The following is a 57,671-nucleotide window of genomic DNA, read 5'->3' as shown; positions in this document are numbered from 1 at the left end:
AGCGCCTTTTTAGTATTGTATTAGAGCGCACAGTGAACGAGTTACGCGGTAAAAGCTGTTTAGCCTGGGATGAAGTGCGCCAAGACAAAAAAGAGATTTTTTCGACCCGTAGTTTTGGAGAGCGTATCACTGACGCCACCGCGCTGAAAACGGCACTGATCAATCATTGTGTGATTGTAGCAAGAAAACTACGTGCGCAAGGCTCACAGACTCAACGTTTATTAATGTTTGTGGCCAGCTCTCCTCATCAAGATGGCTATTATAAAAAGTCCTATATTTATGAGTTTAGTGTCGCCACCGCCGATAGTTGTGTGTTCGCCAATGCTATTAGTGAGGTATTTGATCATCTCTATAAACCTGGGGTACGATTTTATAAATGTGGTGTAGGTGCTCTTGAGTTATCAAGCCACATATTTCAGCAACCTGATCTATTTCAAGCGCCTATCGATAACCCTAAACTGATGAAGTGTCTTGATAACATTAACACCCGTTATGGCGTGGGTACCCTTGCCATAGCCAGCGAAACTCCTACGACCCGCTGGCATATGAAACGCGCGTACTTATCGCCTCATTACACAACCCGCTGGCATAACCTACCAAAAATACATTGCTAAAAGTCTGCCTGCTTAGCATTTAGTAAACTGCATAAATCCTTAGGGGCCAATGCAATCTCAAGGCCTCGCTTACCAGCTGAAACATACATCACGTCAAAGCTATCTGCAGATTGATGCACATAGGTATTAAGGCGCTTTTTCTGACCTAGCGGACTTACTCCACCTAAAATATAACCTGTGGTATTTTCGACTTTTTGTTGTGGAGCCATTTGTACTTTTTTAACCTTTGCCGCCTTTGCCAGCATTTTCAGGTTAACTTGTTGACTAACTGGCACAATAGCAACCAAAAGCTGGTGGTCAGCATCTTCAAGTACTAAGGTTTTAAATACTTGCTCAGCGGGCAGCTTTAGCTTTTCAACCGCTTCAAGGCCAAACTGTTGTTGCGAAGGCTCATGCTGATAACTAAGCACATCAAAACTAATACCTTTCTTCTTCAGTAAGTTTATAGCCGGCGTCATTGATTTTCCTATAACTAATTAATTAGCAGTCACTTTATAAAACATACCGTGAACAAGGAATATAAGGCAATAGAAAAACCGCTACAAAACACACTAAATAGGCCTAATTCGACTACACTAAAGTAATGAATCCTGGGCAGGGTAACCAGCATGTCTAGACACACAGGGCTCTATCTAGCCAAACAATTATTTATCATACTCACCCTATTGTATGCAGTGAATTTTGTGTGCAACGAATACCTAGCATGGAATGCCTACATGGATTGTCAAAGCAAATGCCATACGCTTGGCTTAGAAAAAGGCCGAATACAAAACACTACATTTTCAGAGGATGTGACTTTATGTCGTTGTCTTGCTGATACCGACTACTACGTTGTGCTGAACTAAATCTGAAAATACCGACTAGGAATTAGGTAAATTTCACGTATTATTAAATTGATTATAAGTTAAACAAAGGAAAGTACATGTTTTTAGACTACTTTGCGCTGGTCATGCTAGTGTTTGTAACGGTAGTAATATTTTATGGTGTTATTGCCATTCACGATATTCCCTACGAAATTGCAAAGAAACGAAATCACCCTCATCAAGATGCCATCCATTATGCAGGCTGGGTTAGCCTATTCACCCTACACGTGCTGTGGCCGTTTTTATGGGTTTGGGCGACATTATGGCGTGATGACCGCGGTTGGGGTTTTAACCAGATCCAAAAGGAACAGGAAGACTTAGCAGAGAAAGTAGCTAGCCTGACAGCCACAGTGGCAGCGCTACAAGCACAAATAAATGCTCAATCGAATAATAAAGAGAAATAAACTATGGATTTGTTATTAATACTCACTTATACCGCATTGTGCATTGGTATCTTTAAAGTTTTTAAAATCCCACTTAATAAATGGACGGTACCCACCGCGGTACTTGGTGGTGTGGTGCTGATCGGCGCTTTGATCCTGTTAATGAACTATAACCACCCACATTCAAATATGGCCAGCAGTGCCTATGTCACAACACCTATTGTGCCAAATGTACGCGGTACCGTTGAAGAAGTTGCAGTAAAACCAAATCAGCCTGTTAAAAAAGGTGACTTACTGTTTCGCCTAGACGATACCTTATATCGAGCCAAACTAAATCAAGCGATTGCCGCTTTGCAAGATGCAAAACAGTCAGTCCTCGGTTTAGAAGCGGCCTATAAATCAGCACAAGCCAGTGCCCTAATGGCTAAAGCTGAATATGATCGTAGTAAGAAAGAATACGAACGTTATGAAAAAGGCGCAAAAAGCGGTGCTTACTCAAAAGGCCAAGTTGATAATAAATTAGGTGTATACTTAGCAGCGAAGGCAAGTTACGAAGCAGCACAGGCCGAAGAGTTACGTCAAAAACTTGCATTTGAGTCTGAAATAAACGGCGAACAAACTAAAATTGCCGCAGCTCGCGCTAATTTAGAGCAAGCTCAATTTAACTTAGACAGCACAAGCGTTTATGCACCTACCGATGGCTATGTTACACAACTAACATTACGCCCTGGGATGATTGCAGTACCAATGCCACTACGCCCAGTAATGACCTTTGTGCACAAAGAAGATACCGTTTACGTCGCTGCATTTAGACAAAATTCACTATTAAGACTTGAACCAGGCTACAAAGCAGACTTTATCTTTAAAGCTATTCCTGGCAAAACCTTTGCGGGTGAAGTAATCGATGTATTACCAGCTATTGGTGAAGGGCAAGTACAAGCACAAGGTACACTGATGGGCACTGAGTTTTTTGCTCGCCAAGGCCGCGCAATTGTCACCTTAAAAATCACAGACGACATGAGTGAATATCACCTACCACAGGGGACAAGCACAGAAGTCGCTGTTTATTCAGAACACTTCGAGCACGTATCAGTAATGCGTAAAGTATTGATCAGAATGAAAAGTTGGCAAAACTACTTATTCTTAGATCATTAAAGCAGACAATTACCAATAAAAAAGGCGCTTATCAGCGCCTTTTTTACTCTCTAACTAAAGTTACTTAACTAGAGTTACTTAGTTAGGTCATCGAAAAACTTCTTAACACCGTCAAAGAAACCTTTTTCTTTTGGACGGTTTTTAGAGCCATCTTTACCCATGCTTTGCTCAAGTTCTTCAAGCAATTCACGTTGGCGATCATTAAGATTAACCGGCGTTTCAATAACCACTTTACAGATCAAGTCACCTTGAGCGCCACTACGTACAGACTTAACGCCTTTACCACGCATACGGAACATCTTACCCGTTTGGCTTTCTGATGGGATCTTCAGTTTTGCACGGCCATCCAGTGTCGGAACTTCAATTTCACCGCCCAGGGCTGCTGTTGTAAAGCCAATAGGCACTTCACAATACAGGTTATTACCATCACGTTGGAAAATCGGATGTTCACGTACAGAAACCTGAACGTATAAATCACCTGCTGGTGCTCCATGCATGCCCGCTTCACCTTCGCCCGATAGACGAATACGGTCACCTGTATCAACACCTGCTGGGATCTTAACTGATAAGGTCTTAGTTTTTTCTACGCGACCTTGACCATGACAGCTGTCACATGGATCAGAAATAATTTGACCTGTGCCCTGACACGTAGGACACGTTTGCTGAACCGCGAAGAAACCTTGGCGCATTTGTACTTGGCCTGCACCATGACAGGTAGTACATGTTTTTGGTTTAGAACCAGCTTTTGCACCGCTACCGTCACATGGCTTACAGCTAACCCAGGTTGGTACTTTAATTTCGACATCTTTACCACGAACAGCCTCTTCAAGGCTTAAGTCCATGTTGTAACGTAAGTCCGAACCACGTTGTTGACGCGATTGACGACGACCACCGCCACCACCAAAGATATCTCCAAACACATCACCGAAAATATCACCAAAATCACCATGACCGCCGCCGAAGCCACCGCCATGACCGCCACCACCTTGTTCAAAGGCTGCATGGCCGTACTGATCATACATTTGACGCTTTTGCGGATCAGTTAGTACTTCGTAGGCATCTTTTACTTCCTTAAATTTAGCTTCAAGGTCTTTATCGCCTGCGGTACGGTCTGGATGATATTTCATCGCTAAGCGCTTATACGCTTTTTTTATGTCTCGTTCGCTGGCATCTTTGCTCACGCCGAGAACTTCATAATAATCGCTTTTTGACATATCTATCACACTACTCTTTTTACTGCAGCTACACTGCGTAAGGTAAATCGACTGATACAAATCGTATTATGGTCATAACCATTTAAGATGATTAGCAACTTATCAATTTACCGTTTATATACATGCAAAAGGCGCGTCAAGCGAAATCGCTGGCGCGCCTCAATCATTTCATCCTAACTTAATTGGCTAAACAAAGCAGCCATTATTGCGTTAGGCAGAAGCGAAACAAGCAATTACTTGTCGTCTTTCACTTCTTCGAACTCTGCATCAACAACATCGTCGTCTTGTTTTGCAGAAGATTGCTCAGCACCTGCATCCGCACCGCCTTGTTGCTGCTGTGCTTTAGCTTGTGCAATTTCCATTAGCTTTTGTGACTTCTCAGCAAGAGCTTGCGTTTTCGCTTCAATCTCTTCTTTGTTGTCACCTTTAATCGCCGCTTCTAGCTCTGTAAGTGCAGCTTCGATTGCTTCTTTATCTTCTGCAGGTAATGCATCACCCGCTTCTTCGATTTGCTTACGTGTACCGTGAACCATTGCATCAGCTTGGTTACGAGTTGATACTAGCTCTTCGAATTTCTTATCTTCTTCAGCGTGCGCTTCAGCATCACGAACCATTTTTTCTACTTCATCGTCGCTTAGACCTGAAGAAGCTTGGATTGTGATCTTCTGCTCTTTACCTGTATCTTTATCTTTAGCAGATACATGTAAGATACCGTCCGCATCTACGTCGAATGTTACTTCGATTTGTGGAGTACCACGTTGTGCTGGGCGAATACCTTCTAGGTTAAATTGACCTAGTGATTTGTTATCGCTTGCACGCTTACGCTCACCTTGTAGTACGTGAATCGTTACCGCTGATTGGTTGTCTTCAGCTGTTGAGAAAACTTGTGATTTCTTAGTAGGAATCGTCGTGTTTTTCTCGATTAGAGCTGTCATTACTTGACCCATAGTCTCGATACCTAGTGATAACGGAGATACGTCAAGTAGTAGTACGTCTTTAACGTCACCAGCTAGTACACCACCTTGAATCGCTGCACCTACTGCAACTGCTTCATCTGGGTTAACATCTTTACGAGGCTCTTTACCAAAGAACTCAGCAACTGTTTTTTGTACTAGAGGCATACGTGTTTGACCACCAACAAGGATGATGTCATTTACGTCGCTTACTGATAAGTCAGCATCAGCCAGTGCACGCTTAAGTGGCTCGATTGACTTAGTTACTAAGTCTTCAACAAGTGACTCAAGTTTTGCACGAGTAACTTTAACGTTCATGTGCTTAGGACCAGTTGCGTCGGCAGTCACGTACGGTAAGTTAACTTCTGTTTGCTGTGCAGAAGAAAGTTCAATCTTCGCTTTTTCAGCAGCTTCTTTAACACGTTGCATTGCAAGTGGATCAGTTTTAAGGTCGATACCTTGATCTTTCTTAAACTCTTCAACTAAGTAGTTGATAACACGGTTATCGAAGTCTTCACCACCTAAGTGAGTGTCACCGTTAGTTGCTAGAACTTCAAACGTGTGCTCGCCTTCAACTTCGTCGATTTCGATGATAGAGATATCGAAAGTACCACCACCTAAGTCATATACTGCAACAACGTTTTCACCTTTATTTTTGTCCATGCCGTATGCAAGTGCAGCGGCAGTTGGCTCATTGATGATACGTTTAACTTCAAGACCAGCAATACGACCAGCATCTTTAGTTGCTTGACGTTGTGAATCATTGAAGTATGCAGGTACTGTGATTACTGCTTCAGTAACCGCTTCACCTAGGAAGTCTTCTGCTGTTTTCTTCATTTTTTTCAGCACTTCTGCTGAAATTTGTGGTGCAGCACGTTTCTCGCCACGTGCTTCAACCCATGCATCACCGTTATCAGCTTTTACAATTTTAAAAGGCATGATACCGATATCGCGTTGTACTTCTTCGTCTTCAAAACGACGACCAATTAGACGCTTGATTGCAAATAATGTGTTAGTTGGGTTAGTTACTGCTTGGCGTTTTGCAGGTTGACCAACTAATGTTTCACCGTCTTGCGTATATGCAATGATCGATGGTGTTGTGCGATCGCCTTCCGCGTTTTCGATAACGCGTGCTTTATCACCGTCTAGTACTGCTACACAAGAGTTAGTAGTACCTAAATCGATTCCAATAATTCTACCCATGAATCTTCTCCAACTTCAAAATTCGTTAAAACGTTCGATGACTAGTAGATAGGGGTGCAGGAAACTGAATTCAACTGTAAAAATGAAAAAAAATTACTTTTTTTTGAAATATTTTCGAAATGGACGTTTTTTCCACAAAAAGCGCTGTTTTCTCAGCCTGCTTGCAGGATAAACAAACTGGTCTGATGACTTTGGCTATGCTATAACAAACACCATAACAATAAATGTTAAGGAAAATTATGCATTTTGAACAATTACTCGCCATGGCAACTGAACTAGGCAAAGACAAAACAAAAGTAATGCAGTTTCCAGAAAACTGGTGCCAAGGCCGCACAGCGTTTGGTGGATTATCTGCAGCTTTATTATATCAAGCTATACGTCAGCATATCGATAGCTCTCGCCGCTTACTATCTTTAAGCACTAACTTTGTTGGCCCGTTAATCGCTGACAATGATTTTTCAATCGACGTTGAAGTCTTACGTGAAGGCAAAAACAGTGCGCAGGTACTAGCAAAAGTGATTCAAAATGGCGATGTTTGTGTTATTACACAAGCCTGTTTTGGGGCTGAGCGTCAGTCCAATGTTCGTGTAGATGTAACTAAAACTATGCAGCTAAAACCGGTTGATGAGCGTTTCATCCTACCTTATAAAGAAGGCGTGATGCCGGCATTTTTCCAACATGTGGCACTGTGTTTACAAGACGGTAATATGCCATTCTCTGGAGCAGACACCTCACATTTAGGTGGCTGGATGAAATTCAAACATGTGCCAGAGCAAATGACTGAAGCCCATATCATCGCCCTAACAGATGCATGGCCACCAACCTTATTACAGATGTATAAGCAACCTGCACCAGCAAGTAGCATGTCGTGGTACATAGAATTTGTTGAAGAGCCTGCAATTGCCCATGATGCTTGGATTGGCTACGAAGCAGTTACACATCATAGTAAGGATGGCTATGGGCTAGAAGATGGTTGTATTTGGAGTGAAAGCGGAAAGCTAATTGCACTGAGCCGCCAAACCGTCGCGTTATTCGCGTAACTCAGGCTCTGAAAGTTGCGCGTACTCAGTACCATCAAGGCGAATAATTGCTTGGTACTGGCCTGACTCAATGATCTCACCAAGACCCAAATTAAAGATGTTTTTTAAGGTTTTACTGTAAAAGAACGCAGGTCTTGGTGCTTCTTTAAAAATTGCATGCACAATAAAAGGTTTAACCTCAGCGCTTTGTTTGTATTTTTCTAGATAGTATAAAAACACTCGGCGCTCTAGGATAATTACATCGACCCAGCCTTTCATAAGGTGATCAACTTGCGCTTCTTGGTTAACTACTTCTTCGTAAGAACGCAAAATGTTAGTAACCGATTTAAAAGGCGCTTCAATGAAATTAGTCGCATTTTGAAAGGCAAGCACGCTTTTACCTGCTAAATCGTAGATACTACTAATCTTAAGATCTTTATCAGCAAGGCTAACCGCCACATTTTGATAGCGGAGAAGTTCATCGCTCTTATATACATGTGAAGTAAGTACAGGTGGAAAGTTCAGCGCAATATCAACCTTGCCCTGCATAAGTTGCTGCTCAGCACGCTTATTAGACATGTAATGGATATCGATATTAGAAATGCCTTGCGATTTGAAAGCAGCTTTCAATATTTCGAGTTGAATGCCACTGTTAGTGTCTTCTATAACATAAGGAGGTAAAGAGGCGCTTGCAGCAACAACAATGGTTTTTTGCGTATTTGGCTCAGATAAACACTCACCTTTAACACTAACAAACAACATTAAAAGGATAAATAATTGCTTCACTGCTCACCTTAAAGAATTAAATGTATTAAAAAGCGTAATCGCTTTGTACAAATATTAGCTTATATTAAACAAAGGTGCATTTGAATTTATACACTATTTGATGCAAACTTAACTAAGTTCTTGTTTAAGAGACCCAAAGTTTGCAAACAGCCTGTCCTAGCTGCGATCTTGTCATTGAGATCCCACACTTAAGTGCAAAACAAGTGGCAATATGCCCTCATTGCAATACAAAGCTTTCGGCATCGCAAGCTAACCAAGATAGTATGGTGGTCGCACTAAGTTTAAGTGCTATTGTTATGCTACTGAGTAGTATGTTTTATCCATTCCTGTCTTTTACCAGTAGTGGTATTACCCAAACAATCACCTTACCCGATGCCGCTCGTATTCTCTTTAATTACGACAACGACTTTTTAGGTTTGTTCATCGACACCAGTATTATTGGTCTGCCCCTTCTTTTATTAGTACTCATAATTCCACTACATCTAGGCTTACTAAAAGCGTTACCATATCAATGGGGAAAAAGACTGTTAAAAACCACCTTTGCGTTAGAACCTTGGATCATGTCAGAGATTTTTTTAATTGGCGTGATGGTCAGTATGGTAAAAATCATGTCGATGGCCGATATTGAATTTGGTGTAAGCTTTTGGGCCTATAGCGCTTTTGTTATTTGTTATGTGGCAGCCACAGCAAAATTAAATAAGCACACCTTATGGCAACAATTAAAAGAACCTGAATACATAGAGCAAACAAAGCCAAACACGCGTGCTATTGATCAAGGATTAAGAGCATGTCATGTTTGTGGGCAACTGTGTGCGACCGAAATCTGTTCACGCTGCGACTCTAAAACTTACAGTCGTAATCCTTTTAGTGTGCAAAAAGCCGCAGCGTGGTTATTAACCTCAGTGGCCTGTTATATTCCAGCCAATGTCTATCCTATTATGTACACCACAAGCCTTGGCGATGAAACTCCATCAACTATTATTGGTGGCGTAATGATTTTATGGAATAGTGGTTCGTACCCTATCGCAATGATCATCTTTTTAGCGAGTGTGGTTGTTCCCCTTGCCAAAGCGCTAATATTAAGTTTTTTATGTTTTATGGTGATGAGGCCAGCAAACAGACAAACTAAAAGCTATACACGTATCTATCAATTGACTGAATTTATTGGTAAATGGTCAATGATCGATGTATTTGTTGTGGCGATTCTAGTAGCCTTAGTGCAACTCGGAAACTTAATGTCAGTAACACCTGGCATTGGCACAATATTTTTTACAACCATGGTTATTTGCCAGATGTTGGCAGCCCATGCGTTTGATCCACGTTTATTGTGGGATAACCCAGATAACTTAAGTACTGCGAAACAAGAGACCTTGGCATGAGCGAAACCGCTAAAATAAAAACAGCGCCAAATATATCAGCAATCTGGATCATTCCAGTTATTGCCTTATTAATCGGCGCATGGATGTTGTACCAGTATCAAGCAAATAAAGGCACCACCATTTTTATCAAAATGCCTCATGCAGAAGGTATTGTGGCCGGTAAAACGGAAATAAAAGTACGTAGCGTGAAGATTGGCCAAATCGACCATGTTCGTTTATCAGATAAACAAAATAGCGTTATCGCACGGGCGCAAATCGATAAACATTACGACGATTTACTCACAGATGATGCGAAAATTTGGGTGGTAAAACCACGGATTGACGATACCGGCATAAGCGGCATGAGTACCTTACTCTCTGGTGTGTATTTAGAATTTGCACCGGGAGAGAGTAAAAAGCTGGCCGAAAGATTTGAGCTACAAGATGAACCGGCTCTAATTGGTAAAGATGTAAAAGGTGGGCGCTTCACCCTATTAAGTTATAACGCAGAAGTGCTTGATGTGAGTACCGGTATTTACTTTAAAGATTACAAAATTGGCCAAATAGAAACCGCCACCTTTGATTGGAAGAATCAAGCGATGAAATATGGCATTTTTATCAATGAGCCATATCAAAACTTGATCACCTTAAACTCTATTTTCTGGGTAAACTCAGGCATCGAAATAGACCTCTCTGCAGATGGTATTAATGTTAATACAGGCTCGTTAAGTAAATTGCTCAAAGGCGGTATTTCTGTTGGTATTCCTGAGCAACAAGCGCCCGGTGAAGTTGCCAGTAACGGCCATAGCTTTTCATTAAGTAATAGTTACAAAGCCGCCTTAGAAGAACGCTTTTACGATTTTGACTACTACTTAATCGACTTTGAGCAATCAATTCGCGGCTTACGCGCTGGCGCTCCTGTCGAATACCGAGGTATGCGCATCGGTAGTGTAGTTGAAGCACCTGCAAGTGTGATAATAGATGGTAAGCCTGCACACTTTAGAACCGATAACACCGCAGTACCTGCCCTAATAAAAATTGAGTATGGGCGTCTCTACCACGACAGTACAGCAGCACGCGAGTTTTGGTATTCGAGTTTAGATGGCTGGATCAAAAATGGTCTTCGAGCCTCTTTAAAGCCAGGTAACTTACTCACTGGTGCGGTGTATGTTGACTTAGATATTTACGATAACGCAGAACCCGCCGAGTTAAAGACGATAGCTGAATATACCGTATTCCCGAGTGTATCAAGCGGTATTACAGTCATAGCCGACCAAGTCTCTGATGTATTGAATAAAGTAAATAACCTTAAAATTGAAGATAGCTTGGCACAAATGCAGACCACCTTTGCCGAGTACCAAGCGCTTGCTCATGACATGAGAGAGCTACTAAATAAGCAAGATACACAAGACTTACCGGGTGATATTAATCGCAACTTTGCAGAAATGACTAAGAGCATGCAACAGTTCGATAAAACAATGAAACAATTTGAAAAAACTATGGCAAGTTATGAGCAAGGCTCAACATTCCACCAGCAGTTGCAAACAACTTTATCTGAATTTAAACGTTTAAGTGAAGAGCTGCAGCCACTCACAAGAGGTTTAAACCAGCAACCTAATATGTTGATCTTTGATAAAGAGCTACCAGCAGACCCAACGCCGAGGAAACAATAATGAACTATAAACTCTGTGCTTCAGTTGCATCAGCGCTATTACTTTCGGCCTGCAGTCAAACGTCATTCTCGACTATTGAGTATTATCAATTTTCGCAGCCAATTATTGCAATGCAGCGCTTAGCTGAGAATACACAAGCTCAGCTCAGAATTAATACCGTACAGCTACGTGGTGCGCTTAATAATCGTGGTATTGCTATGGTTCTCGACAACAACCGAGTCAATGCTGCTAACTACCATTTATGGAGCGAATCACCTGATTTAATGTTAACCGCCAGTGCCCATCAACAGCTTTACACTGAGCTTGATAATTGGATGGTAATAAAAGGTTTACCGGTGATCACCGATTTAGATCAGCAAAGTTTCTATGAATTAGAATATGAGCTACATCACTTCAACGGCGATGAGCAAGGCAATGCCAACATTGCTGGGCTTTGGCGTTTGTACTATACAAACCCTGAATCTGGCCGAAAGTTAAAGGCAGTCAATTACTTTAATGAGCTTACACCACTACAAGACAGTGATTACGAAGGGCTTGTCGCAACACTTGAGTCAACGTGGCTAAAGGTCAACAAACAGGTTGCAAACGAAGTATCAAAGCTTGCTCTTTAATAAGAGTTTTAGAGGCTGATTGTCATCGTTAATGATGACATCGCCTATAAATTCAAAACCAAGTTTCTGTAACACCTTCTGTGAACCAATATTTGTTTGCGAGGTTATTGCAGCAAGCACACCAAGCTCTAATACGTGTTTTTTTGCCATCAATAACCGAGCAGCAGATGTAATAATACCCTTGCCTTCATAGTTAGCTAACAAGGCAAATCCTAAATCGGGAATAGCTAGCGCATCGCGCTGAAAGAGCCCTACCATTCCAACCGGTGTATCATCAGCTAAACATACAATATAACTGCCAAAGCCCAATTGCTGGTGGCTATTTATAAATGTTTGTTGAATATAATGTTCAGCTTGTGCGGGCGTATTAATATTTTTATTACCTATGTGCTCTAAAAATGTTGCTTGGTTCAAAAGCTCAACGATAAAAGTCGCATCATCAGGCTGCCCGGCACGTAAGTATATATCTAACATATATTAAAACACCTTACTAACGACATCATTGGTAAAATTAAGGCAGTCTAGAACACGCTCTTTTTGTACTTTAGATAACTCGTCAATATCGAAATAGCCATACTCAGTGTGCTCATTACTCAACATTATCTCAGCGTCATCAGCTATATAAGCACGAAAAATAAACGCATGAGAGTTAAATGCTGTGTGATAATAAACGCCACTTAAATAAGCGATATCTACGTCACAATTAAGTTCTTCTTGGCATTCACGTAGTAATGCTTGATGAATGGTTTCACCTTTATCTAAAGCTCCGCCAGGTAACCCCCAACTTTTTTGACCGTAATCAGCTTTTAGTAATAACACCTGACCTTGGTTATTGGTGATAACCGCATGGCTACTGAGTCTATAAGTGTCTGAAAATGCCATAACCCCTTTGCTCAATTAATAAAAAGTGACGTTATTGATGAGTGTAAAGTAATTATCACTCCAATAAAAATTGTTATTGACTAAATTAATATTCAGGATTATTTTTCTTGCGATGTTTTGGGCAAAACAAAAGCAGTATACCCTCTATACTGTCTGGCGCCAGCCAACGCAGGCACTTTCCCTAATGGGTCCATAAAAGTGTGTTCGCGTAAAGCAGTTACTTGAGTCTATAGACTTTTGATTTCTGTAAGCAATCTCGCATTGCTTAACTGTGTGAAAAATATAATGCAAGAACCTTCTGCGTTAAGTTTACTGCCGCCAGTATTGGTGGTGGTTTTGGCCGTATTTTTACGCCGCCCTATTTTATCTTTACTAATTGGTGCTTTGTTTGGTTTAGCCATGCTAGGTCCAACCGCTGTGTTAGCCAATTTTGCTGATATTTCATTAAAAGTAATGCAAGACGAAACCATTGCCTGGCTAATTTTAGTCTGTGGTGGATTTGGTGCATTAATCGCTTTATTAGTAAGAACCGGGGGGGCAAGTGCCTTCGCAGAATTAGCCTTAAAGTTTGCCAAAGGCCAGCGCTCATCGTTAGTGATGACCTTTGTGCTAGGTGTGATTATTTTTATTGATGATTACCTAAATGCATTAACCGTCGGTGAAACCATGAAGCGTATCACCGATAAGTTTAAAATTAGCCGCGAAATGCTCGCTTATGTTGTTGACTCAACGGCTGCGCCTATCTGTGTGCTTGTACCGTTATCGACATGGGCTGTATTTTTTGGAGGCTTGTTAGTTGATAATAATGTTGCATCAGAAGGCCAAGGTATTGCTGTATATATCCAAGCAATACCTTACATGTTATATGCTTGGTTTACAGTCATTGTGGTATTACTAGTTAGCTTAAATGTCATTCCTGCTTTTGGTCCGATGAAAAAAGCACAACTACGTGCCATGAATAATCAAATCGAAATATCAAATAGCCAGTACACAGATGTTCAAACAGCGGATGAATACGCAGTAAAAGCAGCAGAAGAAAACTTTGAAACAGCAGCTTCAAACGGCAAACTCTATAACTTTTTAGTACCGATAGTTTTACTTGTTGCGTTTACTGTTTACTTTGACATTGACGTCTATAAAGGGCTGCTGGCAACCTTTGCCGTTGTTTTACCTTTTTATATGTTACAAAAGTTGATGACATTGTCAGAACTCGTTGAGCGTATGCTAGATGGTTTTAAAAGCATGATCCCCGCTATTGGGACTGTGGTTGCTGCATTTATATTTAAAGATGTGTGTGACCAATTAATGCTACCGCAATATGTCATTAATACCTTGAGCCCTTATATGACAGCACAATACCTACCTGCCGTGGTCTTTTTAGCAATGGCAGTCCTTGCTTTTGCAACAGGTTCAAGCTGGGGAATTTTCGCAGTAACTATTCCTATTGTAATGCCACTGGCTTACGCAATTGATGCCAATATTCCTTTAGTGATTGGCGCTTTATTGTCAGCGTCGTCATTTGGTAGTCAAGCGTGCTTCTATTCAGATTCCACCGTACTTGCTGCACAAGGCTCAGGGTGTGATTTAGTCAGCCATGCTATCACGCAACTGCCTTATACCTTAGTTGCCGCAACTGCTGCATTTATAGGATTTTTGCTTATCGCATAAATTAAAAAGCCCAAGCAATACCTTGGGCTTTTGTTTATCAACTATTAAATTAGTTTTGGAATTTAATGCCTTTATAAAAACTTTCTAAGTTTTCGACTTTTGTTTGGCTTTTCAGATCTGCAAATGGCTTGTCTGCAAACTTACTACCACGCATTTGAATGTTTAAACGCGCAGCTTCACTATTGAGCATCGTTTTCTTGTAATAATCTTTCAGATCAGCCAAGGTTACTTTTTCAACTTCAGCGATAAGCTTTTCTTTAGAGTCAAACTTAAAGTTCTCACGATACCAGTCTGTAATAAGTGGCGACATTTCATCACTTAAATTCTTAGGTTGCTCTTTTAAAGACACAAGCGTTGCATTTTTAAGTTGTGCAAATGTTTCTTCTGTCATGTTATCAAGCTCAACTGCGTATTGCTTTTTAAACTCATCAAAGCGCGCCTGCATCTCTTTAGGGCCTTTAACCGGTGTTTGAATGTAAAGACCTAATGCAGAATAATCTTCGATTGGACGCGCTAACGCACCAACCGCATAAGCAAGTTGCTCTTCAGTACGTAACTTATCAAACGCTACGGTTCTAAAGTGGCTTTGTAAAATTTGTGCCTGTGCTTTTTGTTTATAGCCAGGGGTTGGGTGAACAACCATGTCAATGATTGCTACATCAGCTACATCAATATCTTTTTGTAAAACGATACGCTCACCAGGTTGAGGTAACCAGGCTTTACTTCTGGCAAACTCCGTCGCTTTATGACCTTTTGGTAAAATAGCGGTTAGTTTACTCGCAATAGATTCAACATCGTTTTGGTTATAGTTACCAAACGTGAATACACGTAAATCATTTTCAGCAAGTGTTGATAGTTTAATAGCCGCAAAATCTGCAAGGGTTAGTGCATCTGCCGCTGCAATCAAGGTTTCTGTATCAAATTTACCACTGCGAGTAAGCTTAGAGTACTCACCGAATGCTTGATAGAATGGGAACTGCTTTTGCTGATTTAGTAAGTCACGCTTAAAACGATCGATTGCTTGGGCAAAACCTTCTTCAGACACATCTAACGTTAGATTTTCAAGGGCCTGAGCTAAAAGTACATCTTGTTTATCAGTGAAACCACTAAGCGATAACACAAGGCCATTACTTGGCTGTAACCCTAAACTCATACCTGCAACAGCGGCTTCTGTGCTTAATTTACTTTGTTGTAAGTTATAAAGATCAGCCCAAATTGAGTAAAGAACCTGTGATTTTACATTCTCAAGGGCATCTGGCGTATTAATGTAAACTTCAACAAGACCTTTAGGCTGCTCAGCAAACTGCTGACTTGCTTGACGCCAAACTTTAACGCCCTGCTTATCAAATACCAGTTCAGGATGCGCTTGTTGTTTAAACTCAGCTGTTTTAATTGCAAAGCTTTCAGGTAATAAGCGGTTTACTGTTGGTAATGCTAACGCGTATTCACTTGGTTTATTCCAGCTTGCAACTTCTGACTCACTGATATCTTCAATACGATATTTACCATCGTAAAAATGCAGCTGTGAATCTGTCTCTTCTTGTTTTGAAATATACCAAATACGTAAAGTATCTTCGTTTAATTGCGAAAGGACATTTTGCACCGCATCTGCATCAAACTTTGCATAATAATAAGGTGCGTTAATTGCGTTGTTCACAGGGAACTTTTGCATGCTATCAGTTAAGTTACTTACATAACCAAACTCATCTCCTTTTTCGAGGAATTGAAACGAATTGTTTAACGATGTACGAATTTCATTAAAGTATTTGCTATCAACACCCTGATCTTTGATAAGTGCAATATATTGCATAACCATAGCAACAATTTCTTCGCGGTTTTGCATGCCGGCATCAGTCAATTCAATATCAACTGTTAAGCTTCCGTAGTTCCCATATTGCGTTGGTGAAGCAGAAGACGATAAACCTGATACCCAACCTTTATCACGTAGTATTTGTGCTGGGCTGCCTTGCATTTCGTTACTTAAAAGGTATGAAACAAAACGATTTGGTTTAACCGCAAACTGTGAACTGTTATCAGCAATTGTGAACTCTAACTGTAGTTGTTTTACATCTTCATTTGGTGAGTAGTAAACACGCTTTCCGCCAGCAACAGAAAAGTCTAACTTATCAGTCACCGTTGGTTTTTCGATTTTTTTGTTTTCAATATCAGCAAAATACTGTTTAGCTTTTGCTTCCATTTCAGCCAGTGGACGATTTGAGATCATCGCCACTTTCATAATGTTCGATGAATAATATTTGTTATAGAAAGCAACGGTTTCTTTATGCAGATTGCTGCCTTCTTTGTCACCTAAAGTTTCTAGGTTACCAATTAAGAAACGGTTTGCAGGGTGTGAGCCCATCATTTGACGTGCCAATTTAAATTGGCCAAAAAAGTCCATTTCACGACGCATTGACCACTCTGCGTTTACCGCATTTTTTTCTTTGTCTGTGTATTCAGGGTAAAGCTTTGGTGATTTAAAGAAATCAGCAAAGCGGTCAAGTGCTTCGTCGTAGGCATCATTGTTTACTTTGAACATGTAGTTTGTGATATCTAACCAGGTGTAAGCGTTATGTGCGCCACCATTTTTGGTCATGAAATCACTGTAACCTTTAGTGTCTGGGTAGCGGTCTGTACCAAGGAACAGCATATGCTCTAGGTAGTGCGCCATGCCTTGTTGCGACATAGGGTCGTGCAATAAACCAACGCCTACACTCAAAGCAGCAGCTGATTTTTCAGCACTAGGATCTGAAATCAAAATTACATCAATTTCGTTATCTAGTTTTAATGTTTTGTACTCACGGGTGTCGTTTGGGCTGATAACTAACGAGTCAGGAATAAGGTTAGTATTAGCTGCAGGAGGCGTTGTGGTAGAAGTAGAAGAACAACCAGCTAACACTGCAAAAGCGATTGCACTGAGTCCCATTATTTTTTTCATTATTTTGTATCCATTAGAAATTGAATAAATTTTTATTTATCATGTGTTTTCGAGCGCCGCAATTCAATGCTTTTCAGCTAAGTTACAGCAAAACTTTGTAACACATTGTGAAAATGCAATACTTACGGTTAAGATTAATAGCAATAACTATAACAAAGGATGAGCTATGGAAAAGTGGCTAATTGTAGCAATGTTCACTCAGGTCTTTCTGACTTTTGCAGTCATGTACATTATGGGTAAGCGTCGTTTTCGTGCTGCAAAACAAAAAACCATCGAGATGAAAGACTTCTTAACAATGGAGCTTGAAAAGGCTGGGGATAATGTTCGCGTGGCAGATCGTAACTTTATCAATCAATTCGAAATGCCTGTGCTGTTTTTTATTGCGTGTTTAACAGCTCTGCAAGTCAATGCTGTTGGTACTGTATTTGTTGCCCTTGCTTGGGTTTATGTTGCATTAAGAATTATTCATAGCGTAATACACTTAACTTCAAACACCTTGAAGGCGCGCTATTATAGTTTCGTTATCAGTAGCTTTATAATGCTAATAATGTGGGTGCTGATTTTAGTTAGAATTTTCTAATAATCATCAATACAAAGAAATAAGGCGCTTTTTAGCGCCTTATATATATACCCAAGCCACCTCAAGATGCAGAATTCAGCGTTTCACAGGAGCTTAATATCAAGGCGTTACTTTGCAAGAATGGCATCCCCTTTTAAGAAGTAACAACGATGAGAGTAAGTGCCTGTGAAGCGCCCAAAGGGTTGGTTTAAAAGCGATTTATACTGCGTTATTGATTTTAACAATAGAACCACTATTACATGCAATCAATGCCTTGCCTAAATCGCTTTTAATTCCAACTGAAACTCGCATCTTGAGGTGGTTTGGGTATACGGAATCATTTACGACGAGCAAAGCCTGCTAGGGCTAATAAATATAGCATCCACGCAAGACTCCCGCCTGAGCTACTTCCATCATTGTCTGAAGAGTTATCTTCATCAATTAGCGTGTTCTCTTTTGGTGATAAAGAAGCAGACGAATTCGGATCATCATCAATCACAGTCACACTGTTGATGTAAAATAAGTTTTCACCACTGAAACCTGATGTTGTATCTGGGCACTGCTCTTCATTAAGATTTACTACTGGGATTTCTCCACAATGAACTAAAGAGGTGATTTGTTCTAAAACATCCATACTCTGTACAGTTACTTCACCAAAAACAGTAAAGCCACCATTTTGTAAGTCGAGGTTAGCGCTGTTATCTTTTAAATTGAAAAACCACTGACTTGTCGCACTATTAGCATTACCACCAAGCTTGGCCATTGCAATGGTACCTTTAACATTCGACAGCTCTGGCTCATTGGTAATAGCGTCAGCAGTTTCTATCGCCTCAAAATCAGTATCAAACTTAAAACCACCACCTTGCAATACAAAGTTATCAACTGAGCGATGGATAACCGTACCGTCGTAGCTGCCATCTGCAACATAGTTTAAAAAGTTTTCAACGGTAATAGGTGTGTGTTGATCATAAAGGTGAACAGTAATACTGCCCAGATCTGTCTGCATTTCAACAATAGTAGCATTGGCTGTAAAACAGCTAGCCAATAAAGCAGTTGCAAGTAGATGTTTTTTCATTGTTTATCTTTCCTGATAATTTTTATTATATAACTGCAAGAAGCTTAAACAAAATAGACAGACGCTTAAATAGCAAACAAAACAGTTACACAAAACGCGCCAAAGCAATTACATCTCAGTTACATTAATTTACACCATGTATTCATTATGGTTATAAAAAATTTAAAGAATAAATCAAAATCGTCTTATCAAATAGGCTCAGTTTGTTAGTATCTGCACGACAACAATGAACACACAGGAATGAACCATGGCGAATGAAGAGAACGCAATATGCGATTTTGGCCTACACCAAGGTGAGCCTTATAGTAAGTTACCCGCTAGTTTTTTAAATTGGATGGTCGGCAATAATCATCAAAAGTCTCATTACGCAGAACAAGAACTACAACGCAGACAACTTGCCGCAACAGGACAACTAAATACAGAAAATAGCGACAAAAGTTTATAAAAGACATTTAATTTAAACTTAAGTCGTTTAAACTAAGCGCATAATTAACCTACTGCTCTATTCAGGCAAACAATTATGCGCTTTTTTTTACTAACATCGCTACTGGTTACCCTAACCGCATGTAGCTCCTCTTCTAATAATACTGATTCAGCCCAATATTTAACTCTGCTTCATACTAATGATAACCATGGTCGTTTTTGGCATAACGAACAAGGTGAATATGGCATGGCTGCTCGTAAGACTTTAATTGATCGACTAAAAGCCGAAGCCAAAGCACAAGGTCATGCTGTTTTACTGCTTTCTGGTGGTGATATCAATACGGGTATTCCAGAGTCTGACTTACAACACGCGGAACCAGATTTTAAAGGTATGTCGTTAATTGGTTATGATGCCATGGCAATTGGTAACCATGAGTTTGATAATCCACTGGCAGTACTTGATCAACAACAAAATTGGTCAAACTTCCCTTTTTTATCAGCCAATATCATCGATAAAACAACTGGTGAAACTCGTTACCAAGGCTATAAAATCTTTGAAAAGAATGGGCTTAAAATTGCTGTAATAGGCTTAACTACCACAGATACCGCTAAAATCGGTAACCCGCAATATATCGGTGGCCTAGAATTTAAAGACCCTACAGACGTTACTGCAAAGTTAGCTCCAGAAATTGATAAACAGTACAACCCAGATATTACCATCGCTGTTACTCACATGGGTCACTATGTTGATGCTAACTTTGGTATTAACGCACCCGGTGATGTGACTATGGCGCGCAATTTACCAAAAGGGATGCTTGATATTATTGTTGGCGGTCATTCACAAGAGCCTGTGTGTATGAAAGAAGCCAATGTTGCTGACAAAAGCTTTATGCCAGGTAAAGAGTGTAAGCCTGACCAACAAAATGGTACTTGGATCATGCAAGCCCATGAGTGGGGTAAATATGTTGGTAAAGCTGAATTCAAATTAGAAAACGATGAATTAACTTTGCTCAATTACTCACTTATTCCTGTAAATCTTTATATCGATGATGAAAACGGTAATAAAAAGCTAGCGGCTGAGTACATTGAACCAAACAAAAACTTACAAGACATCCTTGCGGTTTATCAGCAAAAAGGCGCAGCACAAATTGCTGGTAAAATAGGTAACGTGGATGCAAAACTTGAAGGTGATCGCAATAAAGTACGCTATGAGCAAGTAAACTTAGCACGCGTTATTATTGCTGCACAAATGCAGTCAGTGGGTGCTGATTTTGGTTTGATAAGCGGTGGCGGTATTCGCGATAGCATTCAAGCAGGCGATGTAAGTTATAAAGATATTTTAAAAGTTCATCCTTTTAAAAACCGTATCACCTATATTGATATGACAGGCCAAGAGCTATTTGACTACTTACAAGTTGTTACTTCTTTCCCACCTGATTCAGGTGCCTACTTACAATATTATAAGCTAAGCTTTAAACGCATTAACGACACTTTATCTGATGTTAAAATTGCTGGAAAGCCACTTGATATGGCTAAAACTTATCGCATGAGCATTAACAGCTATAATGCCTCTGGTGGTGATGGCTATCCTACTCTTACCAATAAAAAAGGCTTTGTGAGTACAGATGATACAGATGCACAGGCATTAAAACGTTTCTTTGAGCAAAATAGTCCTGTTAAAGCGGCTGATTACGCCCCTAAATAAAGACTACTTAAATAGAAAAAGGGAAGTCAGTGACTTCCCTTTTTACTTTTAAACTAGATTACTTCCCAATGACTTCAATATCGGCAATCTCGATCGCTTTCAATCCGTAATGATGTAATCGAGAACGGGAGCCTTCACCATGGGCCTTAGGTGGATAATAGGTTTCTTTTATCTCAGGCTGCTCTTGCCAAACTTCATCAAGTGCAGCCCGAATTTCACTTAATGTTTTTTCTAAACTATTGGTAAAGTTTGGGCGCTTACGTATCGTGTGACCAAGCTCTACTAACCGGTAAAAATACTTGTTCGCTAAAGTCAGTAATTCTTCTGGTACATCTTTATTTTGATTAAGCACTACATCCGGATGTTCAATACAAAACTCAACCAATGCAAGGTAAAAGCAGAGCGGTTTATTAGCAAGCGCCACTGTTTTATCAACAGCACAGCTAGCGGCCAAGGTTTTATTTTGAAGATCGACTATCAATTTAGGCTTTTCTTCTGCCTGAACAGCAACTTCTGGTTCGTGTTTAGCTATTTGGATTTTAGTGCGTTCACTTATAAATAATAAATAAGTAAATGCAGCTGCAAATAAACACACCAAAATAAACACTGCGATATCATCTTTAGCAAATAAAGACGATGCCACAACAAAGCTAACCGTTAATGATTTTTGTGGTGCATGCAATTGCTTAGTGATTAAATCTGCACGAGCAGGATAATCAGAGATCCCCTCAATGGAGTAAACCATCACGCCTGAGTCAGCTAATTGTGCATTAAGACGCGCGATATAATTGAGTACCATATCTTTACTACCTGAATGCTTTAAAAAATCATCAGGTAAATTTAAATGGTTTAAATCAAGGGCAATGCGGTTTTCAACTTTTGCTAGAGTCAGGGCATCATTAGTTGTTGTCTTATAAGCTTTTGCTGTAATAAAGCTAGCAAATAAAACCAAGCAACAGCTAATAAATACTGCCCCATAAGCAAGTTTTACTCTAATTGGCAGCATTGCTATCCCCTACTTTCATTGTTTGCTGAGTCGACTCACATTCCCAAAAAGACTCAACATGATTAAAGTAATGAGAATTTTGATTGTGTGCCAATTGGGTTAACTGCGCTTGAACTGCACATAAAAGGTCGGTGTTTTCATCCTGCATTTTTAAATACCAACGACTACCACTTATATTGTCGCGTATAGGAGTAATGTAGTTTTTAGAAAAACGTTGCTGGTCGCTGTCTTGCCAATAAGAAGAAATTAAATCGACCTTACCACTTGCAAGAAGCTCTCTTAATTCAGTATGGGAACTTGCGTAAGTGATGTTTAGATTTTCTAGGTTGATATCTAATTTTTTAAATAATTGTTTAGGGAGAATGTGTCCAGAGCGGCTCGTTGGGTAATCAAGCAAACCAATACGTTTATCTAAAAAGTAGCTTTTTTCAATGCGTGGCTTTTCTTTACTAGAAATTAAATAAGCAGTGTAGTCAGGAAAGCCAACAACTGCTTGGTAGTTATAGGTTGACTCGGCCATAAAGGCATTAATCAAGTTTTCTTTAGCCAGGATCAAATCTGCAATCCCTTTACCTAAAAACTCAATTGTGTCTGAAGTTTTATAACCCCAATAAGAGGTGACCTTGCCGTATTGTTTACTAATGATGTCATCAGCGCACAAAGTTTTAGCTACATCCTCAGCCAATACTTTGCCTGATGAATACACCACCAACTCGTTAAGGTTAACCTCTGACTTAGTATCACATTGAAAAGACGTTTCAATAAATGCATCTATATCAGATACAGCCGGTTTGCCCTGCAAAATTCCGATATAAAAAAACAAAATAACTGCTAGAAACAAAAATGTAACAATCGACGATTTTTTTATTAGTATTGTTCTTAAATTCAATTTTAATAGCCAACAACGCTCCGTTGTCTCTATTTGAACAATTATTCTTACTTATTACAACAAGTAATTTTACCTGAATATTTTAAGTTATTGATAAATAACATATATGAACAAGAAATTATGAATCTTATTGAGTCCTTTCTATTTGCTTTTAAATTCAGGAAAATATGCATCAAGAAATCGTGCTTCAGGGCACATTCATTTTTGGACACTGAGTCAATGTTACAAAAAACAATAAAAATGTTGCTGTTATCAACACCAGTTATTTCTGCGGTGTTAAGTAACCCTGCTAATGCATGGGGTCAGAATGGTCACCGTATTATTGGTGAAATTGCATCTAAGCATATTACAGACACCACCAAGCAAGCATTAGTTCCTTTACTTGATGGTGATTCTTTACCACAGGTAGCAACGTGGGCTGATGAAATGCGTTCTGCTCCAGAAAAATTCTGGCAAAAGAAATCTTCGCGCTGGCATTACATTAACTTTAAAGAAGGTGAAGCCAAACCTCATTACGACTCAAATACCCACCATAATAAAGAAACCGTGTCAGATATCCTCGAAGGCATGGAATATTCAATCTCAGTATTACAAAACCAAAAAGCTTCTTTAGGTGAAAAACAGTTCGCTCTGCGCTTTTTAGTTCACCTCGTTGGCGATAGCCATCAACCTTTTCATGCCGGTCGCGGTGAAGATCGTGGCGGCAACAATATTTCTGTCACATTCTTCGGTCAAGATACCAATTTACATAGCTTGTGGGACACGAAACTCATTGAAAATGAAAATTTGTCCTATACTGAGTTTGCGCAATTTATAAATACAACAAATCAAGCGTTAATAACGGACTATCTTTCCGGTTCTCCTAGCGATTGGTTAATCGAATCTAATAACATTGCAAACTCTCTGTATAAAGAAAATGAAACAAACGTAAGTTATAGTTATATCTATAAAAACTTACCGATTGTTAAAACTCGCCTACAACAAGGCGGGATAAGATTGGCAGGTTTATTAAATAACTTATTTGATAAATCAGCAAAACCGTTAGTAAAGGCACTTAAGATGCCAACTGACAGCAAACTATAAATGAAACATAACCTCTAACACGGGAAATAACATAATGAAAATCCAACTCCGCAAAACAGCTCTATCACTTGCTATTGCAGCATGTGTTGGTGTGAGTGGTGCAGCGTTAGCAAATGAAACAACATCTGCTATCAAGGGTCAAATCAAAGGTCCTAGCGGCAACCCTGCTGCAGGCACTAAGATTACTATCGTTCACTTACCTTCAGGTTCAACTAAAGAAACTGAAACGAACGATGCGGGTTACTTCACAGCAAAAGGCCTACGTGTAGGTGGTCCTTACCGCGTTGTTGTAGATTCTGACGTATTCGCAGATCAAACATTCAACAACATCAACCTACAAGTTGGTGCTGACTACCCAGTTAATGTTACGTTAGAGAGACAATCTGATGTAGAACAAATCGTAGTTACTGGTCGTCCAATCAGCCGTATGTCTGGTGGTACAGGCCCAGCTGCAACGTTCACACTTGAAGATTTAGAAAACCAACCAGCTATCAACCGTGATTTAAAAGATATCGTTCGTATCGACCCACGTGTAACAATTGATGATAGCCGTGGTTCAATCAACTGTGGTGGTGGTAACCCACGCTTTAACAGCTTAACGCTAGACGGCGTTCGTATGAACGATAACTTCGGTCTAAGCTCTAATGGTTACCCGACAATTCGTACTCCTTTCTCTTTTGATTCAATCGAACAGGTTGCAGTTGAGCTAGCACCTTTTGATGTTCAATACGGTGGTTTCACATCGTGTAACATCAATGCGGTTTCTAAATCAGGTGGTAACGAAGTGCACGGTGGTGTGTTCTTTGATTACACAAATGATTCAATGAAAGGCGACAAAATTGAAGGAAAAGATGCGGATCCTGGTGATTACACCGAAAAGCGTTATGGCTTCAATGTTGGGTTACCACTAATCAAAGATAACCTTTTCTTATTTACCTCGTATGAGAAACTTGAAGGCGTAGAACAATATAATTATGGCGCATTAGATACAGGTAGTGTATCTGCTTCAGATTTAGCAAGAATCCAACAGATTTCTCAAGATGTATACGGTTATAATGCTGGTACTACACCATCAAGCCAACCAGTTGAAGATGAAAAAATCTTAATTAAGTTAGACTGGAACATCAACGATGATCACCGTGCCAACCTAATTTATAACTATAACGACGGTAATAGTTTTAAGCAATCAGACACGGGTAGTACACGCTTATCCTTAGATAGTCACTTCTTTGAAGAAAGCGCTGAGTACACATCAATCATCGGTTCACTTTACTCAGATTGGACCGATAACTTATCAACTGAAATTCGTTTAGGTAAATCAGAAGTTGATAAAACTGTACAATCACTTGATGCAGCAAGTAGCTTTGGTGAAATGCAAATTGATGCAACAGATGGTGGTACAGTATATATCGGTCCAGATGACTCTCGTCAATCAAACGACCTAGATTACGAAACGACGACAGCTAAATTTGCTGCAACATACTACCTTGATCAGCACACGATCACAGGTGGTTACGAGTATGAAGAAATCGAAGTTTTCAACCAATTCGTACAACACACCCAAGGTGAGTGGCGTTTTGATTCTATTGATGATTTTGAAAATGGTTTAGCTTCAGCTATTTTCTACAACAACGCAGCAGGCACAAATGATCCTACTGATGCAGCTGCAAACTTCGCCTATGCTCAACATACATTCTATGTGCAAGATGAGTACAGTTTCACTGATTTAGATGCAACATTAACGTTTGGTCTTCGTTACGACAAATACACAAGTGACGACAAACCTAACTACAATGAAAACTTTACAAACCGTTACAAGTTCAGCAACCAAGCAACATTTGATGGCATTGACCTACTACAACCACGTGTTGGCTTTGAATGGTACGCAACAGATGCATTAGAAGTACGTGCAGGTGTAGGCCTATTCTCTGGTGGTAACCCGAATGTTTGGCTATCTAACTCATACTCAAACGACGGTATTACAAATATTGGAACTAGACGTTTTGGTGTAGATTTATTTAATACACCAAACGTTAACGGTGGTACACCAGGTTTTGAAGTACCACAAGAAATGTATGATGAAGTTGCACAAACAACCATTGGTGCAGGTGACTCTTCAGTAAATGCTGTTGATCCTAACTTTGAAATGCCATCTGAGTGGAAATACTCAATTGGTGCAACATACACAACTGAAGATGAGTATGTATTCTCTTTAGATTACTTACTAAGCAAGCGTAAAGACGCAGCAATTGTTCAAGACATCGCACTTCGCGATTCTGGTAATACTACATTTGATGGGCGTCCAATTCTTGAGTCTATCGAAGGTCGTGATGGTGATTTACTACTTACCAACGTTGATGGTAGCAACGGTGAATCTCATGTTATCTCTGCTGCGATGAGCAAACGCTTTGATAATGGTATTAGCGTACAACTTGCTTATGCTTACACTGACTCAACAGATGTTAACCCTATGACTAGCTCGGTAGCGAGCTCAAACTACGGTAACATGGCGACCTACGATCCGACAAACCCAGGTGCACACACATCTGATTACGAGATCCCTCATCGCTTTACTATGACATTAGGTTACACAACTGAATTGTTTGATGGTTATAACACACGTTTCAACCTATTTAGCGAAACATACAAAGGCCTACCTTACAGCTATACATATAACGGTAGCGACAGTGTTTGGGGAGATAGCAATTCAAACCGTAGCCGTCAGTTAATGTATATCCCTGAGGTGAATGACCCTAACGTTGTTTACGACATGACTCCTGAGGAAGTAACTGAGTTCAATGAGTGGATTTCTGCTCAAGGCCTTGAACGCGGCGAAATCGTTGGCCGTAACAGCGAAAATGCAGATTGGTTCACTAAAGTTAACTTCAAGATGACTCAAGAGTTACCTGGTTTCATGCCTGGTCACAAAGGTGAAGTATTCTTCGTTATCGATAACCTAACAAATATGTTAAACGATGACTGGGGCGTACTTAAGAAAGGTAGCTTTGTTGGTAACCGTATGATTAAAACATCAATCGATGACCAAGGTCGTTATGTATACTCAGACTTCAACCCTAACAATGGTAAAACTGCTACACAAAGCGGTGCATCAGTTTGGGAAATGCGTGTAGGTGTACGTTACACATTCTAATAACGAGTTAACCTTGTTATAAAACAAAAGCCCGCCCCTACTGGCGGGCTTTTTACGTTTTAGAGAAGTTAACGAGTTGCTAGTTGCGAGAGTAAAGCTACTAGGGGAAAGTTAGCAAGAGTAAAGCTTCAAGAGTAAAGTTAGAAAGTTGCAAGGTAGCAGCGGTTTTACATCGCGTTCTAGTGCCTAGAGCCTAGAGCCTAGAGCCTAAAGCCTAATACCTGATAAATCTTTTCGTAGGACTGGCTTTAGCAGGGAATGGTTGTAGTAACGAGATACGAGGTAAGAGTTACGAGAGTAAAGCTTCAAGAGGAAAGTTAGCAAGTTGCTAGGTAGCAGATTTTACTCGTGTCTGATGGCTGACAGCTGAGGGCTGAAAGCTTTCTAAAAAATGCAGGCCATTTAGACCTGCACAGATATTTTTATTTAAGCTGCGTAAACCGCAAGTGGGTGTGTAGTATTGATAGATACATGCACTGCATCACCTGGGCGTACCATCACTTCATGGCTTACACGGCTTGTCACCACGGTATCGCATGCCAGTTTAACAGCACATAAACGACTGCCACCTTCGTAGCGCACCCATGTCACTTTACCATTGCTAGTAGCTGCATTTTGAATAAGGTGAATATCATCAGGGCGAAGTAATACATCAACTTTTGCAGTATCATGATCAACCCTAATAGCTGGTGCATTACCTAAATCAGTGGTGGCAATATCACCTTCACAATTACCGGCAATGAAACTTGCTTCACCTAAAAAACGCGCAACAAAGCGATTGCTTGGTAAGCTAAAACAGCGTTCAGGGGTATCGATTTGCTGAATAATGCCTTCTTTAAGTACACCAACACGGTCACCTACAGATAAGGCTTCTTCTTGGTCATGGGTTACCCAAATAGCAGGTACACCAGCATCTTTTAATGCATTACGAATATCCCAACGAAGGGTATCTTTTAAAGCTGCATCTAAGTTTGATAAAGGCTCGTCAAGTAATACGAAGTCAGGTTCGTGAGCCAGTGTACGCGCAAGTGCTACACGCTGCTTTTGACCACCTGATAAGGTAGCGGGCTTTTTATCACGAAATGCTTCAAGACCCAGCAACTTAATCCAATGATCAGCTTTTGAGGTATCGGTTAATCTAAAGCAAATATTTTGCTGCACTGTTAAGTGCGGGAATAACGCAAAATCTTGAAAGACCATACCCACTTTTCGTTTTTCTGGTGGTACTTTTAATTTGGGTGTTGCACGCCATGAGCCTAAATTAATTTCGCCTTCGCTGATAGGAATAAGCCCAGCTAACGCTTGTAAAATAGTACTTTTACCACAGCCAGTTGGACCAACTAGCATGAGGATCTCACTTTCCCCAAGTGATAAGTTAAGTTCACTTACCACACGATTGCTACCATAATCGATAGACAGCTTACTAACTGATAGCATTAAACTGATCCTTAATGTTCTAATTGACTGCGCTTTTCGCCTGAGAGCATTATAGCTAAGCCACATGCTGATATCACTACTAACAAGAGCCCAGGAATGGCAGCACGACCGAAATAACCGGCTTCATAAACACGCCATAAATAAGTTGATAGGGTTTCAAACCCTGTTGGACCAAGTAATAAGGTCGCTTCAAGCTCTCGCATTGATTCTAAAAATACCAAGGCTGCACCAGCAATGATACCGCGTAGTGTTAAAGGCAAGGTAATACGCATAAATGCTTCACGAGGGCTGGCACCTAATACGCGTGCTGATTTGATTAAACTCGAATCTAAGTGTTCAGTGCTGGTACGTACAGAGCCAACTGCCAGCGGTAAAAAGCGTAGCACGTAGGCAATCACTAATAATGCCAGAGTTTGGTATAAAAGCGGTAATTGCAGGCCACCATAAACAAGTGCAGTACCCATCACTATACCTGGAATACCAAATCCGAAATAAGTGACTCGTTCCATAATGCGCCCTACTTTACCGCTTAAGGCAGCATGTGCTACGGGCACAGCAACCACAACAGCGACAATAGCCGCAATGCCAGATGCATAAGCAGAATTCCAAGCAATGCTGAAATCAAAATCAGCAATTCCATCACGGGCAAGCCACAGGGTAAAAATGGCTAACGGCAAACAAATAGCCAATAATAAAACTGGTAGAAAAGTCACCAGCATGGCTAACTTTTGACCGTTTGATGGAAATAACATTAGCGGTCTACCGTGGCGCTCAGAAGCTGTTTTAATTTGTGATTCGATGAACAGTAAAAAGCCTACTATCACCATTAATTGTAACGATAACATCGCTGCACGACTTAACCCAAAGGCGTTGTATTCAACATAGATCACGCGAGTAAAGGTATCTAAGCGCATCATCGCCGGTGTACCAAAATCTGATAAGGTATAAAGCGCAACCAGTAATGAGCCCGCCGCAATACCGTTTATTACACGCGGTAATATGACTTTAAACACACTCATTGGCATCGACATACCTAAAGTGCGAGCCGCGTTTACCATGCTGGCATCAAGGCTCAGTAAAGACGAACGCGTTGTAAGCATTACAAACGGAAACGTATAAAGCGTCATTACAATGGCAGCACCCGTTAAGCCATACATAGGCGGTGTTTCAAAGCCTAGCAGCTGATTTATCTCACCGCCGGGGCCAAATGCTGCATATAAAGTAAACGCGCCAATATAACTTGGAATAGCAAGTGGAGCTGCAAACAAAACAAGCCAAAGCTTTTTAAAAGGAAGTTGAACATAGGCACTAATAAACGCCAGAGGCACGCCAATTAAAATAGAGCCTAAAACAGTTAACACCATAAGTGATAAAGTGTTACCAAGAATTTTTAAATTGTGACTATCAAAAACAGCCGTCGCATCACTCGCTAAAGTGATCAGAATATAAACTGGCACTAACGCCAAAAGCGCTGCAAGCAGCGCCATGGGATAAGAAGCAGGTATGCGCATTATAAAACACCGCTACTGCGCATAAGGTCGAGTGTTGGCCTTAAATCTGCCAATTGAGTTAAATCGATTTTCGGCGGTGACACATCCGTTAAGGCTGGTAATCCAGCTGGCTGGTCAATACCTTGGATCAATGGAATTTCGTAGGCTTCACGTGCTAAGTAGCTTTGTACTTCTGAACTTAGTAAGTAGCGCATAAAGTTCATTGCGTTCGGGTTGTCTGTTAGCGATAACACACCTGATGCATTAACTAAACAACCGGCATCTTGATTGGTAAAAGCAAGATCAAGGTTTGCATCTGGTTTACCTGATTTAAGACGTAAGGTGTAATAATGGTTTGCAAAACCAATATCCACTTCCCCACGCTCAACGGCCATCACTACACCAAGCTCGCCGGCATAGGTTTTCGAGCGTTTTTGAACTTTCTTAAGCCATTTAGCCGTTTTATCTTCACCTTCAAGAATACGCATTGCTGTGACAAATGATTGGAAAGAAGCATAAGCAGGTGCCCAACCAATTGATAAATCGCTATCAGCAATTGCCATTATGCTATCTGGGATCTGATCTTTTGATAAACGCTTAGTGTTGTAAGGTAATGTACGAATACGACCTGTCACTGGTGCCCAGCCCGGATAGCGGAACTGCGGTTGTAATTGCGCTTCTAAGTCACTTGGTAGCGGTTTAGCTAAACCTGCGTCTGTTACTAAGCCAATCGCACCTGAGTCAACGGCCCAAAATAAATCAGCACGTTTAACACCCGCTTTCGCTTCAGCCACAATCATGTTGGCAAGCGCAGCAGTTGGGCCACGGCGAATTGATAAATTAAGTTTTGGGTTTTTCTTTTGGATTGATTGCAGTACGTTTTCGTACAAACCACCTTCACCACGGCCTAAATATAAGGTTAAGTCACCCTCTAGGGCGGGTAAGTCTTTCACTGAAATTGGGCTTGCAGCAGAGGCTGCAAAGGCACGAGAAAGAGGTAGCGGCATTGCGCCCACCACCCCAAACGCAGCCAGGCCTTGAATAAAGGTCCTACGCTTCACTAAAATACATCCTTACGTGCTTTTTCGGCTTCTTCTAGTAACACCTTAGCGCGATCTAGTTTTTCTTGCATATCAACAACCACTGCACGTACTTGGTCAACAGACCCTTTGTCAGAAATAGCTTTAGGCAGGGTTACGTTAAAATCTTTTTCGAGAACTTCTACTAACTTCGCATCTTTTTCGATAAGTGTACCTTCAACACCTTCGAATAAGTGAAGGTAAGTATCGTGTACAATTTGGGTTGCTTCATCGCTTAAACGTTCTGCGTATTTTGCAACAACACGGTCTAATTTATGTTTGATCTCATCGATAGTAGCGCTTTGCGTCATTGTTTCAGAAGCAGTTGCTTTTACAGCTTTTAATAAGCCTTTTTGCTGGAAGTCGGCAGCAAGTTTAACAGCTCCAAGACCCTGCCACAAGGCAGCATTTAAGGCCTTTTGGTGCTTACGTACTTCGCTTGCTGGTTTTTTGTCATCAATGGCCATTTTGATACCATAAATGCCTTGCCAGATTGATGCATAAACCGGCACATAATTCGTTTCAATCGCACTGTGAAACTTTACCGATTCCCAGTATTCAATTAAGTCATCGCTGTTAACTGCTTTTGCGCCTTTTGTTTCATAATCGGTAACCATGGTGTCAACTTTACTGATCATCCACTCAACGTCTTCTGAGTAATCTTTTAAATTTTCTTTTAGATGATTAACGTGCTCACCAATTGGGCCATTTGCCAATACAGGTTGGGCAATAAAAGTAGATGCTAATACTAGGCTAAGACCTAGTGTTTTAACGGTGTTTAACGCTAATTTCATAGGGGGGACATCCAAGTTTCTAATTGTAAATGATAGCCATTATCATATACGTATCGATTGTCTAAATCAATTGCTATAAAGCCTTGATTACAGAATTACACATTTTTATTTAAGTGATTGGAAAGCTTACTAAGAGTGTTCATAAATTGTTTAAGTTCTTGGCTATCTAAGTCACTCACTAAACCTGCTTGCCACTCATTTGCTAATGGCACAATTTGCTCATGCAAACGGTTCCCCTCAACTGATAGTGATAACAAACTTGCGCGTTTATCCTTAGGGTTTTCTTTGGCTATTATAAGGTTTCTGGTCAATAGCGACTTTACTGCACGAGACACCGTTGATTTATCCATTTGTGCCATATCACATAATTCTTTGGCAGTGCGCTCGCCATATTGGGCCAAATTCGCAATTATCCGCCATTGTGGCACGGTTAAATCGAACTGCTGTTGATATAGCTCACTAAACTGCTCACTCATTTGCATTGCAATATTGGTTAATGAATAAGGTAAGAACTGTTTTAAATCGAGCGTTGTTTGCTTATCTGTCGTCATGGCTGCACTACTGTCAAATAATATTTACACATGTAAATTCAATGTAGTTTGAATTTAGTCTCACATGAGAGTATCTTACCTAAAACCTTTCAGGAGTCTAGTGATGAATAACGAATTACAATATATGACAGGCTTTGGTAATGAATTTGAAACCGAAGCATTACCCGGTGCATTACCTATCGGTCAATTCAGCCCGCAAAAAGTTAAATACGATTTATATGCTGAGCAGTTCAGCACAACGGCATTTACAGCGCCCCGTGCTGATAACCGTCGTACTTGGTTTTACCGCATTCGCCCGTCAGTAATACAAGGTGATTACACGCCAATTGATAATGGCCTTATTCGCACTGCTCCTATTACAGAAGTGCCAACACCCCCGACAATGCTACGTTGGGATCCAATCGAAATTCCAGCACAGCCAACTGATTTTATAGATGGTTTAGTCACTATGGCTGCCAACGGCAGTGCCAATGCACAAACAGGTATTGGTATTCATATTTATGTCGCTAATAAATCAATGCTACAGCGTTACTTTTATAATGCTGATGGTGAAATGTTATTTGTGCCGCAACAAGGTGAGCTATTACTTAGAACTGAGTGCGGGCAACTAACCGTTCGTGCAGGAGAAATTGCCGTAATTCCTCGTGGCATTAAGTTCGCAGTTGATTTGCTCACTGATACAGCCCGTGGCTACATCTGTGAAAACTATGGCCATGCCTATATTTTACCAGAGCGTGGCCCAGTGGGTGCCAATGGTTATGCCAATGACCGTGACTTCCACTACCCTGTAGCGGCTTTTGAAGATGTAGAAGGTGATTTCGAACTCGTAGCTAAATTCAATGGCAATATGTTCCGTTGTGATATTGGCCACTCGCCATTAGATGTGGTTGCTTGGACGGGTAACAGTGCACCTTACAAGTATGACCTTGCTCGATTCAATGTTATGAATACAGTAAGTTACGATCACCCAGATCCTTCAATCTTTACTGTATTAACATCACCATCGGGTACTGAAGGTGTCGCTAATATCGATTTTGCTATCTTCCCTCCACGTTGGATGGTGGCTGAGAACACATTCCGCCCACCTTATTACCACCGTAATATTATGAGTGAGTTTATGGGCTTAATCGAAGGTGTGTACGATGCCAAAGAGCATGGCTTTGTACCAGGTGGTTCTAGCTTACATAACTGTATGTCGCCACATGGTCCAGAAGCAGATGTATTCGAAAAAGCATCAAATGCTGAGCTTGAACCACAACGCTACGAAAACACTTTGGCATTTATGTTCGAATCGCGTTACGTTATATCACCAACTAAATATGCCCTTGAAGGTAAAGAGCGTCAGCCTAATTACACTGACTGTTGGCGCACTATTAAAAAACATTTCACAGGTAACCAGGACATATAATGAAACTTTATAGCTATTTTCGTTCATCAGCTGCATACAGAGTTCGCATTGCGCTTAATTTAAAGAACATTGATCACGAGTTAGTAACGGTTAATTTATTAAAATCAGAGCAACAAAGTGACGAGTACCTAGCTAAAAACCCACAAGGGTTATTGCCAGCACTTGAAACTGATCAAGGTGTACTTGCGCAATCGCTGGCTATTTTAGAGTGGTTAGAAGAAACTCATCCAGAAACGCCTCTTTTAACGGGTGATGCATGGCAAAAAGCTCAGATCCGTAATTTATGTTATGCCGTAGCGTGCGATATCCACCCTATCGATAATTTGCGTGTATTAAAGTACTTGGCTAACGATCTTGGTGTTGATGAAGAAGCAAAAACGACCTGGTATAAGCATTGGGTAGAAGTTGGCTTTGAGAGTATTGAAAAGCTACTTAATGAAGCGAATACTTTTTGTGTGGGCAACAAACCAACGCTTGCTGATGTGTGCTTAGTGCCGCAAGTATTTAATGCCTTGCGCTTTAAAGTTGATATGACCAAGTACCCTAAAATTGCTGCGGTATATGAGCAATGTAATAAGCTTGATGCCTTTATTGATGCTGCACCACAAAATCAGCCAGATGCAATTTAAGCTTTAAGATTTGTAGTTAAAAAGGCCCGAACACTTCGGGCCTTTTTTATTTGTTATCTAAGCGCTGAGTTAATCACACTCACATGGTTTATTAAATCGAGCCCTAAGTCGGTTAAGTAGCCCCCATCAGGACTATCTGTAATACCTTTATCATAAAGACGTTTTGCTGCATCTTTAATTGAGCTTTCGGCATCGGAATGAATTTTAATTCCCTGCATTTGAGAGTTGCGAGGAAATTTTGCAAGCAGGGTTAGTTCGTCGATCATATTTTTATCAAATTGCATGTGTTCACCTTTTTATTATTTATTCCTTGTCATAAGCTTAGTGTAGTTATACAGATCTGCCCAACGGGAGGCGTATTTTGTTAAAGAAAATTTTACTGTTAAGTACTTTGTTTACTTTAGGGTTTCTAAACCAAGCACTAGCAAAGGAAAAACCACTAATCGTACTTGATGGTCAAGAGGCATTAAACAATCAAAAAGTGTGTTGGTATGAAAATAAACGCTATACCGAAGGTGCCTATATTGCCGTTGGCGATATTACGTTAATTTGCACTGCTAAACAGCCTAATTTTTCAAACAGTGATTTGGCTTGGCTCAGACTAAATGCTAATGGCGAGATTATTTACCCTAAACAAGCGAAAACGATTCACGTCAATTAGCTTAAAACGCACAGATAGGGTACTATTGCGCGGTTGCAAATAACCTAAGATTTATCATGGACAATCAACCAAATAATCCGTTACATGGCGTTAAACTAGCCGACATCGTTACTAAACTTGAAGAAAAACTTGGTTGGCAAGGTATGGCAGCGCACGTAGACGTACGCTGCTTTCAAAATGACCCAAGTGTGAAGTCGAGTCTTAAATTTTTACGAAAGACCCCTTGGGCACGAGAAAAAGTAGAGCAGTTATATATTGATACCTTTATCGATAATGACCAAGCTGATGATGGCACTTTCCAATGGAAAAGCATCAAAAGGTAACCACTTAATCTTCAGCTGCTACAATCACCGAAAGCGATTTCGGTGATATCTCCACCTCTAGTTTATCTGCAGTTTTAACTTCACCATCAATAACATAGGTCAACCCTTTTTCTGCGCTTACTGTCACTCGTTTAGCATTTGTGTGGTGACTGTTAATAGCAAAACTAGTTTGCGTAATACTCGAGAACACTAACTCCGCAATACTTAAAGTACTCGCTTTAGAATCGGCACTAGGTGTTAGCCAGTTAACATCAAGTAAACCATCTTGGTGATCTGGCTGACCTGCAGATTGAGCAAGTAAAGTAGTAAATGGCGCTGCGTTGGCGATGATTAAACTGGTGGTATTGATTGTTTGCTCATCGTTATTATCAAGAGTAACAACATAGTCTTGCGCTTCATGCTCACCTAATGCTTGCCAAAATCCTTGTAAATAAGCTAATTGCCCAGACTCATTTTTAGCATCACGATGGGCTTTTTCAATCATCTTTTGTTCAAAACCAATTCCTGCAAGTAATAACATACGCTCGCCATTACACACAGCGGTATCTATCCGACTCGCCTGCCCTTCAATTATCAGCTCACAAGCCTGCTCAACCGGAATAAGCTTCGATTGTATACCCATCAACACATGAGCGAGCGCATTGGCAGTACCTAAAGGAATGATACCCAGTTTACACTCTGTATTTACAAGTACACTTGCCACCTCTGTTACTGTGCCATCGCCACCACAGGCGATGACTACATCAGGGTTCAATTCAAGTGCTTCTTTGGCCAACTCAGTACCATTTACCTGTTCTGACGTGGTGTAAACAGTTAAATCGTAATACTCAGACAAACGAGAGGTAATTTGCTTACGTTTAGCTTCCCACAGTTTTGTACCAGAAACAGGATTAGCGATGAGCACAGCTTTATTTTTGATTAACAAGTCACCTCTACGATGGCGACGCACAAGATGACGCAGCTGGCGCTTGTTTAAATTTGCAGTTTCTCTAGTTTCTTTAATTTGTGCGAGTACTTGGTGTACATCGGCATCTTTGTTTTGGCTAAGTAAGTAAGCTGCCATCACAAAAACTGAACGGCCACGCCCTAAGGCGCAATGTACTACGACACGTCTATCTGCTTTTACTTGATGGTCAATCCAATTAATCGCTTGGTGTAGTTGCGCGCGTGTTGGCACGCTATGATCAAGTACAGGGATATTTAAATAACGAATATTCTCTTGCGTAGAAGACCATTCAAGGCCATCAAACTCACAAGTTACATCTAAAATAGCTGTAATACCCATTTCTTTCATGGTGTCTATATCTGAAGGAAATAAACGACAGGCTAAAAATAAATGCTCATTAATTTGTTGTAATGGTGGCACTTTATCGTGTTTTCTCGACCAAGCATTGTAAAGTTGTGCACCCAATAAAAATGGAATAAAAGCCCAACGAATATAGATAGGAATAACGCCATTTTCACGTTTTCTAAAAATACGTGCAATATTAAAAAAATATGCGCCACTAACCAAAAGTAACGACAAAGCCGTCCAATAAAAAAACAGCGCAAAGTAAACAGTTTCTACCCGAATAGCCGCAATTATAAATACAATCGCTAAAGCTAAGTAACTAAATGCTGCCCACATAATCACTCCTTGTTATTCTAATTGCATACCACGTTGCAAGTTTCACTCCAGTAAAAGCCGTTCAATTACCCCTACTGGCTATTTAAAATCAGTAACTTAGCATTTATAAAAAAGCTTACCATTTTAGTTTAGGACATTTTTTCACAATTTTATGAATAACTTACAATAATTTACATAGAACCAATTTGATAGATTTGCCAAGTACTCTTTCCCTGCTAGTCTAAGTTAAAAGCCATGCCTAATAATGACAGGTTTTTAGTAGAGCTTTCGTTAAAAATTTAAATCAACCCGAGCCTAATTCGTTATGAAATACGATGACCAAACGCTACTTAATTTACTTGCAGCAGAATATGTTTTAGGCACTTTACATGGCCATGCCCGAGATAGATTTAGCCGCCTAATGCGTACCTCTCCTCGAGCCCGATACGCAACCTCCTTATGGCAAAGACATATAAAAAACTTAGAAAACGCGATTGAATCTAACCCACCTGATCAGCAAGTTTGGGATAAAATAACAAAACGGATTGACCCATTACTTCTACCAACACAGAAGAAAGTAAAAGACCCTAACTTTGGAATATTTAATTCTTGGGCAGCTATTGCAACAGCGGTTTGTATTGTGTTGGTATTAATTACTTGGCAACCGCAAGAGTCGTTTAGTGATAAAATAAATCACTCGGTAACGTTTTATGACTCAGCAAATAAGCCAGTTTGGAATTTAGATATAAGCGATCACAGTATTTTACTTAAAGCAGCTAGCGGCATGAGTATACAAACTGATTATGATTACCAGTTGTGGATCCGTTTAAAAGGCTACCCGAGCGCCATCCCTATTGCTTTACTACCAAAATCAGATAGTAAAGAAATTGCCCGAAATGCATTATTTAAACCACAAAATATCACTTTACTTGCAATAAGCCGTGAGCCAATTGGCGGCTCACAATCAGGTAGCCCAAGCGAAATTATTTTTACAGCCGTACTCGATGCGAACTAATCATACACAGACTAGAAACAATATAAATACGAGCAAAGCCATTATTTCTAAGATAAACGACCTATTCGATAAACCTTTGTACTTGCTATAGTTACAGCCTCTTTTTATATCCGCTTTAAAAAATAGGCGGTAATTCGAGTATTAGACTCATCTCCTTGTATTATCTTAGGAATAAAAATGAAAAAGTCGTTGTTGTTTACGCTATTTCTATTAATTTTTAGCTCTATCTGTCACGCCCACCAGCAAAGCACCGCTTATCTTAATTTAGAACAACAAACGAGCAATAAGCTATTGCTAGTAGGCTCTTGGCAAGCCTCGGTGAATGATCTCGATAAAGCGCTCAACTTCGATAATAATCAGGATAATGTAATTACATGGCATGAAATTACATCACAGCAGCAAGCAGTATTAGACTATCTAAATAGCCATTTTAATGTGTTACAACAAAATCAAAGCTGCAAGGTCACGATTGATGGTGCAATCAGTATAGATAACCACTTTAATCAGTCGTATATCCATGTGCCACTACAAGTTGATTGTCCATCTGATAGTTCTATAACAGTTAATTACACAGCCCTATTTGATATAGATGAGCATCATCAAGCAATTGCTGCCATTGCTAAATCAAGCCGCGTATTTGAACAAAATACGCCAAAACAAGTTATAAACTTTAAAGAGCAAAGCTTCACCACAACGTTTATTGAATATGTACATCAAGGCATATTACATATTTGGATGGGCACAGATCATATCTTGTTTTTAATCGCGCTATTACTGGGCTGTGTGTTAGTTCGTAAGCAAGGCGAGTGGCAACGTGTCGAGTCTAAAAAACAAATTCTAATTGATACAGCTTGGATCATCACCGCTTTTACACTTGCTCACTCAATTACCCTAACAGCGACTGCTATGAATATCATATCGCCAAACACCCGATGGGTAGAATTAGGTATCGCGCTTTCTGTATTATTTGCTGCAATAAATAATGTTTGGCCAATGATTGTGCGCTTAGGCTGGATCACATTCTGTTTTGGTCTATTACACGGTATGGGGTTTGCGAGTGTTTTAGGTGAGCTTGGTTTATCAAATGAATACCAGCTAATGAGTATTTTAGCCTTTAATTTAGGGGTTGAGATTGGTCAACTGGTTATTTTAGCAATTTGTTTACCACTACTAATGCTACTTAGAAATAGTCCCTGGTACAAAAAAGCCATTATGCCAGCAGGTTCAGTGCTCATTGCCATTATGGCAATCCAATGGTCTATAGAGCGCTTTTAATAAGCGCTTTATTCAAAGGGTAACAATAAGGTTTTCATTGTTGGACGTAGCGCTTTAAGTAACTCATGAATATCTAAATCAGGGTTGAGCATTTTGCGCAGTAACAAGCCACCCATTACTGAAAACATCACTTCAATACGGGCATTCACTTCTTCAAGTGCAGTACCTTGTAATGGCCCTCTTTCACCCACTAATAATTCACGCATAGAATCACGAGCGTGGCTATCTGACTCACGTAATAAGTTAGCCACTTTTTCATTGCGTGCAGCTTCGGCGAGCATTTCTAAATCAAGCGCACCTTGATTCAAATCGGTATGGCGCTCAACGCCTCTACCTAGACCATCTAGTAATACATTGACACGATCGCCAGGTTTATCAGCAAACTCTTTAAAGATTGAGAACATTTCTTCCATATCACGCTCAACAATCGATTCTATAATCGCTTCTTTACTGGCGAAGTAATTGTAGATGTGGCCAGCACTCATACCCGCGGTTTTAGAAATTTCGGCCATTCCCGCGCCATGATAACCTTTACGTCGAAAACAATCCGCTGCGGCACAAAGCACTTGATTACGTCTTGCCTCAGCAAGCGCAGGGTCATTGTGTCTTTTCGTTTTTTGCGTCATGGTTTCTCCAAGCTTTACTGACTAGGGTTAACTTTAATTTAAACAAGGTTTACAGGATCTTAATCTTTGAGGAGAGTCAAAACAACTAAGAACCTGCAAAACCTTAAATAAATTATGCTTTCGCTGATTTATTGCACAGTTTTTTGTGCGTTCCAGCCGCCACCTAGTGCTTTATACAAATTAATTTGGCTCGCCAGATACGCTTGCTTACCCAAAATTAACCGTTGTCCTGCACTGTACCAATTTCGTTGTGCATCCAATACTTGCAAGTAGCTGTCGGCGCCTTTTTGAAAACGTGCATCCGATAAAGTAAAAGATAGCTCATTACTTTGATACAAGTCATTCAGGGCATCTAGCTGATGCATATAACCTTCACGGTCAGCAAGGGCATCAGATACTTCTTTAAATGCCTGTTGAATGGTTTGCTCGTAACTGGTTATAGCTATTTCTTGCTGAGCTTTTGCAACATCGAGATTAGCTTGATTACGACCCATGTTAAAAATAGGCAAGTTTACCGAAGGCACAAAGCTCCAAGTCCCAGAACCTGAATCAAAAAGATTACTCAAGTCAGCTGAAGCTGTCCCCGCATTCGCGGTTAAACTGATGCTTGGATAAAATGCCGCTTTTGCCACACCAATATTTGCATTGGCAGCCAATAAATCATGCTCTGCAGCTTTGATATCAGGTCGCTGAGTCAAGAGCTCAGACGGTAACCCTACTGGCACATCAGGCAAACTAAGTACATCATCTATACTTTCACTTGGTAATAAATCTGCAGTTACGGTTTTACCCACTAGAAAATCGAGGGCATTTTTATCGCGCTTAAGTAAACGCTGATAGTTTGCAATATCGACCTTAGCGGTTGCTACTGTACTTTCAAGTTGCGATAGCGTTAACTGAGAAGCAGCACCTAGTGCAAATGTTTTACGGGTTAGCTCTAAAGACTGCTGCTGAGACTTCAACGTCTCGTTTGCTAAAGCCAATAGCTCTTTATCCGTCGCATAGTTAAGCCATGCATTCACTAATTCGGAGATCAAACTAATGCGCACACTAGTCAAACTGTATTCAGCCGAATATAGGTTTTGTAATGCTTGCTCTGATTGGTTACGTACTTTGCCCCAAAGATCAATCTCGTAAGCGGTTAGGCCTACAGTTGCTGAATAGTTTTCAGAGATAGTTGCTTGACCAGTACCAGATAAATCTGCCGGAAGACGCTGACGAGTACCCGATGCATTGAAATCAATGCTTGGGTAAAGCGCTGAATCTTCAATCTGGTACATTGCTCTAACCTGCTGCACATTCAGTGCAGCAGTTTTAATATCTTTGTTGTTTTCCAGCGTTAGCGCAATCAACTGTTGAAGTTGCGCATTACTGAAAAATGACTGCCAATTGAGCGCATTGATATCGCCCGCTGTACCTTGGATATCATAGTTTTGAGCAACGGGTAATTCACGTTGCTCCATATCTGGCGCCATATTACAGGCAGATAACATAAGTGCAGCAACAGACACTGAGATAAGTTTAGCTTTCATTATGCCTGCTCCTCATTAGTTGATTTTGTTTTGCCTGGGAATACTCTGCGCACCAGTACAAAGAACAGCGGCACAAAGATTACTACAATGGTCGATGACGCAAGAGTACCGCCAATAACAGCAATACCTAGTGCGTTTTGTGCACCTGAGCCTGCACTTGATGCAATTGCTAGTGGTAGTACACCACACACAAATGCCATTGATGTCATAAAGATTGGACGTAAACGTAGACGAATAGCTGCTACCGCGGCATCGACAAGTTTCATACCTTCATCCATTTTATGAATAGCAAACTCTACAATTAAGATGGCATTTTTTGATGCCAGACCTATGGTGGTTAATAGACCCACTTGGAGATAAATATCGTTTGATAAATTAAATACAAATGACGCAATCGACGCACCAAATACACCAAGCGGTACAATTAGCATAACTGCAGCAGGAACTGACCAGCTTTCATATAACGCCGCTAAACATAGGAATACCACCAACAATGAAAGTGCATAAAGTAATGGCGCTTGACCACCACTTAAACGTTCTTCATATGAAATTCCTGTCCATTCGAACGATACGCCCGGTGGTAATTTCTTAACCATTTTCTCAACTTCAGCCATCGCTTGACCAGTACTGTAGCCCGGTGCAGCCGCACCTTGGATTTCCATCGCTGAAAAGCCGTTATAACGCTCAAGACGTGGTGAGCCATATGTCCAATAAGAATGAGCAAAGGCAGTAAATGGCACCATGTCACCATTGGCGTTACGGACATACCACTCATCTAAGTCTTCTGGCACCATGCGTGATTCAGGCGTACCTTGTAAGTACACTTTTTTCACACGACCACGGTCAATAAAGTCATTTACATAGCTACTACCCCAAGCCGTTGATAACGTATTATTGATATCTGCTTGAGTAAGACCTAATGCTTCGGCTTTTGCCAAATCAATATCAAGCTCTAGCTCAGGTTTATCTTCTTGACCATTCGGACGCACACCTGATAACACAGGGTTTTGTGCAGCCATACCTAAAAACATGTTACGTGCTTCAAGTAGTTTTTCGTGACCTAGACCAACCCTATCTTGTAAGAACAAGGTGAAACCGTTTGCAGTACCAAGCTCAACAACCGCAGGAGGTGGGAAAGCAAATACGAACGCTTCTTTAATCGTTGAGAAGTATCCCATGGCTTTACCCGCAACCGCACCGACGGTTAGATCAGGACGCTGACGTTCATCCCAGTGTTTTAAACCCACAAAGCCGATTGCCGCGTTTTGACCAGAACCTGCAAAGCTGAATCCTGTTACCGTAAAGATAGACTTAACCGCTTCTGATTGTTCTTCTAAGAAGTGATGTTCCATCTTTTCAACAACTTTTAAAGTTTGCTCTGTTGTTGCACCTGCAGGTAAGCTTACTTGGTTAAACAAAATACCTTGGTCTTCATCTGGTAAGAATGCCGATGGTAATTGTGAGAAAATAAACACCATGCCACCCACGATTAAACCGTAAATAAGTAAATAGCGTTTACTGTGCTTGATCATGCGAGAAACAAAACCTTGTGTACCCGAGTTCGTTCTGTCAAAACCACGGTTAAAGCCAAGGAAGAAACGACCAAATAAAGACTTATCGTTATGTACATGACTTGGTTTTAGCATTGTCGCACATAAAGCTGGCGTTAAAATCAATGCAACAAGCACTGATAAACTCATCGCAGTTACCAAGGTAATTGAGAACTGGCGATAAATAACCCCTGTTGAGCCTGGGAAGAACGCCATAGGCACAAATACTGCCGAAAGCACCATCGCAATACCAACAAGGGCACCTTTGATTTCATCCATTGATTTACGTGTTGCCTCAAGAGGAGATAAGTTCTCTTCGGTCATTACACGTTCAACGTTTTCAACCACGACGATTGCATCATCTACAAGTAGACCGATGGCAAGTACCATCGCAAACATGGTTAAGGTATTAATTGAGAAGCCAAACACTTGCAAGATAGCAAACGTACCTAGCAATACAACAGGTACTGCAATAGTCGGAATAAGTGTTGCTCTGAAGTTCTGTAAGAATAAGTACATTACCAAGAACACCAGCACAACAGCTTCGATTAGAGTGCTGACAACTTTTTCAATCGAAAGTGATACGAATGGTGTCGTATCGTAAGGAACAACCGTTGTTAAACCTTCAGGGAAGAAAGGCTCAAGTTCAGCAAGGGCCGCTTTTACGCCATCAGCTGTATCAAGTGCATTAGCACCACTGGCAAGCTTAACACCTAAACCTGATGCCGGTTTGCCGTTAAAACGCGCAACAACACCGTAGTTTTCACCACCTAATTCAACATCAGCAACATCACTTAAACGAACAACTGAACCATCAGCATTGGTTTTTACAAAGATATTTCTAAATTGCTCAGGTGTTTGTAAGCGGCTTTGTGCAGTTACCGTTGCATTTAATTGTTGGCCACTTACTGCTGGCAACGCACCTAATTGACCTGCTGAAACTTGCGCATTTTGAGCACTGATTGCAGCACTAATATCAGCAGGAGTTAATGAGTACTTCAGTAATTTAGCTGGGTCTAACCAAATACGCATTGCATATTGAGAGCCAAACAGCTGCACTTCACCTACACCGTTTACACGAGAAATAATATCAAGCACGTTTGATGAAACATAATCACCGATATCGATGTTGTTCATACTGCCGTCTTCAGATACAAAGCCTACAACCATTAAGAAGTTACGAGCAGATTTTGCAACCGACACACCTTGACGTTGTACTTCTTCTGGTAATAACGGTGTTGCAAGCGACAATTTGTTTTGTACTTGAACCTGTGCAATATCAGGGTCTGTATCTGCACTAAAGGTTAAGGTTAACGTCGCTGAGCCGTTAGACTCTGAGGTTGACGACATGTAGAGCAAGCCATCTAGCCCTTTCATTTTTTGTTCAATAACCTGTGTAACCGTATCTTCTAGAGTACGGGCCGACGCACCAGGGTATGTGGCTTGAATACTAATTGCAGGTGGTGCAATTGATGGATACTGCGCAACCGGCAAACTTCTAATTGCTAAGATACCTGCCAGCATAACAACGATAGCAAGCACCCAAGCAAATATGGGCCGATCAATAAAAAATCGTGACATTAAGTTTCTCCGTTACTGGCTGTGAGCTGCTGATTCTGCAGGCATTGCATTGACTGGTGCACCTGGGCGGATTTTCTGTAAACCTTCAACAATTAACTTATCGCCACTGTTAAGGCCGTCTGTCACTAACCAGTTTGAACCAACAGTACGATCAGTTTTAAGCACACGTGCTTCTACGGTATTGTCTTTGCTTACTACCATGGCAGTAGGCTCACCTTTTGTGTTTCTGCTTACGCCACGTTGCGGTGCTAAAATCGCATCACTTTTCACACCTTCAACAATCACTGCACGAACATACATACCTGGTAGTAGTAATTTTTCTGGGTTAGGAAATTCAGCACGTAAGGTTACTGAACCTGTGCTTGGATCAACAGTCACTTCAGAGAATTGCAATGTACCTTTATGTTGATAAGTACTGCCGTCTTCCATCTTTAATTCAACTTTTGAATGTAAAGCGGCATCTTTATCAAGATCACCCGCAGCAATGGCTTTTTTCAAACGTGTTAGTTCACTGCTTGACTGGGTTAAATCAACATAGATTGGGTCTAATTGAGTAATGGTTGCTAATGCTGTTGCTTGATTAGCACTCACAAGGGCACCGGCAGTGACATCTGATTTACCAATTTGACCACTAATTGGCGCTAACACTTTGCTGTAGTTTAAATTGATTTCAGCGGTTTTAAGCTGTGCTTGAGCCGTTAGTAAGTCTGCTTTTGCACCTTTGTATGCTGCATCAGCTTCGTCGTAATCTTGTTGGCTTACTGCTTTGATACTTAATAGCTCTTTATAGCGTTCTGCTTTTGCTTTGGCATTTGCAATACTTGCTTGAGCTTTAGTAATAGCGGCTTTACTAGTCGCTACTTCAGCTTCAAATGTAGATGGGTCAATCTGATATAAAGCTTGGCCTTTTTCAACCTCAGCACCTTCAACAAACATACGAGATTGAATAATACCGTTAACCTGCGGACGAATTTGCGCGATACGTGAAGCAGCCACACGACCCGGTAATTCTTTAGTTAGCGTAAGTGGTTTGCTTTGCATCTCAATAACGCCAACAGGAACAGCTTGAGCTGCCTGCGTTTGCCCTTGAGCCGATTCTGATTGGCCGCAGCCTGATAATAAAACAGCACCAGCCAAAGCTGACACTGCAAAAAATGGAATGCGAGAGCGCTGCATGTGTAGTTCCTTAGTTTAGAGTGAACGATCATTCTAAACTAAAAAAGGCACAGATCAACCATCTTTAAAGAACTTTACATTAAATAAAATGCTTGCTTTAACGCATGAATTTTGTGCAATAAATAAATTGCTAATTGAATTATTACGAATGTAACTGAGAAAGTTGTTTTAAAACTATTAGTTATGCGAATTGAAGTTATATCAATTCGCAGATTATTCGCCTAAACACATGCCCATTGCGCGGGCACTTGCTATTAAAGAATGTTCTAGAGGGATGACGCGATATTCAGAAGTAGCTTCTTTTAAACTGATTGGTTTAATTTCACCGTCTTTACTGACAGGAATAAAACCAAACTGGCCTTTCTTTACTAGCTCGAATGCTTGCACCCCAAACTCTGCTGCAAGCACCCTATCAAACGCATTAGGTGTGCCTCCACGTTGAATATGCCCTAATACGGTTACTCTTACATCAAGATCAAGCGCCACACGTATTTGTGAAGCAAGCTGCTCAGCAATGCCACCAAGCATTGGGTTTTCGTAACCAAGTTCATTTGATTGTTTACTAACAACACCACCAGCAACAGGTTTTGCTCCTTCTGAAATGACAATGTTGGCAAATCCGTGACCTTTATCAAAACGTGATGTTAGTTTGGCTTTAATCGCTTCAATATCGTAAGGAATTTCTGGAATAAGTGCGACTTCTGCGCCAGCTGCAATGGCTGAATGCAAACAAATCCAACCGGCATCGCGCCCCATTACTTCAGTCACAATCACTCGGTTATGACTTTGCGCTGTTGGTATTAAACGATCAATGGCTTCGGTGGCGGTGTCGACAGCAGTCTGAAAACCAATTGTGTAATCAGTGCCATATAAATCATTATCAATAGTTTTTGGTACCCCAACGATATTTAAGCCATGCTCAAATAAATGCTGAGATACCCTATGTGAACCATCACCACCAATATTTATAACGGCATCAAAACCAAGTTGCTTAATAATACTGATTAACTCATCAGAGCGGTCAATAAACACTTGTTCACCCGCTATTTCAGCAGGAAATGCGGTAGGATTCCCTTTATTAACAGTTTCGAGAATTGTTCCACCACGAACATGAATACCCGCCACAACTTCACTGGTTAAGTGTATAATATCATTTGGCTTTTCAAGCACACCACAATATGCTCTTCGGCTACCATACACCTGCCAATTGCCATCATGTTCGGCTGCTTTAACCACCGCTCTGATCACCCCATTGAGCCCAGGGCAATCACCCCCACTTGTTAATAGCAGTAATTTTTTCATTGTGTTACCAACTTCGTTCACTGATTAATTACAGATTAGCTTATAAGTTGAAGTTTCGCGTATGACTTACATCAACTAAAACTTGGTTTTTTATGCGTAGAAAAAAGCGCAACAAATAGCACTAGTAATACATACTTAGGCAGACTAGTCAGTAAAGTGGTGTTATCAATATTTGCAGAAAAGGTGTTAACAGCAAAATATAAATGCAGCGCTAAAAATGGTGTCAGCAATATAAAGTATGAATACGCTTTATCTTTAAGGTACAGAGACTTACTAATGAGTAAAAATACTAAAAGTAACGCTAACAAAGGAAGGCCTAAAGTCACGATATCAACCATTGATAAAGCAAAGTTAGGTGACAAGTCATAAAGGGCTGAAAGTACTTCGGTTGGAATCGCAATAGCCGAACCATAACCTATGACTGGTATAGATAAATAGGCAAATAAACAGCCAAAAATAAATAAAAGTAGTACGTTATATTTCATAACCCCATTCCATGGTTTGTTCATTATTAGCCTTACGCTAACTAATAATGAACAAATAATCCACTACTTTTTCAGTACCTTACATCGTTAAAATGTCTTAACTTTAAAGGCTAGGTTTTCTACCGCACAGCCTGTACTACTCGTATTTACACGGTAATAATGAGTATTGTCTGTGGCATTTAAATCTAATAAAAACTCATCATGCTGAGCGACTGCTTGTTGCTCTTGTGTTAAGCACATAGCTTGTACAAGCGAACGTAATTTAGCATCTGAAAAAATAGTGCCAAAACGCTGCATCGGCAGTGGCGGAATTTTAATACTAGGGAGTGCATTATCAACAGTTCGTTTAGCTAGAGTAAAACCATCCTTTGTTACATCAATAACTGCACCAGCAGGCCAATAACTGATTGCTCCGTTGTTTTTAGCGTCAGATTTAACATGCACGACACCACTTTTACCAATCACCGTCATTAGTGCTGTTTCACCAGCTCGAATTGATACAAGGGCGGTGGTCTCATCGATACCAAAGCCATGCTGTTGCCCGGTATCTGCCAGTAATCTTGCCAAACGCATTGTTCTGTTGCGCTCGCTAAAGTGTGTATCAAGGACACCATAAGTAAAACTGCCAAGCCCACCTTGTTTTTCATAGGTAAGACTATCAGCCGAAATCTTATCACCGCATTCATTTTCACAGCGCTCACTCGGCGCAGACACCGCAAACGAGCCTTCTCTCATTGCCGCTAAACTTGTACCATTGGAAATCATCGGCACTATGCCGTAGGCATTTTTACCACCACTTTGCACCGCTGTACCTGCGCTTGTGCCAACAAGTAATGGTCTTTGTAAAATTGCGTGAGTCCAAGGATATTGCTTACCGTTATCATCAAACAGTACTTTTCTGGTTAAACTCTGATCGCCACCGTTAAACATAATACCCGTCGCGTTTTCAATCAGTTTAACTAAATGATCGACCCCTTTATCACAAAGCGCTTTTTCGGCCTTAATTCGATCAGGGTAAATTGTCTCACGATTAAAAACGCCCATAGAGTCAGTGCGTAAAGAATCCAAACTCTCACATTGCTCACTGGTAATCGCTTTTGCTAAGGCGGGGGTTAGAGGTAACCAGCTTGATTCAACACCCTTAAAGTTTAATAACCCTTCATAAAAGTCAGCTGATTCATATGGGTCTCTGCTTGAAGCCGTAACCGCTAAAATTGTTGGTGATTCGGTGGTTGTTTTTAATGAGGCAGCAACAAAGTCTAAAATATCATTGGCTGCACGTTCGTTATTATCGCTTGTACTAACCTGCTCTTTTTGACGGGTAGAATCTGTATTTATTACAGCAACTTCAAGTGAGTCTATGACAAAGTTGTATTCGGAATCTGTGAGTTCGTTTAGTAACTTGTTATCTAAATCACGCCATGCCCATAAAATATCACTTTTAGTGATCACACCTGACTTTTCACGTGCAATCTGTGCTAATACCTTAAGCGTTTGCTGACGATTTTTTTTATTCCTGGTTGGCCAATTTGTCTTTATTGCAGATAAAGCATCATTATTTAATCGAAATTGATTATTCTGTTTACCACTAATCTGTTTACTCGAAAGACAGTTTTTAGGGCTCATACTTGAGCAGGTGGTCAAAGATCCGCCGACTAAGACCAGCGTTTGCTGTTGATCATTTGCATAGACTTTGCTGCCAAATGATGCGAAAAACAAACCAAATACCAAAGAAAAAGCTGAAGTTTGATATTTAGTCTTTTGCTCCTTAAGGATGTTCATATTGTTACACTCTTGTAAAAAAATATTAGAAAATTGCTTGCGCAGCTTTTTGTTGCTTGCTATAAAAAAAAGGAACATTTAAAAACGCGAGTAAGCTAGCACTGTATCGCTAGCTTTGTCAAAAGACCTTACGGATTGGAATTATGTTGAAAAACGCATTATCGCTTTGCACATATTTCTACTCTCCACACTACCTTTCGGAGTGGTTTGACGAGTAGCCACACCTCACTTCCTGTGAGGGGCTAGTTGTGTCTATAACCCACTGCCCTGTCTAAAAAATTATAACAATTATTCAAAACGTCACGGTTTTGCCGTGTGTTTTTTAAGACAAAGGTAAATCAATATGTTTCGTCAGTTATCAATTGCTGTAGCAATCAGTGCTGTGCTGTGCCCAGTACAAGCTGTGTATGCTCAAAACGACCAACAATCAGAAAAAATTGAACGAGTAGAAGTAACAGGATCACGAATTAAAGGGGTTGATTTAGAAGGAACCATCCCGCTTACAGTGCTTGACCAAGATGCAATCAAGCGCTCAGGAGCGAACACTATTCATGAATTATTAAAAGATTTATCCGTTTTTAAAGGCGGATCCGGTACCTTTTCAACATCTGAAAGTGGTGGTACATCAACCTCAACGCCAGCGGGTCAATCCGCTGCAAGCTTAAGAGGTATGGGTCCTTCTGCAACATTAACGCTGATTAATGGCCGCCGTGTTGCACCAAGCTCGTTCGCAGCAGGCACTGAAAACTTTGTCGATGTGAACTCAATTCCACTTGCTGCAATCGAGCGCATTGATATTTTAGCCACTGGCGCATCAGCAATTTATGGGGCTGATGCTGTCGCTGGTGTTATTAACTATATTCTCAAAGATGACTATCAAGGAGCTGAAGTAAATACTTCTTACACCAATAGTTTTGACAGTCATGACGAAGCTAAGAAGCAACTTAACTTAGTCTACGGAACCAATATCGGTGAAAGTAACTTAACGGTATTTGCTGATATTTACGACCGCAATGCCTTTAAAGCGACAGACAGAAGTTATACCGCAACACCTAATCTAGTGAATGGTTACTCATATTTACCGAAACTTGAGAACTCACCAAACATTTATTATTACAGCAGCCGAGATGGCAATGAACTACCAGCGCCAAACTGTAAAACAGAGCTTGTCACGACTGAGTATGGTGAGCAAATTTGTGCTTACTATGCAAACCAAGATGATTACCTAGAAACCCCATTTGAAAGCCTTTCAACTGGCTTTATGTTTAACAGCACCTTAGGTGATTTAGATTGGCATACCGATTTCTTCTATAGCCAAACTAAATCAAAAGCCTATTCATCACCTGCACCAATCAATCAAATAAACGACGATGATGGTCCGTATATCTTAGAGGATGCGCTATTCATTTATGATAACGCTGATGGCAGTAACGACTTAATGGACCAGCTTTATATTGATCCATTTACCACTCAAGCGGGTCGAGAAGTGTATGGCTTTGCATTTGATGCACGTTTTAATTCACCACGAACTGTTGAAGTTGAAACTAAAAACTTTCGCTTAGTCAGTAGCCTAGCTGGTTACATTGGGGACTGGAGTTGGGAGTCAGGTGTAACATTTTCTCGTTCTAAGTCAGAGCAAGAAGCGATTGATGGTATTTACAACCGCTACCAATTTCATGCTGCAATCACTGGTGAATTATGCTCCGACGGTTCAACTGCTACATACGATGGAACACAGCTCAATTGTGCGCAAGGTCAGTTAATGCCATTCTACAACCCTTTTTTACAGGGTGATGCTAATAATGATACGGTGCTTGAGCTTGCAAAAGCAAACCCAAGTAGAAGTGGTGAGAGTACAGTTTACGGATGGGACTTAAACTTTAATGGCGATTTATTTACATTTAATGAGTTACCCATTTATGCTGCATTTGGTATTGAGGCTCGCCGAGAAGAGTTAAAAGATATTCCTTCTTTAGATTCACAAGCGCGTGCTGAAAATGGTTATTTAGTCGATGTTTTTGGTTTTGGCTCGAGCTTATCAGAAGCAGACCGTACGCAGTACGCTGCATTTGTAGAGTTGAATATGCCAGTTACTGAGCAGCTAGAACTGCAAGTTGCTGGGCGTTACGATCATTACGATGACTTTGGTGGAACGTTTAACCCTAAAGTAGGTTTAAGCTACCGCCCTTCAGATTCTCTGATCATTAGAAGCTCTTGGTCAACGTCTTTTAGGGCACCTTCATTAACTCAAGCTGGCGTAAAATTACGTACCACACAATCAAGCTTTGATTGCGGAGCAAATCAGGCTGTTGCAGATTTATACTGTATGGGCGATGGTACAGAAGTCAGTGTTAACAGCCTAGAACTAGGTAATCAAGCACTCAAAGCCGAAGAGTCTGAAGCGCTCAGTATTGGCTTTGCATGGAGCCCATCTGTAAATACCAATCTCACTGTCGATTATTGGCATTTTGATCATGAGCAAGTCATCGATACCAATATGACTGCCGTGCTAGATAGAGCAATCACGGATGCTTCTCTTCGTCACTGTGGCTTAGTACCACAAGGCCAACAAGGTATTTCGTACGAGCAACAGCTGTGTGAAGTAACCGATAATGCAGGCCTTAATATCGAAAGTGATGGCGCTAATCTTTCAGAGATCCTAACAAACTATATTAGTGAGTTTAATCCGCGAGAAGATGAGCTATTCCTGCCGCTATTTAGAGATCATGTTATTCCACTGGAAAATACCGGCACACAAACCTTAGCGGGTATCGACTTTAAGTTCGATCATCGTTTTCTTTTTGCAACAGGCAACTTAACACTCGCTTTCGATGGTACACACTATTTAGAGTTTGAGCGAAACAAACCCGGTTCAGATGCAATCGAAAAGTTAATCGGCACTTATCGCTACCCTGAAAATGTAGGCAGATTCTCTATCGATTGGGATGCCGAGAGTTATTACATAAATCTAGGTGCCAATTATACCAGTAGTTATGAGGATGATATTGAAGGGCTGCGTGGCCGTGAAATAGATGAACTAACAGAACTTGGCGAGCTTAATGATGAGTTAAAACGCGATGTTGATGACTGGCTAGTATGGGATTTATCTGCCGGGTATTTTATCAATGATGCATTATCAATCCGTGCTCGTATCGATAATATCTTCAATAAAGAACCGCCTAAACTGTATGGTTCAAGTCGAGGTTTTGATTCTATAAACCATAATGCTTATGGCAGTCGCTATACGTTAAGTTTGAGCTATCGCTTTTAGCAAGGTATGGGCGGCTTAATAGTCGCCCACACTTTTGAGCTTACGTTATCTTAAACTGACGACTCTCAGTATTAATCTTTCTTAGCAAGGGCTACAATACCTTGCTTATCTTATAAACGTCGAATGACCTTTAAGTGACTTTATGAAAAACAAACAGTTTGCGATGCCAGATGCGAGCATCATTTTGTTGTGCGTCGCCGTTATCGCCTATTTTGCCAGCCTATTTATAACCCCTGGTGTGTTTAATGCCGAAAAAGATAGCCATAGCGTTGAATTATCACAATATCAAATAGCCTCAGATCATACCCCGCCAGCATTTTTTGCAGAAGGTGGTGAAATTGGCCTCGCTAATGTTTTATTTGAAGGGTTAGTGTCAGGTGATAAGTATGGCGCAGCGATTGGTGTGATGGCGTTTATTTTAATCACTGGCGGTGCGTTTGGGATTATCTTAAAAACCGGTGCAATAAATAACGGCATAATGGCACTCATTAATAAAACACAACATATTGAGTGGGTATTCATTCCTCTCTTATTCGTGCTTTTCTCTTTAGGGGGTGCGGTTTTCGGCATGGGTGAAGAAGCCATCGCTTTTTGTATTGTGTTATTCCCGATTATGAAACAACTTGGCTATGACGCAAAAGTAACGGTATTAACAACCTATGTTGCTACACAAATTGGCTTTGCCACCTCATGGATGAACCCGTTTAGCATTGCCATAGCTCAGTCTATAGCTGAAATTCCCGTTTTTTCTGGCGCAGGGTTCAGAATGGTTGCTTGGCTTGTTTTTACTTCATTTGGCCTTGTATTCACCATTCGCTATGCCAATTCTATCAGAGCAACTAAACAACAATCTAACCAACACAAAGACAGTGCAATAAATTTAGATAACGCAGATAAACTAATCTTACTTACTTTTATTGCTGGCATTGTTTGGGTTATTTGGGGCGTGATGGCTCGGCAGTATTATATTCCTGAATTAGCAGCGCAATTCTTTTGCCTAGGTATTGCTTGCGCTGTAATAGCCAGCCTATTCAAAAAACAAACTGCCAATCAAAGCGCAAACGCATTTAAAGAAGGTGCCCAAGAGCTCTTACCTGCAGCGCTTTTGGTTGCTTTGGCAAAAGGCGTTATTTTAATACTTGGCGGTAGCGATTTAACGTCGCCTTCAACCCTTAATACCTTGCTGTATTATAGTGCCATCAGCATCTCAGTTGTGCCCGATTATATTGCTGCTTGGGGCATGCTATTATTTCAAAGTGTGTTTAACTTCTTTGTTTCGTCAGGTTCAGGACAAGCAGCCATAACAATGCCGCTAATGTCGCCGCTCGGTGATTTGTTAAATATCTCACGTCAAATTGTGGTGTTGGCATTTCAGTTGGGTGATGGTTTAACGAATATTTTTATTCCTACTTCTGCTAGTCTCATTGGCTGTTTAGGTATTGTTAAATTAGATTGGAGTGAATGGGCACGTTTTATTTGGCGCTTTACTTTAGCTTTGTTCGGCCTTGCCAGTGGTTTTATTTTTCTCGCACACTTTATTAACTATCAGTAAAAGATTTAATTATGTTAACACTTATCAAAGGCGCAGACGTTTTCGCCCCCTCACCTTTAGGCATTCAAGATGTTCTTATTGCTGGCACAAAAATAGTTGATATACAGCCTAAAATCACCATCGATACCTATCAGGGGATTACCACGATTGATGGCACTCATTGTATTTTGGCCCCGGGGTTTGTAGATTCACTCGTTCATATAACTGGCGGAGGCGGCGAAGCTGGCTTTGCAAGTAGAACACCAGAAATGAACCTTACTGATGCAACACTGCATGGTACAACAACCGTTATTGCAGCTCTTGGCACTGACTCAAGTAGCCGAACTCATAGTAACCTGATTGCTAAAGCAAAAGAGCTGAAAGAGCTTGGGCTCAACGTTTTTTGTCATTCGGGCTCATATCATTTACCTGCGAAAACACTGACAGGCTCTATCACCAGCGATTTAATGTACATAGATGAGTTTATTGGCGTAGGAGAAGTTGCTATATCGGATCATCGTAGCAGCCAACCCACAGTGCAACAACTGGCAGAGCTTGCCGCTGAGGCAAAAGTGGCCGGCATGTTAAGTGGTAAAAAAGGCACTGTCAGCATTCATGTTGGCCCTGTTGATACACATTTATCGTTATTGCATGAGGTTGATAAGCTAACCGATATTTCGCTGGCACAATTTTACCCAACTCACATGAATCGCAATATTGACTTACTTAATGCTGGGGTCGATTTTTGTAAAGCCGGTGGCACTATCGATTTTACTACAAGTACAACCGAGTATGACCTTGCTCATGGTGAATACTCTGCCGCACACGCACTAGCTTACTGCCTAGAGAATAAAGTCGACCCAACAAAACTAACCATGAGCTCAGATGGCCATGCAAGCCTTCCTATTTTTGACAAAAGCTTTAATCTGCTTGGCCTTGAAGTAGGTAGAGAGTCCACATTGCATTGCTCGTTTGTAGAAGCAGTGCAAAAATTTAATGTTTCGATTGAACACGCTTTAATGGCGATTACATCAAACCCTGCACAGATACTGGGTATCAATAAAGGTGTAATTAAGCAAAATGCAGATGCCGATCTTGTGTTACTTAATAAAACAACGCTTGCGCCAACAGAATGCTGGTCAAAGGGTGTTCATATGGTAAGCAAAGGCAAAGCACTTGTTAAAGGCGCCTTTGAATAAGGCCGCAATCGGCGGCCTTAAACACTATGCTAAACATGTTCCGAAATGCGAGTAACGAGTAGTTGCTCGACTTTCACCCCTTCAACATCAACAACCTCAAACTTATAGCCAGCATAGTTTATAAACTCGGCGCGTTTAGGCAGGCGTTTCATGGTGTAGATCAAAAACCCTGCGACTGTTTCGTAATGAGACTGTTCAGGGAACTCTTCAATTTCAAGGGCTTTAGCAAGCTCAACCACAGGTGTTAAACCATCGACCAGCCAAGATGAATTATCACGTTGAATAATTAACTCTTCACCCTGGTGGCTAATTAAGTCGCCCATAAATCCTTTCATTAAATCTTTAACAGTAACAATACCTACCATTAGCGCGTACTCATTAACCACTACGGCAAACGGCTCTGCCGCTTTTTTGAAAGTATTTAGCGCCTCTGAAAGACTCAATGTTTCTGGCAGATAAAAAATATCTTGGCATATTAATTCATTGTCGATTTCAGCGGTTTGCCCTTTTAGCACCTTGCGTAGGATATCTTTTGATTCAACCGAGCCAATTAATTTATCTAAACTACCATCACACACTAAAAAGTGATTATGAGGGTGCTCAATAATTTTGGTTGCAACTTCTTGAGCATCAGCTTTTACATCAAAATACACAATTTGATCGCGAGGAGTCATCACACTCGATAAAAAACGTGCTTCTAAATCAAATACATTGCCAATTAGCTCATATTCTTGTTGCTGTAAGCTGCCGTACTCTGCCCCTGCATCCATCATCGCAACGATGTCTTCTGTGGTGACAATATCTTCTCGCTCAGCAGGTACTTTAAACGCGCGTAAAACCAAATTAGTTATACCATTAAAGAAAACAACAAAAGGAGTGAGCGCAAAGGTCACCCAGCGCATAATGGACACCACGTTTACCGCAACCGCCTCTGGCATAATCATGGCTAACCGTTTAGGTAATAGGTCAGCAAATAAAATAAACAAAGAGGTAATACTCAAAAACGAAATCAAAAAGCTGATTTGACTCAATAACGGGCCTTGATAAATCATGCCTAAGATTTGTTCTATGTAAGGAGATAATGCTTGCTCACCAACAATACCACCTAAAATGGCAATTGCGTTCAGGGCAATTTGTATCATGGCAAAAAATGCCCCAGGTTGCTCTTGCAAGCTAAGCACTGCTTGGGCTTTTTTGTTCCCTTCGTCCACCATCACTCGTAATTTGATCTTACGAGATGCCGCAATCGCTATTTCGCTCATTGCAAACAATGCACTGATCAAAATTAAAATCATGATAATGAGTAAATCACTCATTGTAGCTCCTAATAATTAAGCGCATTCAGAGTGTTGAATGCAAACAACTTTTTGCTCGTTTAGGCTGGCGAGAGTTTGGCGAGAATGGACAAAAAGCAGCTGATTATAGCCACTTTGTAGCAATCAACAAGTGCTATTTTTAATCGTTAATAGCAAAGCCTTTATTTAATTTTTCAAGAGTCACAGGATTGATATTTTTATTGCAGGCAAAGTATAACTGAGGTGTGCCAACGGGCAGTTTAAATATCGGTTTTAAATTTTCAAGGGTGCTATCATTATTACGTTCATGTTTAAACTGTTCATCGCTGAGGATGACTAAATCGATACTTGAGCGTCTGCTTTTCAGTACATCATAAATGTTGTCAAAACTATCAAGTAAGATCAGCTGATTACGTTCATCAAAGCCGTTTTCTTTTAAGTAAATATGTGAATAGTTATTTTTTAATACAGCAATTCGGTATTTCTTAGCTTCATCTATACTCGCTATTTTTACTTGCTCAGATTTAAACGAATAGAATGACGCTGAAAAGCCACCAATTTTCGCTACCCAAGTAAACTTATCTTCGCGTGCCGGAAGCCTTGCCATAGAAAAGATGCAGGTATTGCTATCACGCAATGCAGCGTTATACGAAATTGACCAAGAATTTACTGACACCTCATAATCCACGCCACTCTTATCTAAACCTGATTTAACTTTATCAACTACAGTGCCAGTTAATTCGCCATTTTCATCTAGGTATTGGAAATTAGGGAAATTTTCGGTCACCACAGTAATTGCTGCAAAACAAGGTTGCAGAAAAAGCAGCAATGACAAGGTGATAATTGAGCGCATAATGAGCGATAC

At 40.6% G+C, this 57,671-nt stretch carries 50 protein-coding genes (1 of these 50 running past the window's edge); 24 read left to right on the top strand and 26 right to left on the bottom strand.

Going from position 1 to position 57,671, the window contains the following annotated elements; genetic code table 11:
- On the top strand, positions 1–614 hold the 3' portion of the coding sequence (locus AOG26_RS14140) for a Y-family DNA polymerase (RefSeq protein ID WP_054563087.1). The gene continues 643 nt to the left of window position 1, outside the view; 614 of the gene's 1,257 nt are visible here — the last part of the coding sequence; the start codon falls outside the window, past its left edge; the stop codon is at positions 612–614.
- Here AOG26_RS14140 and ybaK read toward each other — a convergent pair.
- The gene (ybaK, locus tag AOG26_RS14135; RefSeq protein WP_054563086.1) at positions 611–1,072 is read right to left on the bottom strand and encodes a Cys-tRNA(Pro) deacylase; all 462 of its coding nucleotides are present in this window, start codon (positions 1,070–1,072) and stop codon (positions 611–613) included. The genes AOG26_RS14140 and ybaK overlap by 4 nt on opposite strands.
- Positions 1,073–1,222: 150 nt before the next feature.
- Here ybaK and AOG26_RS20730 point away from each other — a divergent pair, with 150 nt between their 5' ends.
- From AOG26_RS20730 to AOG26_RS14125, 3 genes are all read left to right on the top strand, one after another.
- Positions 1,223–1,459, top strand: coding sequence for a hypothetical protein (locus tag AOG26_RS20730; protein WP_130167504.1), 237 nt, complete (start codon positions 1,223–1,225; stop codon positions 1,457–1,459).
- A 77-nt stretch (positions 1,460–1,536) separates the two neighbouring features.
- A complete protein-coding gene (locus tag AOG26_RS14130) occupies positions 1,537–1,881 on the top strand; it encodes a DUF3302 domain-containing protein (RefSeq protein WP_054552213.1) in 345 nt (114 codons plus the stop codon).
- Between the two features lie 3 nt (positions 1,882–1,884).
- Complete coding sequence (locus tag AOG26_RS14125; RefSeq protein WP_054563085.1) at positions 1,885–3,015, top strand: HlyD family secretion protein; 1,131 nt, start codon at positions 1,885–1,887, stop codon at positions 3,013–3,015.
- A 74-nt stretch (positions 3,016–3,089) separates the two neighbouring features.
- On the opposite strand, the gene dnaJ is transcribed toward AOG26_RS14125, so the two are convergent.
- Positions 3,090–4,229, bottom strand: a complete 1,140-nt coding sequence (gene dnaJ, locus AOG26_RS14120; protein ID WP_054563084.1) for a molecular chaperone DnaJ — start codon at positions 4,227–4,229, stop codon at positions 3,090–3,092.
- A gap of 233 nt (positions 4,230–4,462) precedes the next feature.
- Entirely contained in the window at positions 4,463–6,385 is a 1,923-nt protein-coding gene (dnaK, locus tag AOG26_RS14115) for a molecular chaperone DnaK (protein WP_054563083.1), read from the bottom strand.
- 239 nt (positions 6,386–6,624) lie between these two features.
- On the opposite strand from dnaK, the gene AOG26_RS14110 reads away from it, so the two are divergent.
- Positions 6,625–7,425: a thioesterase family protein gene (locus tag AOG26_RS14110; RefSeq protein ID WP_054563082.1), complete on the top strand. Its 801-nt coding sequence runs from the start codon at positions 6,625–6,627 to the stop codon at positions 7,423–7,425.
- Here the strand turns inward: AOG26_RS14110 and AOG26_RS14105 are convergent.
- Positions 7,414–8,190, bottom strand: a complete 777-nt coding sequence (locus AOG26_RS14105) for a substrate-binding periplasmic protein (RefSeq protein WP_235575500.1) — start codon at positions 8,188–8,190, stop codon at positions 7,414–7,416. The two genes, AOG26_RS14110 and AOG26_RS14105, sit on opposite strands and share 12 nt — an antisense overlap.
- Positions 8,191–8,330: 140 nt before the next feature.
- On the opposite strand from AOG26_RS14105, the gene AOG26_RS14100 reads away from it, so the two are divergent.
- From AOG26_RS14100 to AOG26_RS14090, 3 genes are read left to right on the top strand one after another with little or no spacing between them, the layout of a single operon-like run.
- Complete coding sequence (locus AOG26_RS14100) at positions 8,331–9,569, top strand: PqiA/YebS family transporter subunit (protein ID WP_054563081.1); 1,239 nt, start codon at positions 8,331–8,333, stop codon at positions 9,567–9,569.
- On the top strand, positions 9,566–11,221 hold the full coding sequence (gene pqiB, locus AOG26_RS14095; RefSeq protein WP_054563080.1) for an intermembrane transport protein PqiB: 1,656 nt from the start codon (positions 9,566–9,568) through the stop codon (positions 11,219–11,221). Before AOG26_RS14100 ends, pqiB begins: the two co-directional genes overlap by 4 nt.
- The gene (locus AOG26_RS14090; RefSeq protein ID WP_054563079.1) at positions 11,221–11,832 is read left to right on the top strand and encodes a PqiC family protein; all 612 of its coding nucleotides are present in this window, start codon (positions 11,221–11,223) and stop codon (positions 11,830–11,832) included. Before pqiB ends, AOG26_RS14090 begins: the two co-directional genes overlap by 1 nt.
- Here AOG26_RS14090 and AOG26_RS14085 read toward each other — a convergent pair.
- Together AOG26_RS14085 and AOG26_RS14080 are read right to left on the bottom strand one after the other, a co-directional pair.
- Positions 11,815–12,306, bottom strand: coding sequence for a GNAT family N-acetyltransferase (locus AOG26_RS14085; RefSeq protein WP_054563078.1), 492 nt, complete (start codon positions 12,304–12,306; stop codon positions 11,815–11,817). The two genes, AOG26_RS14090 and AOG26_RS14085, sit on opposite strands and share 18 nt — an antisense overlap.
- 3 nt (positions 12,307–12,309) lie before the next feature.
- Positions 12,310–12,714: an NUDIX hydrolase gene (locus tag AOG26_RS14080; RefSeq protein ID WP_054563077.1), complete on the bottom strand. Its 405-nt coding sequence runs from the start codon at positions 12,712–12,714 to the stop codon at positions 12,310–12,312.
- A gap of 285 nt (positions 12,715–12,999) precedes the next feature.
- Between AOG26_RS14080 and AOG26_RS14075 the strand changes: the two genes are divergently transcribed.
- Positions 13,000–14,382 (top strand): Na+/H+ antiporter NhaC family protein, encoded by a 1,383-nt coding sequence (locus AOG26_RS14075; RefSeq protein WP_054563076.1) that lies wholly within the window; start codon positions 13,000–13,002, stop codon positions 14,380–14,382.
- Positions 14,383–14,431: 49 nt separating this feature from the next.
- On the opposite strand, the gene AOG26_RS14070 is transcribed toward AOG26_RS14075, so the two are convergent.
- The gene (locus AOG26_RS14070) at positions 14,432–17,317 is read right to left on the bottom strand and encodes an insulinase family protein (RefSeq protein ID WP_054563075.1); all 2,886 of its coding nucleotides are present in this window, start codon (positions 17,315–17,317) and stop codon (positions 14,432–14,434) included.
- A 166-nt stretch (positions 17,318–17,483) separates the two neighbouring features.
- Here AOG26_RS14070 and AOG26_RS14065 point away from each other — a divergent pair, with 166 nt between their 5' ends.
- Complete coding sequence (locus AOG26_RS14065; protein ID WP_054563074.1) at positions 17,484–17,897, top strand: MAPEG family protein; 414 nt, start codon at positions 17,484–17,486, stop codon at positions 17,895–17,897.
- Between the two features lie 316 nt (positions 17,898–18,213).
- Here the strand turns inward: AOG26_RS14065 and AOG26_RS14060 are convergent, their stop codons facing one another.
- Entirely contained in the window at positions 18,214–18,921 is a 708-nt protein-coding gene (locus AOG26_RS14060; protein WP_432212409.1) for a peptidylprolyl isomerase, read from the bottom strand.
- Between AOG26_RS14060 and AOG26_RS21100 the strand changes: the two genes are divergently transcribed.
- The 3 genes from AOG26_RS21100 to ushA all read left to right on the top strand — a co-directional run bounded on the left by AOG26_RS21100 (position 18,899) and on the right by ushA (position 21,079).
- Positions 18,899–18,967, top strand: coding sequence for a hypothetical protein (locus tag AOG26_RS21100; protein ID WP_350338400.1), 69 nt, complete (start codon positions 18,899–18,901; stop codon positions 18,965–18,967). The two genes, AOG26_RS14060 and AOG26_RS21100, sit on opposite strands and share 23 nt — an antisense overlap.
- A gap of 231 nt (positions 18,968–19,198) precedes the next feature.
- The gene (locus AOG26_RS14055) at positions 19,199–19,396 is read left to right on the top strand and encodes a hypothetical protein (RefSeq protein WP_054563072.1); all 198 of its coding nucleotides are present in this window, start codon (positions 19,199–19,201) and stop codon (positions 19,394–19,396) included.
- 75 nt (positions 19,397–19,471) lie between these two features.
- Complete coding sequence (gene ushA, locus AOG26_RS14050) at positions 19,472–21,079, top strand: bifunctional UDP-sugar hydrolase/5'-nucleotidase UshA (RefSeq protein ID WP_054563071.1); 1,608 nt, start codon at positions 19,472–19,474, stop codon at positions 21,077–21,079.
- A gap of 58 nt (positions 21,080–21,137) precedes the next feature.
- On the opposite strand, the gene AOG26_RS14045 is transcribed toward ushA, so the two are convergent.
- Both AOG26_RS14045 and AOG26_RS14040 read right to left on the bottom strand, forming a co-directional pair.
- Positions 21,138–22,085, bottom strand: a complete 948-nt coding sequence (locus tag AOG26_RS14045; protein WP_054563070.1) for a hypothetical protein — start codon at positions 22,083–22,085, stop codon at positions 21,138–21,140.
- Positions 22,072–22,974, bottom strand: coding sequence for a hypothetical protein (locus AOG26_RS14040; RefSeq protein WP_054563069.1), 903 nt, complete (start codon positions 22,972–22,974; stop codon positions 22,072–22,074). Before AOG26_RS14040 ends, AOG26_RS14045 begins: the two co-directional genes overlap by 14 nt.
- Before the next feature lie 219 nt (positions 22,975–23,193).
- On the opposite strand from AOG26_RS14040, the gene AOG26_RS14035 reads away from it, so the two are divergent.
- Positions 23,194–24,057 carry a S1/P1 nuclease gene (locus AOG26_RS14035; RefSeq protein ID WP_054563068.1) on the top strand — a complete coding sequence of 288 codons (864 nt, stop codon included), beginning with the start codon at positions 23,194–23,196 and terminating at the stop codon, positions 24,055–24,057.
- 34 nt (positions 24,058–24,091) lie between these two features.
- A complete protein-coding gene (locus AOG26_RS14030) occupies positions 24,092–27,208 on the top strand; it encodes a TonB-dependent receptor (RefSeq protein WP_054563067.1) in 3,117 nt (1,038 codons plus the stop codon).
- 426 nt (positions 27,209–27,634) lie between these two features.
- Here AOG26_RS14030 and AOG26_RS14025 read toward each other — a convergent pair whose 3' ends face one another.
- The 5 genes from AOG26_RS14025 to AOG26_RS14005 all read right to left on the bottom strand — a co-directional run bounded on the left by AOG26_RS14025 (position 27,635) and on the right by AOG26_RS14005 (position 32,559).
- Positions 27,635–28,645 carry an ABC transporter ATP-binding protein gene (locus tag AOG26_RS14025; RefSeq protein ID WP_054563066.1) on the bottom strand — a complete coding sequence of 337 codons (1,011 nt, stop codon included), beginning with the start codon at positions 28,643–28,645 and terminating at the stop codon, positions 27,635–27,637.
- 11 nt (positions 28,646–28,656) lie between these two features.
- Complete coding sequence (locus AOG26_RS14020; RefSeq protein ID WP_054563065.1) at positions 28,657–30,156, bottom strand: ABC transporter permease; 1,500 nt, start codon at positions 30,154–30,156, stop codon at positions 28,657–28,659.
- The gene (locus AOG26_RS14015; RefSeq protein ID WP_054563064.1) at positions 30,156–31,196 is read right to left on the bottom strand and encodes an extracellular solute-binding protein; all 1,041 of its coding nucleotides are present in this window, start codon (positions 31,194–31,196) and stop codon (positions 30,156–30,158) included. Before AOG26_RS14015 ends, AOG26_RS14020 begins: the two co-directional genes overlap by 1 nt.
- The gene (locus AOG26_RS14010; RefSeq protein WP_054563063.1) at positions 31,196–32,008 is read right to left on the bottom strand and encodes a hypothetical protein; all 813 of its coding nucleotides are present in this window, start codon (positions 32,006–32,008) and stop codon (positions 31,196–31,198) included. Before AOG26_RS14010 ends, AOG26_RS14015 begins: the two co-directional genes overlap by 1 nt.
- Before the next feature lie 95 nt (positions 32,009–32,103).
- Positions 32,104–32,559, bottom strand: a complete 456-nt coding sequence (locus tag AOG26_RS14005) for a MarR family winged helix-turn-helix transcriptional regulator (RefSeq protein WP_054563062.1) — start codon at positions 32,557–32,559, stop codon at positions 32,104–32,106.
- A 103-nt stretch (positions 32,560–32,662) separates the two neighbouring features.
- Between AOG26_RS14005 and hmgA the strand changes: the two genes are divergently transcribed.
- Both hmgA and maiA read left to right on the top strand, forming a co-directional pair.
- Positions 32,663–33,967: a homogentisate 1,2-dioxygenase gene (gene hmgA, locus AOG26_RS14000; RefSeq protein ID WP_054563061.1), complete on the top strand. Its 1,305-nt coding sequence runs from the start codon at positions 32,663–32,665 to the stop codon at positions 33,965–33,967.
- A complete protein-coding gene (gene maiA / locus AOG26_RS13995; protein ID WP_054563060.1) occupies positions 33,967–34,596 on the top strand; it encodes a maleylacetoacetate isomerase in 630 nt (209 codons plus the stop codon). Before hmgA ends, maiA begins: the two co-directional genes overlap by 1 nt.
- A gap of 53 nt (positions 34,597–34,649) precedes the next feature.
- Here the strand turns inward: maiA and AOG26_RS13990 are convergent, their stop codons facing one another.
- Entirely contained in the window at positions 34,650–34,880 is a 231-nt protein-coding gene (locus AOG26_RS13990; protein WP_054563059.1) for a TIGR02647 family protein, read from the bottom strand.
- Positions 34,881–34,957: 77 nt separating this feature from the next.
- Between AOG26_RS13990 and AOG26_RS13985 the strand changes: the two genes are divergently transcribed.
- Together AOG26_RS13985 and AOG26_RS13980 are read left to right on the top strand one after the other, a co-directional pair.
- Positions 34,958–35,257, top strand: coding sequence for a DUF1496 domain-containing protein (locus AOG26_RS13985; RefSeq protein ID WP_054563058.1), 300 nt, complete (start codon positions 34,958–34,960; stop codon positions 35,255–35,257).
- 56 nt (positions 35,258–35,313) lie between these two features.
- Positions 35,314–35,580, top strand: a complete 267-nt coding sequence (locus AOG26_RS13980) for a VF530 family DNA-binding protein (protein ID WP_054563057.1) — start codon at positions 35,314–35,316, stop codon at positions 35,578–35,580.
- Between the two features lie 4 nt (positions 35,581–35,584).
- Here the strand turns inward: AOG26_RS13980 and AOG26_RS13975 are convergent, their stop codons facing one another.
- Positions 35,585–37,207 carry a diacylglycerol kinase family protein gene (locus AOG26_RS13975; RefSeq protein WP_054563056.1) on the bottom strand — a complete coding sequence of 541 codons (1,623 nt, stop codon included), beginning with the start codon at positions 37,205–37,207 and terminating at the stop codon, positions 35,585–35,587.
- 304 nt (positions 37,208–37,511) lie between these two features.
- Here AOG26_RS13975 and AOG26_RS13970 point away from each other — a divergent pair, with 304 nt between their 5' ends.
- Both AOG26_RS13970 and AOG26_RS13965 read left to right on the top strand, forming a co-directional pair.
- Positions 37,512–38,201 carry an anti-sigma factor gene (locus tag AOG26_RS13970; protein WP_054563055.1) on the top strand — a complete coding sequence of 230 codons (690 nt, stop codon included), beginning with the start codon at positions 37,512–37,514 and terminating at the stop codon, positions 38,199–38,201.
- 177 nt (positions 38,202–38,378) lie between these two features.
- Entirely contained in the window at positions 38,379–39,476 is a 1,098-nt protein-coding gene (locus AOG26_RS13965) for a HupE/UreJ family protein (protein WP_054563054.1), read from the top strand.
- A gap of 8 nt (positions 39,477–39,484) precedes the next feature.
- On the opposite strand, the gene AOG26_RS13960 is transcribed toward AOG26_RS13965, so the two are convergent.
- From AOG26_RS13960 to AOG26_RS13930, 7 genes are all read right to left on the bottom strand, one after another.
- Positions 39,485–40,102, bottom strand: coding sequence for a TetR/AcrR family transcriptional regulator (locus AOG26_RS13960; protein WP_054563053.1), 618 nt, complete (start codon positions 40,100–40,102; stop codon positions 39,485–39,487).
- 128 nt (positions 40,103–40,230) lie between these two features.
- The gene (locus AOG26_RS13955; protein WP_054563052.1) at positions 40,231–41,634 is read right to left on the bottom strand and encodes an efflux transporter outer membrane subunit; all 1,404 of its coding nucleotides are present in this window, start codon (positions 41,632–41,634) and stop codon (positions 40,231–40,233) included.
- Positions 41,634–44,765 (bottom strand): efflux RND transporter permease subunit, encoded by a 3,132-nt coding sequence (locus AOG26_RS13950; protein ID WP_054563051.1) that lies wholly within the window; start codon positions 44,763–44,765, stop codon positions 41,634–41,636. Before AOG26_RS13950 ends, AOG26_RS13955 begins: the two co-directional genes overlap by 1 nt.
- 12 nt (positions 44,766–44,777) lie before the next feature.
- The gene (locus AOG26_RS13945; RefSeq protein WP_054563050.1) at positions 44,778–45,941 is read right to left on the bottom strand and encodes an efflux RND transporter periplasmic adaptor subunit; all 1,164 of its coding nucleotides are present in this window, start codon (positions 45,939–45,941) and stop codon (positions 44,778–44,780) included.
- 213 nt (positions 45,942–46,154) lie between these two features.
- Positions 46,155–47,243, bottom strand: coding sequence for a 6-phosphofructokinase (locus AOG26_RS13940; protein WP_054563049.1), 1,089 nt, complete (start codon positions 47,241–47,243; stop codon positions 46,155–46,157).
- 71 nt (positions 47,244–47,314) lie between these two features.
- Positions 47,315–47,728: a hypothetical protein gene (locus AOG26_RS13935; protein ID WP_054563048.1), complete on the bottom strand. Its 414-nt coding sequence runs from the start codon at positions 47,726–47,728 to the stop codon at positions 47,315–47,317.
- Positions 47,729–47,815: 87 nt separating this feature from the next.
- Positions 47,816–49,510, bottom strand: coding sequence for a cyanophycinase (locus AOG26_RS13930; protein ID WP_152966970.1), 1,695 nt, complete (start codon positions 49,508–49,510; stop codon positions 47,816–47,818).
- Between the two features lie 343 nt (positions 49,511–49,853).
- Between AOG26_RS13930 and AOG26_RS13925 the strand changes: the two genes are divergently transcribed.
- The 3 genes from AOG26_RS13925 to iadA all read left to right on the top strand — a co-directional run bounded on the left by AOG26_RS13925 (position 49,854) and on the right by iadA (position 55,511).
- The gene (locus AOG26_RS13925) at positions 49,854–52,781 is read left to right on the top strand and encodes a TonB-dependent receptor domain-containing protein (RefSeq protein WP_054563046.1); all 2,928 of its coding nucleotides are present in this window, start codon (positions 49,854–49,856) and stop codon (positions 52,779–52,781) included.
- Positions 52,782–52,923: 142 nt separating this feature from the next.
- Entirely contained in the window at positions 52,924–54,333 is a 1,410-nt protein-coding gene (gene yfcC / locus AOG26_RS13920) for a putative basic amino acid antiporter YfcC (RefSeq protein WP_054563045.1), read from the top strand.
- An 11-nt stretch (positions 54,334–54,344) separates the two neighbouring features.
- Entirely contained in the window at positions 54,345–55,511 is a 1,167-nt protein-coding gene (gene iadA / locus AOG26_RS13915; RefSeq protein WP_054563044.1) for a beta-aspartyl-peptidase, read from the top strand.
- Positions 55,512–55,540: 29 nt separating this feature from the next.
- On the opposite strand, the gene AOG26_RS13910 is transcribed toward iadA, so the two are convergent.
- Positions 55,541–56,827 carry a hemolysin family protein gene (locus AOG26_RS13910; RefSeq protein WP_054563043.1) on the bottom strand — a complete coding sequence of 429 codons (1,287 nt, stop codon included), beginning with the start codon at positions 56,825–56,827 and terminating at the stop codon, positions 55,541–55,543.
- 139 nt (positions 56,828–56,966) lie between these two features.
- On the bottom strand, positions 56,967–57,671 hold a 705-nt coding region (locus AOG26_RS13905), incomplete at its 5' end, for a substrate-binding periplasmic protein (RefSeq protein WP_082401679.1).

This window comes from Pseudoalteromonas sp. UCD-33C (genome assembly GCF_001306895.1).
In the GTDB taxonomy this organism is placed as follows: Bacteria; Pseudomonadota; Gammaproteobacteria; order Enterobacterales; family Alteromonadaceae; genus Pseudoalteromonas.
The sequence above is the reverse complement of the archived record's forward strand: the minus strand, read 5'-3'. Positions and strand labels throughout refer to the sequence as shown.

What these genes read in the sequence shown, in the direction of transcription:
- ybaK (WP_054563086.1), bottom strand. Translation starts at nt 1,072, where the DNA reads ATGACGCCGGCTATAAACTTACTGAAGAAGAAAGGTATTAGTTTTGAT.
- AOG26_RS20730 (WP_130167504.1), top strand. Translation starts at nt 1,223, where the DNA reads ATGTCTAGACACACAGGGCTCTATCTAGCCAAACAATTATTTATCATA.
- AOG26_RS14130 (WP_054552213.1), top strand. Translation starts at nt 1,537, where the DNA reads ATGTTTTTAGACTACTTTGCGCTGGTCATGCTAGTGTTTGTAACGGTA.
- AOG26_RS14125 (WP_054563085.1), top strand. Translation starts at nt 1,885, where the DNA reads ATGGATTTGTTATTAATACTCACTTATACCGCATTGTGCATTGGTATC.
- dnaJ (WP_054563084.1), bottom strand. Translation starts at nt 4,229, where the DNA reads ATGTCAAAAAGCGATTATTATGAAGTTCTCGGCGTGAGCAAAGATGCC.
- dnaK (WP_054563083.1), bottom strand. Translation starts at nt 6,385, where the DNA reads ATGGGTAGAATTATTGGAATCGATTTAGGTACTACTAACTCTTGTGTA.
- AOG26_RS14110 (WP_054563082.1), top strand. Translation starts at nt 6,625, where the DNA reads ATGCATTTTGAACAATTACTCGCCATGGCAACTGAACTAGGCAAAGAC.
- pqiB (WP_054563080.1), top strand. Translation starts at nt 9,566, where the DNA reads ATGAGCGAAACCGCTAAAATAAAAACAGCGCCAAATATATCAGCAATC.
- AOG26_RS14090 (WP_054563079.1), top strand. Translation starts at nt 11,221, where the DNA reads ATGAACTATAAACTCTGTGCTTCAGTTGCATCAGCGCTATTACTTTCG.
- AOG26_RS14085 (WP_054563078.1), bottom strand. Translation starts at nt 12,306, where the DNA reads ATGTTAGATATATACTTACGTGCCGGGCAGCCTGATGATGCGACTTTT.
- AOG26_RS14080 (WP_054563077.1), bottom strand. Translation starts at nt 12,714, where the DNA reads ATGGCATTTTCAGACACTTATAGACTCAGTAGCCATGCGGTTATCACC.
- AOG26_RS14075 (WP_054563076.1), top strand. Translation starts at nt 13,000, where the DNA reads ATGCAAGAACCTTCTGCGTTAAGTTTACTGCCGCCAGTATTGGTGGTG.
- AOG26_RS14070 (WP_054563075.1), bottom strand. Translation starts at nt 17,317, where the DNA reads ATGAAAAAAATAATGGGACTCAGTGCAATCGCTTTTGCAGTGTTAGCT.
- AOG26_RS14065 (WP_054563074.1), top strand. Translation starts at nt 17,484, where the DNA reads ATGGAAAAGTGGCTAATTGTAGCAATGTTCACTCAGGTCTTTCTGACT.
- AOG26_RS14055 (WP_054563072.1), top strand. Translation starts at nt 19,199, where the DNA reads ATGGCGAATGAAGAGAACGCAATATGCGATTTTGGCCTACACCAAGGT.
- ushA (WP_054563071.1), top strand. Translation starts at nt 19,472, where the DNA reads ATGCGCTTTTTTTTACTAACATCGCTACTGGTTACCCTAACCGCATGT.
- AOG26_RS14045 (WP_054563070.1), bottom strand. Translation starts at nt 22,085, where the DNA reads ATGCTGCCAATTAGAGTAAAACTTGCTTATGGGGCAGTATTTATTAGC.
- AOG26_RS14035 (WP_054563068.1), top strand. Translation starts at nt 23,194, where the DNA reads ATGTTACAAAAAACAATAAAAATGTTGCTGTTATCAACACCAGTTATT.
- AOG26_RS14030 (WP_054563067.1), top strand. Translation starts at nt 24,092, where the DNA reads ATGAAAATCCAACTCCGCAAAACAGCTCTATCACTTGCTATTGCAGCA.
- AOG26_RS14025 (WP_054563066.1), bottom strand. Translation starts at nt 28,645, where the DNA reads ATGCTATCAGTTAGTAAGCTGTCTATCGATTATGGTAGCAATCGTGTG.
- AOG26_RS14020 (WP_054563065.1), bottom strand. Translation starts at nt 30,156, where the DNA reads ATGCGCATACCTGCTTCTTATCCCATGGCGCTGCTTGCAGCGCTTTTG.
- AOG26_RS14010 (WP_054563063.1), bottom strand. Translation starts at nt 32,008, where the DNA reads ATGAAATTAGCGTTAAACACCGTTAAAACACTAGGTCTTAGCCTAGTA.
- AOG26_RS14005 (WP_054563062.1), bottom strand. Translation starts at nt 32,559, where the DNA reads ATGACGACAGATAAGCAAACAACGCTCGATTTAAAACAGTTCTTACCT.
- hmgA (WP_054563061.1), top strand. Translation starts at nt 32,663, where the DNA reads ATGAATAACGAATTACAATATATGACAGGCTTTGGTAATGAATTTGAA.
- maiA (WP_054563060.1), top strand. Translation starts at nt 33,967, where the DNA reads ATGAAACTTTATAGCTATTTTCGTTCATCAGCTGCATACAGAGTTCGC.
- AOG26_RS13990 (WP_054563059.1), bottom strand. Translation starts at nt 34,880, where the DNA reads ATGCAATTTGATAAAAATATGATCGACGAACTAACCCTGCTTGCAAAA.
- AOG26_RS13980 (WP_054563057.1), top strand. Translation starts at nt 35,314, where the DNA reads ATGGACAATCAACCAAATAATCCGTTACATGGCGTTAAACTAGCCGAC.
- AOG26_RS13975 (WP_054563056.1), bottom strand. Translation starts at nt 37,207, where the DNA reads ATGTGGGCAGCATTTAGTTACTTAGCTTTAGCGATTGTATTTATAATT.
- AOG26_RS13970 (WP_054563055.1), top strand. Translation starts at nt 37,512, where the DNA reads ATGAAATACGATGACCAAACGCTACTTAATTTACTTGCAGCAGAATAT.
- AOG26_RS13965 (WP_054563054.1), top strand. Translation starts at nt 38,379, where the DNA reads ATGAAAAAGTCGTTGTTGTTTACGCTATTTCTATTAATTTTTAGCTCT.
- AOG26_RS13960 (WP_054563053.1), bottom strand. Translation starts at nt 40,102, where the DNA reads ATGACGCAAAAAACGAAAAGACACAATGACCCTGCGCTTGCTGAGGCA.
- AOG26_RS13955 (WP_054563052.1), bottom strand. Translation starts at nt 41,634, where the DNA reads ATGAAAGCTAAACTTATCTCAGTGTCTGTTGCTGCACTTATGTTATCT.
- AOG26_RS13950 (WP_054563051.1), bottom strand. Translation starts at nt 44,765, where the DNA reads ATGTCACGATTTTTTATTGATCGGCCCATATTTGCTTGGGTGCTTGCT.
- AOG26_RS13945 (WP_054563050.1), bottom strand. Translation starts at nt 45,941, where the DNA reads ATGCAGCGCTCTCGCATTCCATTTTTTGCAGTGTCAGCTTTGGCTGGT.
- AOG26_RS13940 (WP_054563049.1), bottom strand. Translation starts at nt 47,243, where the DNA reads ATGAAAAAATTACTGCTATTAACAAGTGGGGGTGATTGCCCTGGGCTC.
- AOG26_RS13935 (WP_054563048.1), bottom strand. Translation starts at nt 47,728, where the DNA reads ATGAAATATAACGTACTACTTTTATTTATTTTTGGCTGTTTATTTGCC.
- AOG26_RS13930 (WP_152966970.1), bottom strand. Translation starts at nt 49,510, where the DNA reads ATGAACATCCTTAAGGAGCAAAAGACTAAATATCAAACTTCAGCTTTT.
- AOG26_RS13925 (WP_054563046.1), top strand. Translation starts at nt 49,854, where the DNA reads ATGTTTCGTCAGTTATCAATTGCTGTAGCAATCAGTGCTGTGCTGTGC.
- yfcC (WP_054563045.1), top strand. Translation starts at nt 52,924, where the DNA reads ATGAAAAACAAACAGTTTGCGATGCCAGATGCGAGCATCATTTTGTTG.
- iadA (WP_054563044.1), top strand. Translation starts at nt 54,345, where the DNA reads ATGTTAACACTTATCAAAGGCGCAGACGTTTTCGCCCCCTCACCTTTA.
- AOG26_RS13910 (WP_054563043.1), bottom strand. Translation starts at nt 56,827, where the DNA reads ATGAGTGATTTACTCATTATCATGATTTTAATTTTGATCAGTGCATTG.